The sequence below is a fragment of the Bacillus sp. LJBS06 genome, assembly GCF_016924995.1.
GTDB classification, from domain to species: Bacteria; Bacillota; Bacilli; order Bacillales; family Bacillaceae; genus Bacillus; species Bacillus stercoris.
The window spans coordinates 3,547,480-3,605,150 of record NZ_CP070483.1 but is presented as its reverse complement, the minus strand read 5'-3'; the positions used below and the strand labels follow the sequence as shown (position 1 = coordinate 3,605,150).

Annotated in this window: 54 protein-coding genes (2 of these 54 only partly in view); 44 read left to right on the top strand and 10 right to left on the bottom strand. The window is 39.6% G+C overall.

The window, feature by feature from the left end; genetic code table 11:
- The 6 genes from JQX68_RS18300 to JQX68_RS18275 all read right to left on the bottom strand — a co-directional run.
- Positions 1–969, bottom strand: partial view of a CDP-glycerol glycerophosphotransferase family protein gene (locus JQX68_RS18300; protein ID WP_205440650.1) — the 5' portion only. 891 nt of this gene lie to the left of the window's left edge; 969 of the gene's 1,860 nt are visible here — the first part of the coding sequence; its start codon is at positions 967–969; its stop codon lies beyond the left edge, outside the window.
- An 18-nt stretch (positions 970–987) separates the two neighbouring features.
- The gene (locus JQX68_RS18295) at positions 988–2,157 is read right to left on the bottom strand and encodes a CDP-glycerol glycerophosphotransferase family protein (RefSeq protein ID WP_014665595.1); all 1,170 of its coding nucleotides are present in this window, start codon (positions 2,155–2,157) and stop codon (positions 988–990) included.
- A gap of 3 nt (positions 2,158–2,160) precedes the next feature.
- Positions 2,161–3,186 carry a ribitol-5-phosphate dehydrogenase gene (locus JQX68_RS18290; protein ID WP_003235523.1) on the bottom strand — a complete coding sequence of 342 codons (1,026 nt, stop codon included), beginning with the start codon at positions 3,184–3,186 and terminating at the stop codon, positions 2,161–2,163.
- The gene (locus JQX68_RS18285) at positions 3,183–3,896 is read right to left on the bottom strand and encodes an IspD/TarI family cytidylyltransferase (protein WP_071577583.1); all 714 of its coding nucleotides are present in this window, start codon (positions 3,894–3,896) and stop codon (positions 3,183–3,185) included. The genes JQX68_RS18290 and JQX68_RS18285 overlap by 4 nt, the downstream gene beginning before the upstream one ends.
- Before the next feature lie 88 nt (positions 3,897–3,984).
- The gene (locus tag JQX68_RS18280) at positions 3,985–5,136 is read right to left on the bottom strand and encodes a CDP-glycerol glycerophosphotransferase family protein (RefSeq protein ID WP_147772604.1); all 1,152 of its coding nucleotides are present in this window, start codon (positions 5,134–5,136) and stop codon (positions 3,985–3,987) included.
- 95 nt (positions 5,137–5,231) lie between these two features.
- Complete coding sequence (locus JQX68_RS18275) at positions 5,232–6,005, bottom strand: WecB/TagA/CpsF family glycosyltransferase (protein WP_134975039.1); 774 nt, start codon at positions 6,003–6,005, stop codon at positions 5,232–5,234.
- Between the two features lie 507 nt (positions 6,006–6,512).
- On the opposite strand from JQX68_RS18275, the gene tagD reads away from it, so the two are divergent.
- The 6 genes from tagD to tagH all read left to right on the top strand — a co-directional run bounded on the left by tagD (position 6,513) and on the right by tagH (position 15,323).
- Entirely contained in the window at positions 6,513–6,902 is a 390-nt protein-coding gene (gene tagD / locus JQX68_RS18270; RefSeq protein ID WP_014665589.1) for a glycerol-3-phosphate cytidylyltransferase, read from the top strand.
- Between the two features lie 93 nt (positions 6,903–6,995).
- Positions 6,996–8,186, top strand: coding sequence for a CDP-glycerol glycerophosphotransferase family protein (locus JQX68_RS18265; protein WP_134975040.1), 1,191 nt, complete (start codon positions 6,996–6,998; stop codon positions 8,184–8,186).
- 42 nt (positions 8,187–8,228) lie between these two features.
- Positions 8,229–11,450, top strand: a complete 3,222-nt coding sequence (locus JQX68_RS18260) for a CDP-glycerol glycerophosphotransferase family protein (protein ID WP_147772603.1) — start codon at positions 8,229–8,231, stop codon at positions 11,448–11,450.
- Positions 11,451–11,466: 16 nt separating this feature from the next.
- A complete protein-coding gene (locus JQX68_RS18255) occupies positions 11,467–12,681 on the top strand; it encodes a glycosyltransferase family 4 protein (RefSeq protein WP_014665586.1) in 1,215 nt (404 codons plus the stop codon).
- 211 nt (positions 12,682–12,892) lie between these two features.
- Positions 12,893–13,720, top strand: a complete 828-nt coding sequence (tagG, locus tag JQX68_RS18250) for a teichoic acids export ABC transporter permease subunit TagG (RefSeq protein ID WP_014665585.1) — start codon at positions 12,893–12,895, stop codon at positions 13,718–13,720.
- A 19-nt stretch (positions 13,721–13,739) separates the two neighbouring features.
- A complete protein-coding gene (gene tagH / locus JQX68_RS18245; protein ID WP_103031107.1) occupies positions 13,740–15,323 on the top strand; it encodes a teichoic acids export ABC transporter ATP-binding subunit TagH in 1,584 nt (527 codons plus the stop codon).
- 38 nt (positions 15,324–15,361) lie between these two features.
- Here tagH and galU read toward each other — a convergent pair whose 3' ends face one another.
- Positions 15,362–16,240, bottom strand: coding sequence for a UTP--glucose-1-phosphate uridylyltransferase GalU (gene galU / locus JQX68_RS18240; protein WP_040081646.1), 879 nt, complete (start codon positions 16,238–16,240; stop codon positions 15,362–15,364).
- Positions 16,241–16,579: 339 nt separating this feature from the next.
- On the opposite strand from galU, the gene JQX68_RS18235 reads away from it, so the two are divergent.
- The 4 genes from JQX68_RS18235 to wecB all read left to right on the top strand — a co-directional run bounded on the left by JQX68_RS18235 (position 16,580) and on the right by wecB (position 22,652).
- Positions 16,580–17,947 carry an alpha-glucosyltransferase N-terminal domain-containing protein gene (locus JQX68_RS18235; RefSeq protein ID WP_147772602.1) on the top strand — a complete coding sequence of 456 codons (1,368 nt, stop codon included), beginning with the start codon at positions 16,580–16,582 and terminating at the stop codon, positions 17,945–17,947.
- Positions 17,948–17,981: 34 nt separating this feature from the next.
- On the top strand, positions 17,982–19,502 hold the full coding sequence (locus tag JQX68_RS18230) for a glycosyltransferase (RefSeq protein ID WP_147772601.1): 1,521 nt from the start codon (positions 17,982–17,984) through the stop codon (positions 19,500–19,502).
- 75 nt (positions 19,503–19,577) lie between these two features.
- A complete protein-coding gene (locus JQX68_RS18225) occupies positions 19,578–21,488 on the top strand; it encodes a glycosyltransferase (RefSeq protein WP_147772600.1) in 1,911 nt (636 codons plus the stop codon).
- Positions 21,489–21,509: 21 nt separating this feature from the next.
- Positions 21,510–22,652: a non-hydrolyzing UDP-N-acetylglucosamine 2-epimerase gene (wecB, locus tag JQX68_RS18220; protein WP_040081647.1), complete on the top strand. Its 1,143-nt coding sequence runs from the start codon at positions 21,510–21,512 to the stop codon at positions 22,650–22,652.
- Positions 22,653–22,693: 41 nt separating this feature from the next.
- On the opposite strand, the gene tagU is transcribed toward wecB, so the two are convergent.
- Entirely contained in the window at positions 22,694–23,614 is a 921-nt protein-coding gene (gene tagU / locus JQX68_RS18215) for a polyisoprenyl-teichoic acid--peptidoglycan teichoic acid transferase TagU (RefSeq protein WP_103031102.1), read from the bottom strand.
- A 212-nt stretch (positions 23,615–23,826) separates the two neighbouring features.
- Here tagU and JQX68_RS18210 point away from each other — a divergent pair, with 212 nt between their 5' ends.
- The 13 genes from JQX68_RS18210 to JQX68_RS18150 all read left to right on the top strand — a co-directional run bounded on the left by JQX68_RS18210 (position 23,827) and on the right by JQX68_RS18150 (position 40,518).
- Positions 23,827–24,150, top strand: a complete 324-nt coding sequence (locus JQX68_RS18210; RefSeq protein WP_014665577.1) for a hypothetical protein — start codon at positions 23,827–23,829, stop codon at positions 24,148–24,150.
- A gap of 27 nt (positions 24,151–24,177) precedes the next feature.
- Positions 24,178–26,331, top strand: coding sequence for a SpoIID/LytB domain-containing protein (locus JQX68_RS18205; RefSeq protein WP_147772599.1), 2,154 nt, complete (start codon positions 24,178–24,180; stop codon positions 26,329–26,331).
- Positions 26,332–26,419: 88 nt separating this feature from the next.
- Complete coding sequence (locus tag JQX68_RS18200) at positions 26,420–27,907, top strand: N-acetylmuramoyl-L-alanine amidase (protein ID WP_205440371.1); 1,488 nt, start codon at positions 26,420–26,422, stop codon at positions 27,905–27,907.
- A 205-nt stretch (positions 27,908–28,112) separates the two neighbouring features.
- Positions 28,113–30,017, top strand: a complete 1,905-nt coding sequence (gene tarQ, locus JQX68_RS18195) for a (poly)ribitol-phosphate teichoic acid beta-D-glucosyltransferase TarQ (protein ID WP_147772597.1) — start codon at positions 28,113–28,115, stop codon at positions 30,015–30,017.
- A 236-nt stretch (positions 30,018–30,253) separates the two neighbouring features.
- The gene (locus JQX68_RS18190) at positions 30,254–30,913 is read left to right on the top strand and encodes a sugar transferase (protein WP_003242561.1); all 660 of its coding nucleotides are present in this window, start codon (positions 30,254–30,256) and stop codon (positions 30,911–30,913) included.
- A gap of 55 nt (positions 30,914–30,968) precedes the next feature.
- A complete protein-coding gene (tuaB, locus tag JQX68_RS18185; protein ID WP_147772805.1) occupies positions 30,969–32,420 on the top strand; it encodes a teichuronic acid biosynthesis protein TuaB in 1,452 nt (483 codons plus the stop codon).
- Positions 32,417–33,586, top strand: coding sequence for a teichuronic acid biosynthesis protein TuaC (gene tuaC, locus JQX68_RS18180; protein ID WP_040081654.1), 1,170 nt, complete (start codon positions 32,417–32,419; stop codon positions 33,584–33,586). The genes tuaB and tuaC overlap by 4 nt, the downstream gene beginning before the upstream one ends.
- A 61-nt stretch (positions 33,587–33,647) precedes the next feature.
- Positions 33,648–35,033, top strand: coding sequence for a UDP-glucose 6-dehydrogenase TuaD (tuaD, locus tag JQX68_RS18175; protein ID WP_082032967.1), 1,386 nt, complete (start codon positions 33,648–33,650; stop codon positions 35,031–35,033).
- 84 nt (positions 35,034–35,117) lie between these two features.
- On the top strand, positions 35,118–36,584 hold the full coding sequence (gene tuaE, locus JQX68_RS18170; protein WP_069838601.1) for a teichuronic acid biosynthesis protein TuaE: 1,467 nt from the start codon (positions 35,118–35,120) through the stop codon (positions 36,582–36,584).
- Positions 36,585–36,612: 28 nt separating this feature from the next.
- Positions 36,613–37,293, top strand: a complete 681-nt coding sequence (gene tuaF / locus JQX68_RS18165) for a teichuronic acid biosynthesis protein TuaF (RefSeq protein ID WP_147772596.1) — start codon at positions 36,613–36,615, stop codon at positions 37,291–37,293.
- Between the two features lie 23 nt (positions 37,294–37,316).
- On the top strand, positions 37,317–38,075 hold the full coding sequence (gene tuaG, locus JQX68_RS18160; protein ID WP_147772595.1) for a teichuronic acid biosynthesis protein TuaG: 759 nt from the start codon (positions 37,317–37,319) through the stop codon (positions 38,073–38,075).
- Between the two features lie 28 nt (positions 38,076–38,103).
- A complete protein-coding gene (gene tuaH, locus JQX68_RS18155) occupies positions 38,104–39,297 on the top strand; it encodes a teichuronic acid biosynthesis protein TuaH (RefSeq protein ID WP_147772804.1) in 1,194 nt (397 codons plus the stop codon).
- A gap of 144 nt (positions 39,298–39,441) precedes the next feature.
- Positions 39,442–40,518: an MraY family glycosyltransferase gene (locus JQX68_RS18150; protein WP_014665566.1), complete on the top strand. Its 1,077-nt coding sequence runs from the start codon at positions 39,442–39,444 to the stop codon at positions 40,516–40,518.
- Positions 40,519–40,589: 71 nt separating this feature from the next.
- Here the strand turns inward: JQX68_RS18150 and tagV are convergent, their stop codons facing one another.
- Both tagV and JQX68_RS18140 read right to left on the bottom strand, forming a co-directional pair.
- On the bottom strand, positions 40,590–41,765 hold the full coding sequence (gene tagV, locus JQX68_RS18145; RefSeq protein ID WP_040081662.1) for a polyisoprenyl-teichoic acid--peptidoglycan teichoic acid transferase TagV: 1,176 nt from the start codon (positions 41,763–41,765) through the stop codon (positions 40,590–40,592).
- Entirely contained in the window at positions 41,765–42,418 is a 654-nt protein-coding gene (locus JQX68_RS18140) for a YigZ family protein (protein WP_014665564.1), read from the bottom strand. Before JQX68_RS18140 ends, tagV begins: the two co-directional genes overlap by 1 nt.
- A gap of 216 nt (positions 42,419–42,634) precedes the next feature.
- On the opposite strand from JQX68_RS18140, the gene degS reads away from it, so the two are divergent.
- The 21 genes from degS to hpf all read left to right on the top strand — a co-directional run.
- Positions 42,635–43,792 (top strand): two-component sensor histidine kinase DegS, encoded by a 1,158-nt coding sequence (gene degS, locus JQX68_RS18135; protein WP_003227983.1) that lies wholly within the window; start codon positions 42,635–42,637, stop codon positions 43,790–43,792.
- A gap of 82 nt (positions 43,793–43,874) precedes the next feature.
- Positions 43,875–44,564, top strand: coding sequence for a two-component system response regulator DegU (gene degU / locus JQX68_RS18130; RefSeq protein WP_003219701.1), 690 nt, complete (start codon positions 43,875–43,877; stop codon positions 44,562–44,564).
- A 97-nt stretch (positions 44,565–44,661) separates the two neighbouring features.
- Positions 44,662–45,507, top strand: a complete 846-nt coding sequence (locus JQX68_RS18125) for a DegV family protein (RefSeq protein ID WP_014665562.1) — start codon at positions 44,662–44,664, stop codon at positions 45,505–45,507.
- Between the two features lie 106 nt (positions 45,508–45,613).
- Positions 45,614–46,996 carry an ATP-dependent helicase ComFA gene (gene comFA, locus JQX68_RS18120; RefSeq protein ID WP_147772594.1) on the top strand — a complete coding sequence of 461 codons (1,383 nt, stop codon included), beginning with the start codon at positions 45,614–45,616 and terminating at the stop codon, positions 46,994–46,996.
- A 68-nt stretch (positions 46,997–47,064) separates the two neighbouring features.
- Positions 47,065–47,361, top strand: a complete 297-nt coding sequence (gene comFB / locus JQX68_RS18115; protein WP_014665560.1) for a late competence protein ComFB — start codon at positions 47,065–47,067, stop codon at positions 47,359–47,361.
- Positions 47,325–48,047 (top strand): ComF family protein, encoded by a 723-nt coding sequence (locus JQX68_RS18110; RefSeq protein WP_147772593.1) that lies wholly within the window; start codon positions 47,325–47,327, stop codon positions 48,045–48,047. Before comFB ends, JQX68_RS18110 begins: the two co-directional genes overlap by 37 nt.
- 73 nt (positions 48,048–48,120) lie before the next feature.
- Positions 48,121–48,540, top strand: coding sequence for a TIGR03826 family flagellar region protein (locus JQX68_RS18105; RefSeq protein WP_014665558.1), 420 nt, complete (start codon positions 48,121–48,123; stop codon positions 48,538–48,540).
- An 80-nt stretch (positions 48,541–48,620) separates the two neighbouring features.
- Positions 48,621–48,887, top strand: coding sequence for a flagellar biosynthesis anti-sigma factor FlgM (gene flgM / locus JQX68_RS18100; protein ID WP_014665557.1), 267 nt, complete (start codon positions 48,621–48,623; stop codon positions 48,885–48,887).
- A gap of 14 nt (positions 48,888–48,901) precedes the next feature.
- Positions 48,902–49,384, top strand: a complete 483-nt coding sequence (gene flgN, locus JQX68_RS18095) for a flagellar protein FlgN (protein ID WP_147772592.1) — start codon at positions 48,902–48,904, stop codon at positions 49,382–49,384.
- Between the two features lie 18 nt (positions 49,385–49,402).
- Positions 49,403–50,926: a flagellar hook-associated protein FlgK gene (gene flgK / locus JQX68_RS18090; protein ID WP_069838610.1), complete on the top strand. Its 1,524-nt coding sequence runs from the start codon at positions 49,403–49,405 to the stop codon at positions 50,924–50,926.
- 10 nt (positions 50,927–50,936) lie between these two features.
- Positions 50,937–51,833 carry a flagellar hook-associated protein FlgL gene (gene flgL / locus JQX68_RS18085; RefSeq protein WP_040081667.1) on the top strand — a complete coding sequence of 299 codons (897 nt, stop codon included), beginning with the start codon at positions 50,937–50,939 and terminating at the stop codon, positions 51,831–51,833.
- A 46-nt stretch (positions 51,834–51,879) separates the two neighbouring features.
- Positions 51,880–52,455 (top strand): DUF6470 family protein, encoded by a 576-nt coding sequence (locus JQX68_RS18080; protein ID WP_124059230.1) that lies wholly within the window; start codon positions 51,880–51,882, stop codon positions 52,453–52,455.
- 20 nt (positions 52,456–52,475) lie between these two features.
- Positions 52,476–52,907, top strand: coding sequence for a flagellar assembly protein FliW (gene fliW, locus JQX68_RS18075; RefSeq protein ID WP_040081668.1), 432 nt, complete (start codon positions 52,476–52,478; stop codon positions 52,905–52,907).
- On the top strand, positions 52,901–53,125 hold the full coding sequence (csrA, locus tag JQX68_RS18070; protein WP_014665551.1) for a carbon storage regulator CsrA: 225 nt from the start codon (positions 52,901–52,903) through the stop codon (positions 53,123–53,125). The genes fliW and csrA overlap by 7 nt, the downstream gene beginning before the upstream one ends.
- Before the next feature lie 143 nt (positions 53,126–53,268).
- Complete coding sequence (hag, locus tag JQX68_RS18065; protein WP_029725988.1) at positions 53,269–54,090, top strand: flagellin Hag; 822 nt, start codon at positions 53,269–53,271, stop codon at positions 54,088–54,090.
- A gap of 233 nt (positions 54,091–54,323) precedes the next feature.
- On the top strand, positions 54,324–54,653 hold the full coding sequence (gene flaG / locus JQX68_RS18060) for a flagellar protein FlaG (protein ID WP_147772591.1): 330 nt from the start codon (positions 54,324–54,326) through the stop codon (positions 54,651–54,653).
- A gap of 17 nt (positions 54,654–54,670) precedes the next feature.
- On the top strand, positions 54,671–56,167 hold the full coding sequence (locus JQX68_RS18055) for a flagellar hook-associated protein 2 (protein ID WP_147772590.1): 1,497 nt from the start codon (positions 54,671–54,673) through the stop codon (positions 56,165–56,167).
- A gap of 21 nt (positions 56,168–56,188) precedes the next feature.
- Positions 56,189–56,590 carry a flagellar export chaperone FliS gene (fliS, locus tag JQX68_RS18050; protein WP_003243747.1) on the top strand — a complete coding sequence of 134 codons (402 nt, stop codon included), beginning with the start codon at positions 56,189–56,191 and terminating at the stop codon, positions 56,588–56,590.
- Positions 56,587–56,928 (top strand): flagella biosynthesis regulatory protein FliT, encoded by a 342-nt coding sequence (gene fliT, locus JQX68_RS18045; protein WP_003242603.1) that lies wholly within the window; start codon positions 56,587–56,589, stop codon positions 56,926–56,928. Before fliS ends, fliT begins: the two co-directional genes overlap by 4 nt.
- A gap of 9 nt (positions 56,929–56,937) precedes the next feature.
- Positions 56,938–57,315 (top strand): DUF8042 domain-containing protein, encoded by a 378-nt coding sequence (locus tag JQX68_RS18040; RefSeq protein WP_014665547.1) that lies wholly within the window; start codon positions 56,938–56,940, stop codon positions 57,313–57,315.
- Positions 57,316–57,503: 188 nt separating this feature from the next.
- A protein-coding gene (gene hpf, locus JQX68_RS18035; RefSeq protein WP_069150409.1) for a ribosome hibernation promotion factor crosses the window boundary here: on the top strand, positions 57,504–57,671 show its beginning. The gene runs 402 nt beyond the window's last position; only the first 168 of its 570 coding nucleotides appear in the window; it begins with the start codon at positions 57,504–57,506; its stop codon lies off the right edge, out of view.

Genomic DNA, 57,671 nt, shown 5'->3' with positions numbered 1-57,671 from the left:
GTCTATAAAAATGATTTTGCTTGTCGCAAAATGATAAGCCATAGACATCAGTTCAGACAGGCTTTTTCTATCTCGGATGCTGCTCTTTAAGAAAAATTTGAAATCAAAGTTTTCTTCACGTTTCAGCAGTTCTTCATAAACAAATTCGAAGTTTCCTGTCATATCAAGCCGGCTGTCAGAAGCAAAGACAATTTTATTAGACTTAATTGGGAGCAGCCGGAACACATCGTATGCAAAATGGAACAAGCTTGTATTCAGCTTGCGCAAAAAGCGGTTTGCCTCTTTTCCAGTATCCAGCTCCAAAAGGCTCGGATCAATTTCCTGCAGTTTGTTGCAAGACAGATTAATCGTCTTTTCGCCCTCATCATAATTAACGATCAAATTGAACTTCATCAGCTTTTTAGCAGAATGAAATTCCATTTTGGTGGCATACACATCATTAGAGAGGAAATTGCTGACGTTTCCAACTGTATGCACTTCCTGATGTTTTATATTTTGGTCATCTACAGCTTCAATTTCGAGAAACAGCTTATACTCGCCCTGCGGAAGAGGCTTGTCATTCATCAGCTTAGAAAAGTTAATCTGCTGTGAAAATCCTGCCCACTTATAGGCTCCAGGCACATTTGAAGTATCAATTGACAGCTTATCTACCGGAACATCCCGCAGTGAAATAGCTGTAAATAAAACACCGTTATTCACCAATAATAAACGTTTTCGAACCTGATCCTCTTTTTGAAGCGGCAGGCCCTTGATATACATATAACCCGCAATTTTTAGAATTGACCCATTCCAAGAAAACTCAGAAATCTTCCGGACAGGGACTTGCTGGTTTTCTTCAATTCGCTTCGTTTTATCAAAAAGAGAAAAAACCCTATTATCAGCTGGATGGACAATGACAGCTGCATTTTCTTTTTGCGTTTTCCTTTTTGATCTGAAAAGTCTGTTCTTAATCTTTCTTGCCAGCTTCACTTTGTACCTCACTTTCTCCTAATCGGCACCAGATGTTAAAAATGATGAAATAAAATCGGCCACCCGCTCTGAAGATTTGCCGTCCTGATGGGTGATAAATGTCTGTGAAAAATCTTCAATCCGTTTTGTATCAGCCTCATGATCACTCTCGATATCATGTACAAGCGATGGAACATCTTTCGAGATCGGCCCGGGTACAAACGATTCAAAGGGATAGTAGAAATCACGTTCTTCCAAGTAGTCTTCTAAATCCGGGCAGTAAAAATACATCGGACGTTTCAGCAGGCTATATTCGAAAATAACTGAAGAATAATCCGTTATCAGCCCATCAGAGATTGCCATTAAATCGTACAAAGAGTACGAATCAGTTAAATCCAGCACAAAATCATCCTCTTCCGTGTGCGCATGCTTGCGCATATACGGATGAAGATGGAGGATCACGACATAATCTTTATGGTTTAGCGCCGATTTTAATTGTATCAGATCAAGCGGTATAGCGTCACCCTCTTGATGATGTCCGCTGCCTCGAAAAGTAGGAGCATACAAAAGCTTTTTTTTATGCTTAAGTTCCGGATAAGCCCGATGAAACTCATCCAGTACAGTGCGCATATGTTCCTTATGATAAAAATAATCCGTCCTTGGAATGCCGAGCGGCAAAATCTGCTTTTGCTCCATTTGAAAGGCTTCGGCAAAATGCGGCACGGCAGCGGGTGCACTGACTATGGCATAATCATAGTTAGAATGCACAGGAACAATCTTCAAATAATCAGAAGAAGGGCCGAACGGCTTGTTCACAATACTGTAGCCGAATTTTTTAAACGCGCCGCAAGCATGCCAAAGCTGGATGGAAACCGTTTCCTTTCGTTTTGGCACAACATACAAAGGAAAATAATAATCATCCAACAATAGCACGCGGCATGTTGCAAGGTGATATAACGAGCTGAAAAGATGAAGCAAATATGCAGCTCGTCCGATCAGTCCCTTATCCATCTTCCGGAACAGCAGGGTGATGCGAAGAGACGGATCTTGCTTCAGCTTTTCATAAACACCTTTAAAATTATCACTTAAATGATCCTCACGATAGGAAGCTATGACAATTTTGTTGTGCTGTACTGGTAATAAAGCGCTCAATAGTTTATAAGCAGTGCCGAATACTCCTTTTACAATTCGCGTAAGGAATGTTTTCACTGTTTAAATTTCCCATTCGATAACAGTTTTTCCCCAAGATGAAGTCAAATCTGCTTCAAACGCGTTTGTAATTTCCTCAATACTGCGTACCGGGAAGCGTCCGCCAACTAATGTTTCTAAATAATCAACGACTTCAGGGTATTGAGCTAAAAAGTCTACAGTACGGGCAAAATCCTCGCGTCCGCTGCGGCTGCTGCCGATCAGCGTAATTCCTTTTTCAAGCACCATTCTTGTTTCAATTTCAACAGGGTATTCAGACACGCCCAGGAGCGCTACACACGCTTCAGGATGAACATGGGCAATGATCTGTTCAATGGCGCTTTCGCTGCCGCGACCGCCCACGCATTCAAAGGCATGATCGATTCTGACATCTTCAGGAATGTCGTTAATTTGATAAGCCGCATCAACAAAAGAAAAATGATCAAGCTTGTAAGGTGTTTTTCCGAAAATAAACACCTTGCTGTCCGGATATTTCTTCTTCAGGAGAAGGGTCATGATAAATCCGAGGTTTCCGTCTCCCCAGACACCGAATGTGTCACGTTTCTTATGCGCCATGCGTTCAAAGCGTGAAAGCGCGTGAACTGCAATTGTAATAAGCTCAGTAAAGGCTGCGACATGCGGATTAATGCTGTCTGGAAGTTCAACGAGCCGATCAGGCGCCATAAACATGTAATCCTGCATAAATCCATCATAACCGCTTGAACGGAATCTGCTGGAACGCAGGTAATTCTCTGCGATCACTTCATGCTCTTCAACCGGTGTATTTGGCACCATAACAACCCGGGTTCCGACTTTAAATGTGCCTGTCGGATCAAACATGACTTTTCCGATGCCTTCATGGATCAGAGCCATCGGCAGTTTTTTGTCCATCGCTTCTTTGCCGCGTGAGCCAGTATAATAACGCTGGTCTGCAGCGCAGATGGATAAATGGGTAGGACGGACGACGACTTTATCTGAATGGACAACTTTATCTTTATATGTCACTTCAAATTGTCGGGCAGAAACTAAACGATATGTTTGATTAATCATTGTGAAATTCGCTCCTGTAAAATGGCATTAGCCACTTTTAAGTCATATGGTGTCGTTACTTTAATATTAAAGACTTCACCGCGGACAAGCTTCACTTTTTCACCTGCTAACGAGCAGATCTTGCAAGCGTCAGTCAGGACAGCTTTTTGCTCATCGGACAGTTTATTATAAAGCTCGACCAATTTGCTGATCCGGAAGCTTTGCGGTGTTTGCCCCTGATACATGTTATCGCGAACAGGAATATCAGAAATGAATTCCTGGTCTTCTGAGGCGATAATTGTATCGATGGCTGAGATTACAGTATCAACAGCGCCGTATTGAAGAACAGCATCAATGTTTTCGTCAATAATGCGATGAGTCAGAAACGGACGCACAGAGTCGTGAGTGATGATCACGTCATCTTCTTGTATGCCGAATTCTTTTTCAATATAGCGGATACCGCTCATAATGGATTCATTACGGTCGCTGCCGCCTTCAACGACAATCAGGCGATCATCCTGCCCGATAAATTTCTTTAAAATATCTTTTGTATGGTTAATCCACTCTTTAGGGGAAACGATTAAAATCTTATCGAAACGGTCATTTAATAAAAACTTTTCAACCGTATGAATGATAATTGGGCGTTTATTTAAAGGCAAAAACTGTTTTGGCATATTGACGTTCCCCATGCGGGAACCTTTTCCACCGGCTAGAATTTCAGCATAAATCATAAAATGACTCCTTCCTTACTACAACTCATAATGTTTTATAAAAGGTTTTCATATTATTTGCAATACCGATCTCTATTATATATAAAGATCAGCATGATTTCTCATTTACATAGCTTAAAAGCTGCTTACTGGCATTCCCTCTCGAGTACAGGTTCCATTCACGTGAAAAGCGCTCCACTTCAGATTGAAGCTTGTCCATATCTTTCAGCTGGTCCAAGAGCATGCCTGAATCACGGCAAGGAACCCCGGGTATTATCTCTGTATAATGGTGAATTAAACCACGAGTTCTGTTGTAAGCCTCCATATCATACGTATAAAATAAAATGGGTTTGTCCAGCAGAGCAAATTCAAAAGGGACAGAAGAATAATCTGATATTAACAGATCACTCATTTTTAAAAGGTCTGCAAGCGGGAGGTCTGAAACGTCTTTTATCCACGCACTATCCCCAGGCAATTCAGCAGATTGCTTCATAACAGGATGCAGTTTTACTGCAAGTAAATATTGTCCATTTAAATCATGCCGCAGCTGTTTTTCTGAAAACGGCAGCGAAAAGCTTTCAAACTGATGATCCCTAAAGGTTGGCGCATACAGGATGATTTTTTTCTCTGCCGGCAGATGATATTTGTTTTTAAGGTCATGGCTGTTTTCCTTCACCTCATAGTAAGCATCGGTTAAAGGCACGCCAAACCGAAGAAATTTATCATCTTTTATATCGAAAAATTCCTTGAAAATGTCTGCCATATGTTCAGAACCGACGACAATCCGGTCAAATGAAGCATATACTTTGCGAAACCGTCTTACGTCAGCACGCGAACGATTCTGAGTGTTGATATCCTTTAACCCAAAACGCTTAAACGCTCCGTTTGCATGCCAAACTTGGATACACTCGATATCAGATCTGCAGGTCAAAACGGTTGTCAAAACAAAATAGTTATCAACAATTACAGCTTTACTGCTCAGCATAGAAAAGACCGCTTTACATATATGAAGCGGGTGTTTTTCGTTAATAACGGAAACAGTAAGCTCAGGAAATTCTGTTTCCAGCGATTTGGCATGCTGGGTCAGAAGGACATGAATGGGAAATGAATAGTGTCCCATCTGATATTCCTTTAATATTGCCCGGGCATTATCAGGAAAGGATACAAGAAGGGTCACTTGCCTTCCTGCTTTAACCCAAAACAGCAATGCGCCGATGATTTTGATGAACAAATAATAAAAAAAAGCAAACCAGGATTTCAATCTGTCATCAGCTCAAAGCGGCTGCCACGGATTGTCTGCAGGCACAGCGAAAGGTTCATGCATTTCATTACATATCATAGCTCCTTTAGGCCCCATTACAAATGGCGTGATTGATCTTTGACCTGTCCCGTATATTGCGGCTTTGCTGAAGCCCGTTCATGTTTCAGCACGGCTGTAACATACTTAGGAATGCTAAGCATTCTTCTCCAGCGCGCAGGGTTAGTGATCAGCCTGTACATCCATTCAAGGTGAAAACGGATAAAAAATGAGGGCGCTCTTTTGACATTGCCGCTGAACACATCAAAGCTTCCGCCCAGCCCTACAGAAACAGCCTGAGGGAATAGATGTCGGTATTTATGGATAAAGAACTCCTGATTAGGATATCCTAAAGCGACAAATACCATGTCAGGATTTGAGGCTGCAATTTTGTCTGCCACCTCACGTTGATTCTTCACATAGCCATCAAAGTATCCGGCAATTTCAATCCCAGGATAATCACGTTCGACTCGCTGGATTGTTTGAGCAATCACATGCTTGGCTGCACCGTAAAAGAAAACCCGTTTTTTCTTTTGATCAGCCTTCTCAAGCAAAGACGTAAACAAATCGTATCCGGCAATTCTGGATTGAAGCGGCTTACCAATCAGCTTGGAAACCATCACCACACCAATGCCATCCGGCAAAATAAAATCAGCAGATGAAAGAACCGCTTCATAACGCGGATTTTGCATCGCTTCAAATCCGATTTCAGGATTCGCTGTTACGATGAACGCACCTTTATTCTGATCCAAATACGACGTTTCTAAATGTGATACAAATGAAGTCAGTTCACCGTCTACAAAATCTAATTGATTTATGGGTTTCGTTTGCATCGTATCAACCCTCCTTTTCATCTATATGTCTATAAAAAACACGTGTCATTCGTATAATTTGATTAAAGACTCTTTGTCTGAAAACATTTTACTCTATCTTACCACAAAAATCTTTAGGAACTTTTAACATTCACATTACAATTCCTTCACGTTTTGACGATGAATTAATATGAGGAGGGCGTACAAAATAAATGACGCAGCAGAAAGAAAATCGTTTCACTTAAAAACGCGACAAAAGATTCGATTTTTTCGAAAAAGAAAACTTGTTATAATGGGTAAGAATGAGGTATTAGACCTGTAAAAAATACACATCAATGCAACGATGATACCAAAAAATGCTGGTGATTGACATTTTTAAAGAGCCTTAACTTTTATAGGAACTTATGCTATTATTGTTCAATATTAATGGTACGTAAAAAATGTGTCGAAATTATAAACAATCTGTTAAGGGTTTTGGTTTTTTTCTGGTACTCTCAGTTGAAAACAGTTGGAAGGTGATGTTATCTGATGAAGAAAGTGATAACGTACGGAACATTTGATTTATTTCATTATGGACACATGAAGCTGCTGGAAAGAGCGAAGAATCTGGGTGATTACTTAATCGTAGGATTATCAACAGATGAATTTAATCTTCAAAAACAAAAAAAATCGCATCATTCCTATGAACATCGAAAATTCATTCTAGAAACAATTGATTTTGTGAATGAAGTGATTCCTGAAAAAAACTGGGAACAAAAAATCTCAGATATTCAAAAGTACGATATAGATACATTTGTCATCGGCGATGATTGGAAAGGAGAATTTGACTTCTTAAAGGAATATTGTGAGGTCATTTACCTTCCAAGAACAGAAGGCATTTCAACTACCCAAATCAAAAAAGACATGGCTAGTTTATAGAAGCACCAACTTAAAGAGGCTTGAAGTAATTCAGTTGCTTCTTTTTTTCTTGTTTGCGCAAATATAAATTTTTTACTCTTTAAGGAGTTCATGATGAAATCTTTTATTTTACAAAAATGCAGAAGTTTATTAGTTAGGTCCTATTCACTTCTTTTTAAGATTTTTGCTCTTCTGCCAAGAAACAATAAATTAATTTTATTTGAAAGCTACTCAGGAAAACAGTTTAGCTGCAATCCACGAGCAATCTATGAATATTTACAGGAAAATAAAGATCAATATGATTATAAGATGATATGGAGCATTGATAAACGATATTTGTCGGCATTAGACGGTGTTGATGCTGCATATATAAAAAGATTTTCTCTTAAGTGGATTTGGTACATGGCTACAGCGAAATATTGGATTACAAACAGCCGGCTGCCTTTATGGATTCCAAAACCTAAAAACACATTGTATGTCCAGACGTGGCACGGCACGCCATTAAAAAAGCTTGCCAATGACATGGATGAAGTGCACATGCCAGGAACCACAACTGAAAAGTATAAACAGAATTTTCTGCAGGAAGCTAGCAAATGGGATTATTTGATTTCTCCTAATGCTTATTCAACTGAAATCTTTAAACGGGCGTTTCAATTTAAAAAGGATTTAATAGAATCAGGTTATCCAAGAAATGATTATTTATTTTCACCAAAAACAAATAATGAGAAAAATAGTATAAAACAGAAACTTGGTATAGATATAAATAAAAAAGTTATTTTATATGCGCCTACATGGCGGGATAATTCCTATCATAAAAAAGGCGCTTATAAATTCGACATACATTTGAATTTGAAAAAACTAAAAGAACATCTAAGCAAAGAATATGTTGTTATACTTCGAATGCATTATTTAGTTGCTGATGTTATTGATCTAGAGGGATTAGAAGAATTTGCGTATGACATGTCAATGTATAAAGATATCCGTGAACTATATTTTGTTTCAGATATCTTAATAACTGATTACTCTTCAGTATTTTTTGATTTTGGATCACTTAAGAAACCTATTATCTTTTTTGTTCCCGATATTGATATATACAGAGATAAATTAAGAGGTTTTTATTATGATTTTGAAAGTGAAGCTCCTGGGCCACTCTTGATGACCACAGAAGAAGTTATTGAATCTATTTATGAAGTCGAAAGTTTTGATTACAGTACTAATTATAATTATCAGAAATTTCATAGCAAGTTTTGCTACTTAGAGTCAGGTGAGTCAACAAAAAGAGTTGTAAAAAGGCTTTTTGGATAAAAATTAATTTATTTAAAAGGAAGTAGAGAAAGGCGAGACTTAATGGACTACGGCATATATTTAATAAACATGAGAGTTGAAAACGAAAATATCATATTTGATTTGATGTGTGAAGAAAAGGATTTTTATGATCACTTTTTTAGTAAGTTAGAGAATGTTGTTCTTGCAACTTTTAATAGACATATAGATATCTTATCGAATATCTCTTTACTTAGAAATGAAGGCATCATGAAAGTTGCTATTCCAATAAATGAGCTTAAGCCTTGTTCAGATCAAACAGTTTTTAAATTGAAGCTTATGTTAGATAGTGATGAAGTATTTATTGATATCCTAAACCATTTAAATGATACATTTAAACTTGTTATTGACGGATCTGTGCTAGAGTTTGCTCCTCAAGAAAATGATAATTTAATCATAAATAAAACAAACCTTTCCGAATTGGCTTTTATAGTTAAAAATGTCCAAACGTCAACAAATCGTACGACTTTTTTTGGGTCGCATCCATTTTTCTTTTTAAATAATTCAGTCCAATTCATCAACTGTTACTTAGAAAACGAAGTAACAAAGGAGCAATTAATAATAACGACTAAATCTTTTATACTTACAGAAGACTCTACTTTTGAAATATCCTTAACAATGAAGGATTATCCTATATATGAAGGTAATTGGTATTTTTATACCCAAGTTAAGGTAGGTAAAGAGCAGTGTACAATTAGAATGAAAAATGATATTAATACTGCTTTACAAACAAAAGAGATTTTTACTGAAAATGGCGAACTCTTTGTTCATAATGTTTCCCAAAATCAAAATAAAGAATTGCTAATTAACATTTCTAAATTTAATGAACAGTTAATTCAAACTAAAATTCATCATTTAAGCATTGATAATAACGATCTTAATTTAAAATGCGAGGTCATTCCAAAAGAGGAAGAACAGATTCTTATTAAAAACCTAGTTTTTATCAATAGAAAAACTGAGGATAAGCACATTGTTCGCTTGCAGGAAAATGATCATGATAAAGGGCTTTTACAGATAAGTATGCCCTTTTTAATGCATAGCTTTTTTGAAACTGATGGAATATGGGATGTTTACCTAGAGTTTGATTCAAATGGATTAATAGTTAGTCAAAGATTATCATTTGATTCAGTAAATGATAAAGCTGATGGTAAATTTATTAGTCTGCCTAAAACCATTTATAATTCTAATGGAGTCATAAAAAGAGCACGTATGTATGCTACTCTAGATAATAATTTAGCAGTTTTAATAAAAGATTCAGCAATATTAGGAGATATATCTTATATACATCATGATGGTGATGATTTAATAATTAAAGGTTCTATAGAGATTTTAGATAAGGAATTTAAAATTAAAAACATTTTTTTAGCTAATGATAATGAACAGAAAATTTATTTTAATAGTAATCTTCAAAAGAATCTTTCTTTTTGGCAATTTGAGAGCAGACTTAAAGTGAAAAAAACTGATATAGATATTATGAATCATTTCACATTTGATTTTTACATTTCAATTCTTATAAAGGATCAAGAATATGTTGTAAAACTGAAATCAAACTTAGACGATATTTTAGATAAGTCACAATCTCATGTTTATCCGGAGTTTGTAATAAAAGATGTTAAACCGTTCTCAATCCAGCCTAAGTTTAATAATTTAAATGAACTATCTTTTGTTTTTTCTTCTTACATTAACGCTGAATGTACAGATATAATTAGTAAAAATAAAGAAATAGAAATTCGTATTGTCATTGAAAAAAATAATTTAATATACGATAAAATTTATTTGAAGTTACGAGACAAGAATAGTAGCTCAATTCTGTTAAAACCTGCACTAGAACAGGAGCAGAAAGAATATAAAGAGTTTGTGTTTTTATTAAAGGCTAACGAAACTGAAAATTATGGCTTGGAAAAACAAATGCAATACGAAGTTGGTCTATGTTTATCAATTAATAATAAGCATGTGGAGTCTTCTATAAAAATAAAAGATTTGAAACTAATAAATAGTAAGTCAACATTTAAATCTGGTGCAATTAAAATTAATAAGGCTCTCTTTTTGTCTGCTTTTATTGATAAAAGAAATTCTCTTTTAAAGATAGAAATGAGAGACATAAAGGCTACTGAAAAGAAATCAGAAAAAATAAAGTTTATATTTGCAGGACTTGTTGCAAAAGTTTTAAAACCTTTTGTTAATAAACCAGTATGGTTTGTTGGGGAAAATTTAGGGGAAGTAGCACAGGATAATGGGTTTGCCTTTTTTGAATACTGTGTTCGAAATAAAACTCAAGAAAAATACTACTATATAAGTAAGGAAGATAACAAAAATCTTGATAACCTTTTAAAATATCCGAAAAACATTATAACTTATGACAGTTTTAAACATCTTGTATTTTATCATTTAAGTAAATACCTAATAGTAAGTCATGGTATTAGAGATGTTATTCCTAGTGTCATCCATAATAAAATGAGTGAAAACCCAAAAGAAATAATCTATTTGCAGCATGGTATAATTGCAATGAAAAAATTGAGCTTTAATAGAAAATCTTATAACAGTAAAATTATAAAATTTGTTGTTTCATCTGATCATGAAAAGCGTATTTTAATAAATGAAATGAATTTTAAAAAGGATCAAGTGATGGTTACAGGGTTATCGAGGTTTGATACATTGATTGACAAAAGTAAAAAGGTGAATCCTAAACAAATACTCCTGATTCCCACTTGGAGAGAGTGGATTGATGACTTTGTAAGTTCGAAATTCTATCTCAACTACAGTTTATTTTTAAACAATAAGAAACTGCATAAACTTTTAGAAGACAATAATATTGTTTTGAAGTTTTTCATGCATATAGAACTTCAAAAAAAATATAGTAACTATTTTAAAGATCTGCATAAAAACATAAAACTAGTAAAAGTCGGAGAAGAGAGTGTTAAAAGTCTCGTCAGTGAAAGTTCTTTAATGATAACAGATTACTCAAGTGTAGCATTCGATTTCAATTATCTAGAAAAACCTGTTGTCTTTTATCAATTTGATTTATCTGACTATTTACATTACAGAGGGTCTTATGTCAATTTGAAAACAGATTTATTTGGTCAAACAGCTTACACAAATGAAAGTTTATTGGAAATCGTTCAAAAGCAAATTGAAAATGAATTTAAATATGAGAAAAAGTATAAAGTAAAATCAAAGAAATTTTATAAGTATCAAGATAAACAAAATTCTGATCGTATATATAATCAAATAAAAATGCTTAAATAGGAAGGGGGATAATTAAGTGAAAATTACTTTTTTGGTTTACAATATCTATGGTATGGGCGGAACAGTGAGAACTGTTGCAAATACAGCTAATTATTTAGCTGCACAAAACTATGATGTTGAAATTATAAGTGTCAGAAGAACAAGGGGTAAACCCATGTTTGATATAGATAAGAGGGTTAAATTGAAACCAATATTTGATGCAAGAAGAGGAAAGCTCTTTGGTAAAAACACACCCTTATATAAGAAAATAATTAAAAGAATTTTAATGAAGATACCAAGTGTGTTTATAGATAAAAATGAGGATTTATATCATATGTTTAATTTATTTGTAGACCTTAAAATTCTAAAAAAACTATCTGAAGTTAATGAGGGTGTACTTATAACTACCATACCATCTTTTAATTTCTTATCTGCTAAATTTGTTAATCGTAATGTCATTAAAATTGGCCAAGAGCATAAGTATTTTGGCGGGTATGAAAAGTCAATTCAAACGAAAATCAGAAAGTATTATAAAAAGCTGGATGCTCTTACATGTTTAACCGATGCAGAAATAAATGATTATCATCATCTTCTAAATAATCATTCCACGGATTTATATAAAATAGAGAATGCAACACACATGCCAAAGGAGAGCTCAAACCTAGAAGAAAAAACAGTAATTGCTGCTGGAAGATTTGTTCATGAAAAAGGGTTTGACCTTTTGATTCAAGCATTCGAAAAGGTGGTTCAGCAATATCCAGAATGGAAATTGAAGATTTTTGGTGATGGTGTAGAGAAAGATTCATTGCGTCAAATGATATTCGATAAGAATTTGTATAATAATGTTTTTTTAATGCCAAAAACGGATAACATTATCAAGGAGATGACCAATTCCTCAATATATGCATTGAGTTCAAGAAATGAATCATTTGGGATGGTTATCATTGAAGCTATGTCTGTAGGGGTTCCCTGCGTTAGTTATTCTTGTATAGGTCCTGCTGAAATTATCAATGATGGTGAAGATGGAATATTAGTTGAAAGAAACAATGTAGATAAGCTCGCAGAATCTTTAACCAATATAATAAAAGAAGATAGTTTGAGGAAAACAATGGGCAGGAATGCGAAGGAAAATGTAAAAAGATACTCATTTGAAGTTGTGGGAACGAAGTGGGAAAAACTTTTGAATGAGCAAGGTTTCAAAAAAAACAAAACTCTCTTAAAAAAGGTTTATTCTGAAATTGAGGTCCAATAATCTGTAATTAGTATTTCGAGACAAATATCTCGAAATACTTTTTTGTTTACTATAGCTATAATTAGAAAATGAAATGTAAGTTTTTTTCACGGACCTTAAACCTGTTATGATGTGAAAAAAATCTCTACATCTGTTACAATATTCACCGGTGCTTTCAAATTTCTTTAACCGAAAGATCCAAAAAATCATTTAAGTCTAAGGAAGATAAACAATGAATGCATTAGTAAGAATCGTAAAAGAGCAAGTGACATCGTTTCCTCTAATTTTGCGCTTGGCTTCGTATGAGACAAAGTCTCAGTATCAGATGAATTATCTTGGTGTATTATGGCAGTTTCTAAATCCTCTCATTCAAATGCTGGCGTATTGGTTTGTATTTGGTATGGGGATTCGTAACAGTAAGCCAGTCATAACAGGTATTGGAGAAGTGCCTTTTATTGTTTGGATGCTGGCTGGTTTGATCCCGTGGTTTTTTATTAGCCCGACGATTCTCGATGGATCAAACAGTGTATTTAAACGGATCAATATGGTTGCGAAAATGAATTTTCCGATCAGTTCACTGCCTTCTGTCGTGATTGCTTCAAATTTATTTAGTTATTTTGTAATGATGGGTGTTTATGTCATTGTCCTTTTAGCAAGCGGTGTTTACCCTAGCTTGCATTGGATACAATATATTTACTATTTAATCTGCATGATTGTGTTTATGTTTTCATTTAGTTTGTTTAACTCAACAATCAGTGTGCTTGTCAGAGATTATCAATTTCTGCTGCAGGCCGTAACGAGATTATTGTTCTTTTTACTTCCGATTTTTTGGAACATCTCAGAGCAGCTCGGGAAAAACCACCCGAATCTTCTGCCTGTGCTTAAGCTGAATCCGATTTTTTATCTGATAGAAGGATTTAGGAACAGCTTCTTAGACGGAAAATGGTTTTTCCAAGACATGAAGTACACGCTGTACTTCTGGCTGTTCACCTTCCTTCTATTGTTGGTAGGTTCTATCCTGCATATGAAATTCAGAGACAAGTTTGTTGACTTTCTTTAATACGTAAGGAGATTGTACGATGAAACTAAAAGTTTCGTTTCGAAATGTTTCAAAGCAATATCATTTGTATAAAAAACAATCGGACAAGATTAAAGGATTGTTTTTTCCGGCTAAGGATAATGGTTTTTTTGCTGTGCGGAATGTCTCCTTTGACGTGTATGAGGGAGAGACAATCGGTTTTGTAGGGATAAATGGATCAGGGAAATCGACCATGTCTAACCTGCTGGCTAAAATTATTCCGCCGACCAGCGGTGAAATTGAAATGAACGGCCAGCCGTCGCTGATTGCGATTGCTGCCGGTTTAAATAACCAATTAACAGGCCGGGACAATGTCCGGCTCAAGTGTTTGATGATGGGGTTAACCAATAAAGAAATTGATGATATGTATGACAGCATCGTTGAATTTGCTGAGATTGGCGATTTTATTAATCAGCCGGTTAAAAACTATTCGAGCGGGATGAAGTCGCGTCTCGGTTTCGCAATTTCTGTGCATATTGACCCTGACATCTTAATTATTGACGAAGCTCTTTCTGTAGGGGACCAAACGTTTTATCAGAAGTGTGTAGACAGAATAAATGAGTTTAAAAAGCAAGGAAAAACCATTTTCTTTGTCAGCCACTCGATCGGCCAGATTGAAAAGATGTGTGACCGCGTCGCTTGGATGCACTACGGCGAGCTTCGTATGTTTGATGAAACAAAAACGGTTGTGAAAGAGTATAAAGCGTTTATTGACTGGTTTAATAAGCTCTCTAAAAAAGAAAAAGAGACATATAAAAAAGAGCAGACGGAAGAGAGGAAGAAAGAAGATCCTGAAGCGTTTGCCCGTTTCCGCCAAAAAAAGAAAAAGCCGAAATCATTGGCTAATGCGGTTCAAATTGCTATTTTGTCTATCCTGACTGTATTCATGGCAGGAACGATGTTTTTTAATGCCCCGCTTCGTACAATTGCTTCGTTTGGCGCTATCCCGCAAAATGAAGTGAAGAATCATCATGGCAATGCAAAGGGCAAGTCAGAGGAACGCTTAACCGCAGTTAATAAGCAAGGGTTTATATCAAATGAAAAAGCCCCTGCTTATAAGGATCAAGGTTTCAAACAGAAGGCTGACGTTACACTGCCATTCGGTACAGAGGTGACGGTAGCTGCAAAAGGTAAACAAGCAGCGAAAATAAAGTTTAACGGACAGTCTTATTTTGTGAAAAAGAGCGCTGTTGCAACTAATATGAAACATGCTAAATTGCATGCCGCTGCCTTTACGCCGTATGTCTCGCAAAACGCTGCTTCTTCCTATGAATACTTTCTGAAATTCCTGGGAGACAGCAGAATCAGCATTCAATCGAAATTGAATGGATATACTGAAGGAGATACAACTGACGGCAGAAAAACGTTAGATTTTGATTATGAAAAAATCAGCTATGTGCTGGAGAATGATAAAGCATCAGAACTGATTTTTCATAATATTTCTCCTATCAACCCGTCGTCACTATCCTTAAGTGATAGCGATGTATTGTATGACAGCAGCAAGAATCGTTTTCTTGTGAACACAGCTGATCAGGTTTTTGCAGTTGATAATGAAGAGCATACACTGACACTGATGCCGAAATAAAAAAAGGCTATTGGATGAATGTCCAATAGCCTTTTTGTTTAGATTTCTTCTTTGTTTAGTAAACCTTCCATAAATGGAACGAGCTGCTCACGAAGCTCTTTATCCTGCATCGCAAATTCTAGAGTTGTTGTGATAAAGCCGAGCTTTTCACCAACATCATAACGCTTGCCTTCAAAATCGTACGCAAATACTCTTTGAATTTCATTCAGTTTTTGAATGGCGTCTGTGAGCTGAATTTCTCCGCCGGCGCCAACCTGCTGCTCCTCTAAGTACATGAAAATCTCAGGCGTGAATACGTAGCGGCCTAAGATGGCAAGATTAGAGGGTGCTGTGCCTTTAGGCGGCTTCTCAACGAAGTTTTTCACCTGATAACGGCGGCCTTCACTTGTCAGCGGGTCGATAATGCCGTAGCGGTGTGTTTCTTCTTCAGGCACCTGCTGAACACCGATAATAGAAGAAAGTGTTTTTTCATATTCATCCATTAATTGGCGCAACCCTGGTGTTTCTGCTTGAACAATATCGTCTCCAAGCAGAACCGCGAACGGCTCATCGCCGATAAAGTTACGCGCGCACCAGACAGCGTGTCCGAGACCTTTAGGTTCTTTTTGGCGGATATAGTGAATGTCAGCCAGGTTAGAAGCCTTTTTCACTTTTTCGAGCAGTTCGGTTTTTCCTTTTTCTTCCAGGTTTCTTTCAAGCTCAGGGGAGTAATCAAAATGATCCTCGATTGCACGCTTGCTTTTTCCTGTTACGATAATAATATCTTCAATACCGGCTTCAACAGCTTCTTCAATTATGTATTGAATGGTAGGCTTATCAACGATAGGAAGCATTTCTTTCGGCATTGCTTTCGTAGCCGGCAAGAATCTCGTTCCGAGACCTGCAGCAGGGATTATGGCTTTACGTACTTTTTTCAATTTCAAAGCACCTTCCTTAAAAACAGATTTAGGGTTCAGCTTTTTGAATGCTGGGATTTAAAATGTTTGAGTTTCTTTACTCATCAATACCCTATTTTCATTCTGTTAAACACATCTAATCATATAAGAAAAACCAATATTAAACAAGAGTCAATTCAGTGACTTTGAGGTCAAGGAAATACAAAAAAATAACATCAATTGATAGATAAAACAGTTTACGCTGATCAGGTAATTCAAGAAATATAACAGCTTTTTCATCTCTAGAGCCTGCCCAGCAAAAATGATATAATGTAGTTCTGAAAATGTGACGTACGAATTTATTTGAAAGGTATTAAATAGATGATGACGATTAAGGTTTCTACTCCTAAATTAGCATATGTTTGTCAAGAGCTGAATGCTGCAAAAAAGTTTAGTATCAATACAATCGATTGGAATTATCCAATGGAAATTGTCACTTTACATCATGAGCCCAATGGACATTCTTCTTTTAAAGATACTGCTGTTATTAATATGTACAGCTACTTTAAAGGTTCTGAACCTGAGAAAGATAAAATCAAGCATCCGATTGAACAAGAAGGTTTAACATATATTCAAGAACCAAATAAGCCAATTTACCGCTATTACAATAATGGACGCTATATCAAATATCAAAGGTTTACAGCATCAGGAGAACTTGCTGTCATTGATTACTTTAATGAAAGCAGGCAAAGATTTAAAAGGGAAGAATATGATTCGTCTGGATATGTACACAGCTTAATGTACATGGATCTGGAGACTAACAAACCAAAGCAGCATCTTTATTTAAGGGCAGATGGCACTTGCTATATGACAAAATGGTATAAGAATGATGGAACAACTGAAAAAATTGTCATTTTCGACGAAAAAGAGAATATAGTCAGTGTATTGTATTCAGAAAATGAACTTTCCTGTTATTTTCTAAGCCGCTTAATAAAGGAAACGGATTATTTATTTTTAACTTCTGAAGTCAAGTTATATACAACACTAAAGTCTCTTTCAGTTGAATATTCTTCCATGTATTTAGGTTTTATAGAGACGAATGAGATGTTGGAAAACCCTGAAAAGGAAATAGACCACCTTGATGCTTTCGTGGTACCTTCCTTGAAACGATATCATGACATAATGAAACATACGGGGCCACGCACAAACATTTATTACGTTTCTGAAGAGCCGTTTACCCGCAAGCGTTTTGTGGACAAATTAATTGATCAGGTGCCATTTAATAATCAATTGAAAGATATGAATGTTGAGCTGTTAACGGCTGAATGGCAGTCGAAATCAAATTTATATTTGTCAGCCAAGGTTAAATTCAAAGGCGACGTTCCGCCCCATTCTGTTGGCCGTCATAAAATGTATTGGAAGTTAAAAAATAAGAAGAGCGGCACTGAAAGCACATTTAACGCAAAAGTAAACAGCGAGGAAGAACTTACTTTTACTGTAAGTGGTATACTTCGTGTTGACTCTGTATTAGATCAGTTGTCCACTATAGAATTGTATTTTTGTTCTGAGTGGGATAATAGCTTCTTTTCATCAGGTGTGCGAATAACCGATTCAAAGGAAATTCCATTATCAGAACAAAGTATTTCGGGCTGGCAAATTCATTTGGCAGAAGAAAATAATGATTTGCATGTTCAGACAGCTGAGGGATTTCGGAGAAAATTAATGAAACGGATGTTTGTAAAAAAATAGCAGACGAGGTTTTACCAGAAGAAGGAGCTTGAAGATGAGAAGGATCTTTTCACTAATATATGAAATAGACATTGAAAAAGGCGGCATTACAAGCTCTATGATGTCAAGATCTTTTACATTTGCGGAGCGCGGCCATAAAATCGATTTGGTCACACTTGATTATAAGGAGAATTATGATCAGATTGAAAAAGTGCTGAAGAGCGCTGGAAGGCTGCATGCTGATGTAAATATCCTCAATATTTATGATGATTATAAAAATCAGCATAGGCATATAAAAGTCGGGAATGCACAACAAAGTTATTTTGAGCTAAATCGTAATCGCTTTGAAGAACCATATGCCGTGTATCATAATGAGGAAAAATTAGAAACGGAATACTTCAAGAATGGTTTATATATGAAAAAGAAAAAATGGGATGAGTCGAATAACCTTTTATATGTAGATCATTTCAATGAAAATATGCAAATGACAAAGCGAGAATTCTTTCATGGCGGTTATGTAAATAAAACTGTGATTTTCGATACAAGAAGCGGAAAAATCAATCAAATTCACTACACAGCACCCGACGGTTTCTGTTATTTAACAGAATGGTACCATTTTAAAACAGGGGCCAGTCAAGGTGTTATGCAGTTTGGCCGAGATGAAAAGGAAGCTGTGTTTTTTAAAAATAAGCACCAGTTTCATACACATTGGCTTGAAACGTTATGTAAGAAAGAAAAGGACCCTATTATCATCTGTGACGGGGTCGGAAGTGCTTCAAAAGTAAATGAAATGCGTGCAGGATTGGCAAAACGATATTACTGTGTTCACTCAAATCATTTAGATTATCCTTATACGTTAGGCAGCAAAGTTCGAAATAATCATCAATATGCGATGGAGCACATTAAGGATTATGACGGGCTGATCGTATTAACGAATGAACAAAAAGAAGATATCATGAAGGATTTTGAGTCGAACAATAACATTTTTGTTATTCCTCATGCACCAAGAAGGCTGGAAAAATTACAAACGTATGAAAAAAAGAAAAACGAGTTTGTCATGGTGGCCAGATATCATGAGGAAAAAGGGATCGATAAGGTCATAAAAGCAATGGGAATCGTAAAAAAATCCCGGCCAGATATTGTCCTTAATATATATGGCAGCGGTCCCGGCCACGAGGAATACCAGCAATTGATTGAGGATCTCAAGTTAGATAATGTACATTTAAAAGGGTATGTCGCAAATCCTGCTCCATTTTATCAGCAGGCGCTTGCCACATTATTAACATCAAAATTTGAGGGGTTTAGTCTTGCCATTTGTGAATCGTTTTCGTGCGCAACCCCTGTTATCAGTTTTGATGTGAAATACAGCCCGAGAGAGCTCATAAAAGAACACGAAACGGGAATGCTTGTAGAACCTGATCATATTGAAATGCTTGCTGAAAGTATCATTTATTTGTACGACAACCCTGATAAAGCCATTCAATATGGAAAAAATGCAAAGAACTTAATGGATACTGAATATAGTGAAGCCCGATTATTTGAAAGATGGGAAGAAGTATTTGAAATGACGAAATAGTGCATTTTTATACTGTTTTTGTTCATTATATGAGTTTTTGTGAATGAAATAGAAGCGGATAAGGATAGAGGTGTCATGGTGAAAATTACTGCAGCAGTACCCACATACAACTCAGAACATTTTATCTCCCGCTGCCTGGATAGTCTGGTTCAACAAACCATGCCGAATAATGAGTACGAAATTATTTGTGTAGATGATTGTTCTCAGGATGGCACGGTTTCAATATTAAAAAAGTACAGTGAACAGTATTCTAATATAACGGTTATAGAACGAGAAAAAAACTCGGGAGGACCGGGAGAGCCGCGAAACCAAGCGATACGTGCTGCGAACGGTGAATACATTTTTTTTATTGATTCCGATGATTATGTAGGAATCGAAGCGTTTGAGAGAATGTATCAATTTGCAAAACAGCACGATTCAGATATTGTGCTTGGAAAGATGGTTGGTGTAAACGGCAGATCGGTCCCGCAAGCTATTTTTAAGGAAACAAAACCTGAAGCGGATCTTGTAAAATCTCCGCTTGTTTACTCAATCGGACCGACAAAACTTTTTAAAGTCTCACTGCTTAGAATGCATGACATATATTTCCCCTCTAATATACAGGCTACGGAGGATCAGGTATTTGTCATGCAAGCTTATTTAGAAGCGGACAAAATTTCTGTCTTGGCCGATTATGATTATTACTATGCTGTACAGCATGACGGCGAGCATATGACGTTTGCATACGTTGCGCCTCAAAGCTACTATGGCGCAATGAAGGTAATCATAGATATGATTCGTAATAGCCGTCTTTCTCATAACCGCAAAATGAAGTTTTTGGCGAAGTTTTTAAATCGTCATTTTGATTTTTCTAGAACAACGGACTTTACCGTAACAATTGAGGATGAACAAGAGCAGCAAACATGGATGACAGAGCTTCATCATTTTGTTGAACAAAATATACCACGGGAAATTGATAAACTTGTTCATTCTCATACGCGGTTAAAATTATATTTTGTGCGTGATAATGACTTAAAGGGTTTAAAGCAGTTTGAAGCTGATAAAGAAAATATGGCCCAATATACGTCAGTTAAAAATGGTCATATCATAGCAAACTATCCCAGCCTTATCTCATATCATTTGGCAGAGAATGAACGGATTGTTGATGACAGAAACAAAATCAGTCATTACGTGAGCGAATTTCAAATGAAGGACAACACTTTCACATTAAGAGGGTCGGTTACCCACACGGCTTTACAACCAGAGCATCAAGCTATGCAAACTTTATACGGCATTTGGGTGCACCGTGATAGAAAAACTGAAAAAATCATTTCTCCAGTGTATTCCAAGAACGGGGAATTTGAATTTCTCACGAAGTTTACTGATTTGGCCGTTAATGAAGAAGATATTGGAGTTTGGGACTTCTTTATTGAATCAGAGATTGACGGTTATAAAAAACGCGCCCGAATTGGCAGCAACAGAGAAAAATATCCCTATTCAAAGCATGCTAAATATATTGGGAATAACGGGGAATATGCTTTCAGCGCACGGCCGTACTTTACTAAAACCTATGATAATTTGTCGGTGGAGGTCAGAAAGCAGGAAGTTCTGAAAGTTGAATTCAGAAATAATGATTCGGACCAGCATTTAACGTTCGTCTTCCCTGGAAGCCAATTGTTTTTTCCGAAGCAATCCTTATTATTGCTTGAGTGTAATAACCAAGAGTTTTTAATACCAATAAAAAATCAAATCAGTTCAGCTGATGGGACAGTGATACAGGTTGATCGGAATCTCGTTGAGCAAAAGTTTGCCCCGGCTTATTTACAAAACACCAATATTGTTTTATCCATTAATTCATATAAAACAACATTGGTTCCGAAAAAGGATGTCAGTGTATACTTTTGCAGTAAAAATATTGAAAAAAAGCTATGGTGCTTTAAAATAAAGAAGAAAGTAGACCTATTTATACAATCAGATCAATCAAAATTCTATCTAACAGCCCGTTAAACAAAGAAACCAGGTGACAATATGAAAAAACTAAAAGTTATGACCGTTTTCGGGACCAGGCCTGAAGCGATCAAGATGGCACCTCTAGTGCTTGAATTGAAAAAATATCCTGAAATAGATTCATACGTAACGGTCACTGCACAGCACAGACAAATGCTCGATCAGGTGTTAGATGCGTTTCACATCAAGCCTGACTTCGATTTGAACATTATGAAGGAGCGGCAGACACTGGCAGAGATTACGTCTAACGCACTTGTGAAATTGGATGAGCTGTTTAAAGACATCAAACCCGATATTGTGCTTGTCCATGGTGATACGACGACGACGTTTGCCGGAAGCCTAGCCGCTTTTTATCATCAAATTGCTGTCGGCCATGTCGAGGCAGGGCTCCGTACAGGGAATAAGTATTCCCCATTTCCGGAAGAGCTCAATCGCCAGATGACAGGAGCGATTGCTGATTTGCATTTTGCCCCGACAGGCCAGGCGAAAGACAATTTATTAAAAGAAAATAAAAAAGCCGATTCTATTTTTGTAACGGGAAACACAGCGATTGACGCACTTCGCACAACGGTTAGGGACGGCTATTCACATCCTGTCCTCGATCAGGTGGGCGATGATAAGATGATTCTACTGACCGCGCACCGCCGGGAAAATTTGGGTGAGCCAATGGAAAACATGTTCAAGGCCATCCGCAGAATTGTTGAGGAGTTTAACGATGTACAGGTCGTTTACCCTGTGCACCTGAATCCTGTTGTCCGGGAAGCGGCGCAGAAGCATTTTGGCGATTCGGACAGAGTGCATCTGATTGAACCGTTAGAAGTGATTGATTTCCATAACTTTGCGGCAAAATCGCATTTTATTCTGACAGATTCGGGCGGTGTGCAGGAGGAAGCTCCATCTCTCGGAAAGCCGGTGCTTGTGCTGCGTGATACGACAGAACGGCCTGAAGGAGTGGAGGCGGGAACACTGAAACTTGCAGGGACGGATGAAGAAAACATTTATCAGCTGACAAAACAGCTGTTAACTGATCATGATGAGTACAAGAAAATGTCCCACGCTTCTAATCCGTATGGAGATGGAGAGGCTTCCCGCCGGATTGTGGAAGAATTACTGTTTCATTACGGGTATAGGAAAGAGCATCCGGATTCATTTACAGGCAAATAAAAAAAGAAGCTTTGCACATTGTGCGAAGCTTCTTTTTTGTTTTACTTTTCGAGGCTTTCCTTCAGCTCTTTTGTGATATCGGAAAGGGCGCTTTCATCAGCTTGGTAGTAGTAAATTCCATTGATTTTCGTGCCTGTGCCTTTCAGTTCGTGCTGTTTAATCTTTTTACGCGCGCCTTTGTAATCGGATTGGATATCCCACATGTCATCGAAGGTCAAGTTCGTTTTCACATTATTTTCAACGACTTTAAACATATCTCCGAATTTCGTGATGGATGAAATATTTGCGCCTTTATTAATGATTCCTTCTATGACTTGTCGCTGTCGGTCCTGGCGCCCGAAATCGCCTCTCGGATCCTCTTTTCTCATCCGGGTATAAGCGAGCGCTTCTTTTCCGTTCAGCGTGATTTCTCCTTTGCCGAACGAATAACCGTCATAGCTGAACGCGAATGTGCTGTTTACTGTGACGCCGCCAAGTGTATCAACAACGTCTCTAAAGCTTTCCATGTTCACTTTTACAAAATAATCAACTGGAACATCGAGGAAGTTCTCAACCGTGTCAACCGTCATCTGCGTGCCGCCGAAAGCATATGAATGGTTGATTTTATCCATTGTGCCTTTTCCGATAATTTTTGTATACGTGTCACGAGGAATGCTGACCATGTCGGTTGTATTCGTTTTTGGGTTAACGGTCATATAAATGAGCGTATCGGCACGGCCTTTATCGCCGTCGCGTTCATCCACACCCATGATTAAGACGGAAAAAGGATCCTTTTTATTGATACTGACCTCTTTATCCCTCTTTTTCGATTTATCAATGCTTTCATGAATACTTGCCACGGTTGATGCTGCTTTATGCCATAAGTAGTATGCATAGCCGCCAGTTCCGAGTACAAATACGGCCACAATGGCTAAAATGACAAGTAATGCCTTTCTTTTTTTCTTTCTTTTTTCAGCTCTCATTATAAAGTCCTCACTTTTTTGTAATCTAGTACGATTATAAGTTTCTTAATATTTGAAAACAACTAAAATTTGTCTGATTCTTTACAATAGACGGCTGCTTGTAACAAATGTTTCGGTATTTTAAGAAAATCCGCAAAAACTTTTCGTTGTTTTGAAAGAAATCTTAAAATAAGCTTAAAATTGTCGATAAAAAGTGGAGAGGTGATATAGGAATGAAAAAAATTGCTATTTTAATGTTCTCAATGCTGCTTCTTTTGTCTGCGTGCGGCACAGCTCAGAACTCATCAGGAGCAGAAACAAATTCAGACAGCCAGGATACGTCTGCAGAAGAGACTGTAACGAAGGAAGGCACTTTTGCCGGTTTGGCGGACAGCCATACGATTGCAGTTACTATTGATGATAAAGAGACTTCGATTCAGGTTGGTTCAGACCTTCAGGACAAAATGAACAGCATTTCGGAAGGGCAAAAAGTTGTTGTCAAATATACAAAAGATTCAAATGGCGCTTTAATGCTTAAGGATCTTGAGACAAAGTAATAAAAAACTCTTAGGGGGTTCCATGTTTTGAAAAAAATGAAGCTCTTGCTTCTATCATCAGTCACAGCGGCGGCTATAGCATGTCCGGCGTTTATGCAGTCTGCGAAAGCCGCTGATAAAACCATTTCGGTTAAGCTGAGTAATTATGTAGGCAGCAAATCAAGTTTGGATGTCGATATCACAGGCGGCTATGAAATTCCCGGCTCACGAATAGCGGATACGGAGCGATATGGAGGAGCCACCCGTTTCGATGTTGCCAATAATGTAGCTTCTGCCGGGTGGACAAACCCAACGACTGTGGTCATTGTGAATCGGGATGCTTTTGCAGATGCGCTCTCAGCAACACCGCTTGCTAAAAAGTACGATGCACCGATTTTATTAACAGACGCAGATTCGCTAACACCAAAAACAGAAAGCGAAATTGCAAAATTAAATCCTGACAATATTCTCATCATTGGCGGGACAATCAGTGTTTCTAAAAATGTAGAAAACACATTAAAAAAATATGGTTCTATCGATCGGATTGGCGGAGCCACCCGTTACGAGGTTTCTAAAAACATAGCCGATCGGATGGGGAATTACAGCCAGGCAGTAGTGGCCACAGGCATGGTTTTTACGGATGCCCTGTCCATCGCGCCATATGCTGCAATGAACGGTTATCCGATTTTACTTGCGGGAGACAATAACATCCGCAGTGATTACAAAATTCCAAGCAAGGTTACGATTGTCGGCGGTCCGTTGAGTGTCAGCACTGGCGTGGAAGCTACATTAAAAAAGCAGGCAACTGTGAAACGGATTGGCGGGGTGTCCCGATATGAGGTATCTGCCAATATCGTAAAAGAATTAAATATGAAAGCAACAAAGGTATTTATGTCAAATGGTCAAACATTTGCGGATGCATTGACGGGGTCTGTGCTTGCAGCAAAGCAGGGAAGCCCTTTACTGCTGGTTGAAGCAGGCAGTCTGCCGTCGCCAGTCGCTGATGTAGTGGCCTCAAAAGGAACTCAGTCATTTGCTCTGCTTGGAGGAAGCATCTCCATCAGTGATACGCTAAAGAACAAACTGGCAGATACTTTTGCAGGAACTGGCTATACAGTCAAGTTATCCGGAGGAAATCTGGTGCTTTATAAAAACAGCACTGCAATCAAGACGCTAGGAACTTCTTTCACAGCAAATTCTAAAAAATATACAACTACAAATTCTATCAGTCTGAATGGAACGCCATATCTCGGAAACATGAAATTCACAATAGAGTCAGGCAAATATATTCGTCCGATCAATGTGAATATCCCCTTTGAAGATTATTTAAAGGGTGTTGTTCCTCATGAAATGCCGGCTAGCTGGCAGAAAGAAGCGCTTAAAGCCCAAGCTGTCGCAGCGAGAACTTATTCCATCAATTCGGCCGGAAAAGAAGTACAAGACACCACTGCTTTTCAGGTATATGGAGGATATGACTGGAACTCGAAAACTTCAGAAGTCATTGAAGCTACAAAAGGAAAAGTTTTGAAATACAATGGGAATTTGATTTCAGCTACGTATTCCTCAAGCAATGGCGGCTTTACAGAAGCGAGCGGTGAGGTGTGGAGCAGCCAGCTTCCTTATTTAATCGCCAAAAAAGATACATACGACCCGCAAATCAGCTGGTCTCTGTCTTTAAATAAAACCCAGATTGATAAAAACACTCTGAATCTGAAAAGCCCTGGATCTTGGTGGAGCTCTAAAAATGAAACAAACTCAGCATATTTGAGCGGTTTGAAAAACTGGTTTATTAAAAATAAATACAGCAATGCCGAGTCTATCAAAATCACGAAAATATCCAGTGTGAAATTCAGCACGGAGAAAACTGCCGGTCAGCGGCCGGAAACAGCAAGCGTCACATTCTCATATTTCGTGAAAGAAAAATCAAATGGCTACATTCTCTCAAATGGAAGCCTCAGTGAAAAAACAGCAACAATTACTGTACCTGCAACAGAGCTGAGAACGATGCTTGGCGCTTCAAATATGAAGAGTACATACGCTTCTGTCTCAAGCAATACGAGCGCTTTTATTATTAGCGGTAAAGGATACGGACACGGCATAGGCATGAGTCAGTACGGAGCCAATGCCAGAGCAGCGGCCGGACAATCTTATACAGCGATTTTAAGTTTTTACTATCCGGGAACAACTCTATCAAGCTATTAAAAGATTGATAGAAGTCCAAGGAGGCGAGATGCCTCCTTCGTTCGTTATTTGATTTTTGAATCATTATCAATCTTTGGAGGGACTATCTTTGCGGATCTTTCTTAAAAGCATACCCATGCTGATACTAGGAGTCGTGTTATTTGTACCAAATGCGTTTGCGGCCAACTCTGTTACAAGGCTGGATGGAGCAAGCAGATATGAGGTTGCTGTGAATGTTTCAAAACAAGGCTGGAGCAGTGCTAGCACGGTTGTTTTGGCAAACGGAACAGCGTATGCAGATGTATTAACTGCTGCTCCTATGGCTTATAAATACAATGCCCCAATTTTATTGACGGAATCATCTAAACTGACTACACCGACTAAAGACAGAATCAGCCAGCTTAAACCGAGCAAGGTCATCGTCATTGGCGGGACAATCAGTGTTTCTGACAATGTAGTAAGTGACATTAAAAAATTGGGTGTTTCCAATGTGGAACGGATCGGCGGAAGAAGCCGCTACGAAGTTGCCCAAAATATTTCTAAAAAATTGTCTTCAAATTCAAAAGCGGTAATCGCAAATGGAACGGCATATGCTGACAGTCTGGCAATCGGTTCTTATGCTGCACGTAACGGCATTCCAATTTTACTGACTACTGCAAGCTCCATTCCTGCACCAACGAAAAGTGCGATGAACAGCAAAGGGACATCATCGACTATTGTGGTCGGAGGAGAAATCAGTGTCTCTAAAAATGTTTACAGCCAGCTTCCTTCACCAACAAGAATCGGCGGAAACAGCCGTTTTGAAGTGGCTGCAAACATAGCGAAAAAATATTATTCTTCATCTAAAGCCGCATTTGTCAGCAATGGCTATCAATATGCCGATGCATTAGCGGGTTCTGTTCTGGCGGCGAAGCAAAATCGGCCAATGCTATTTACTGACGCCGGTTCTCTGCCGACTGCGACAAGAACAGTCATCGGATCAAACAGCAAGAATACTTTCACTGTGCTTGGGGGAACCATTTCAGTTACCACAAATGTTGTGAACCAGCTGAAAAATGTGATTGTTGGCAAAAAGGTATTTGTGGATGCAGGACATGGTGGTTATGACAGCGGAGCGATCGGTAACGGATTAAAGGAGAAGGACATTAACCTTGCCGTTGCTAAGCTTGTAAACAGCAAACTTTCCAATGGCGGAGCAATTCCGATTATGGCCAGATCTACAGATGTTTTCTTAGAGCTTTCTGAGCGGGTTGCAAAAGCAAAAAGCAATAATGCAAATCTGTTTGTGAGCATTCACGCCAATTCAGCGAGCCCAGCAGCAACAGGTACTGAAACCTACTATTATACAAAGTATGAGTCAGAAAACAGCAAACGGCTTGCGACTGAAATTCAAAATAGGCTCTACAAGGCGCTCAATACGCAAAACCGAGGCGTGAGAATCGGGAATTTCCATGTGATCAGAGAATCAACGATGCCGAGCAGTTTAGCGGAGCTGGCATTCATATCAAATGTAAACGACGCAAGTAAGTTAAAGAGCGCTTTGTACCAAGAAAAAGCAGCTCAAGCAATATATGATGGAATTATTGGCTATTATTAATAAGGAATAAGGCGGCTTGCCGGCAGAACCTATCAGGAATTGCCGGCAAGCTTTTTTATACGATAAAATGAGAAAAATTTTAAAGCATACATGCTATGTAAAAGTTTAACAAAATTTAAGGTTCGGCCTATTCTTATTGACAGATGTTTTTGATATAATTATCTGGCAAAAATATAACCGATCCATTAGGGTAGTGAGGTAATCGATGAAAATAAGCATTGTTATCCCTGTATATAATTCAGAAGATCTTATTTCCGAATGTCTTGACAGTTTAGTTAATCAAACGATGCCAAAAGAGGATTATGAGATTATATGTGTTGATGATAAATCTACGGATTCATCTTTAGACATTTTGAATCAATATAAACAGAAATATGAAAATGTAGTTGTTATTGAAAGAACAGTAAATTCAGGCGGTCCAGGTGCCCCTCGGAATGATGCAATAAAAATTGCTAAGGGTGAATACATTCTATTTGTTGATTCCGATGACTATCTAGGCAATGAAGCATTGTTAAGATGGTACAATTTCTCAAAAGAGAATCAATCAGATATTACATTAGGAAAGTTAAAAGGGATAAACGGCCGAGGTGTTCCCAAATCAATGTTTAAGGAAACGAACCCGGATGTTGATTTGGTTGATTCCAAAATTGTTTTTACATTGGGACCTCAAAAACTGTTTAAAGCCTCACTTTTAAAAGAAAATAAAATTACCTTCCCTACTCACATAAAAGCAGCGGAAGATCAAGTCTTCACAATGAACGCTTATTTAAAAGCAAAGAAGATTTCTGTTTCAGCTGACTATGATTATTACTATCTGGTCAAAAGAGATGGTGAACATATGAGTGTTGCTTATGTTCCGCCAGAGAACTTTTATGGAGCAATGGAAGATATTGTATCTGCCATCAAGGCTAGTGATCTGGAAGAAGCAAGAAAAATTAAACTGATGGCAGTATTTTTAAACAGGCATTTCGATTTTTCACGGACAAAAAATGTCACAATAAAAATGAAGACCGATGAAGAAAGAGCTGAATGGTTTAAATATTTGTCCTCATTTATTCATGCAGTACCTGAAGAGGCTGACCAATTTGTGCTTCCGCATATCAAGTTGCGGCTGCTGTTTATTCGGAATAATGATTTGCAAGGGTTAACCCAGTATGAGCGTGAAGAACAAGACATTAAAAAGTTCTGTGTTGTAAATAACGGGGATTTAATTGCACGTTATCCGAGCTTAGAACGCTATCAAATTTCTGAAGAGTTATTAAAAGTAAATTATAAAAATAAGCTTGAACATTATCTGCAGAATATTGAATTTAGCGATCACAGCCTCAGCATTCAAGGAACCATTAAACACAAATTGTTGGATGATGAAACGAATCAAAATCAGTCTCTGACAGGAGTATTTGTTCATCGTGATACAAAGGCGGAAAAATACATTGCGCCGGCTAAGTACGAAAATTCAACATTTACATTTGAGTGCAAGTTTGATGAACTGGCATCTGCAGAAGAAGATTTAGGCGTTTGGGATTTCTTTATTGAATCGTCGATAGATGGCTACAAATTACGGGCGAGAATCGGAAACAAGCGTGCTGCGTACAAGTATTCAACAAACACGATGTATTTAGGGCATAATGCGTTGTTTGTCTTCAGTGCAAGACCATATTTCACAATGAACTACGATAATCTTTCGATTGATATAAAGAAACATGCCTATACAGAAGCGGAACTTTCATATGAAACAGAATCAAAAGACTTATCATTTATTTTTAAAGATAAGCAAATTTGTTTGCCACATCATTCAAAAATCATTGTGAATACCGGACAGTCTGAAATATCATTACCAGTAAAGCGTATTGATTTGGAGCCTCATTGCACAAAATTGACGGTAAACGTGCAGAGTTTGCTTGAACAGCTAGCTCATGTAAAGAAAGAGCGATTAATTGAATTTGCGATAAACACTTCTCAAAATAAAATCAGTGCAAAAGTGGATAACCAAGCAATTATCCTAGGCACAAAAAGTGTAGAACGAAAATCCATGTTATTCTTCAATAAAATGGTTGAAGTTCAGTACAAGCTGTTAACCTCTAAATCAAAATTTTATTTTCAATATTAAATGCTTCACAATGAAAAGAGAGACAAATCAGTAAAATGATTTGTCTCTTTTTTTATACAATATGCTTAATTTTTAAAAAAAGTGTCTAAAACAATAAAAAGTTTACGGATAAATGTCAGAAAAAATAACAAATTCACACTTCTTAACATACCATTTACATCCAATTAACATCCGTCTGCTAAACTGACTGGCATAGGTCATCATAACATCCCAAACAAATCGTGAGGTGTGTGTCAGTGAGTGCAGAGAAAAGCATGAATGTGAGTCGTGAATTCTCAGTTCAGCAAATACATTCTTTTACATTATCTGAAAAGACGGCTCGTTATTTGGCTATAAAGCGCGTAATGGATATTTGGTTTGCGCTCATTGGGTTGGCGATTGCGCTGCCAATGATTGCGGTATTTTCAATATTGATTTGTTTGGAGACGCCGGGGCCTGCCATTTATACGCAGGAACGCGTAGGGAAAGGCGGAAAACCATTTAAGCTTTATAAGCTTCGTTCCATGAAAATAGATGCCGAGAAGTCTGGTGCGGTTTGGGCGCAGAAGCAAGATCCGCGGGTGACAAGGATCGGAGCTTTTATCAGAAGAACGAGAATTGACGAGCTTCCTCAGCTGTTTAATGTGCTGAAAGGCGATATGAGTATGATTGGCCCTCGTCCGGAACGTCCCGTTTTTACGGAAAAATTCCAGAATGAGATTCCGGGCTTTACGCAGCGTCTGGCTGTTAAACCGGGATTGAGCGGCTGGGCTCAGGTGAACGGCGGTTACGATATGACGCCGAAGGAAAAGCTGATATTTGATTTATATTACATTCGCAACCTGACTTTCACTTTAGAATTAAAAATTATGTTAAAAACTTGTAAAGTAGTCTGGACAGGTGATGGTGCAAGATAAAATGGAATGCCGGTATTCACCATCAATCTGAGCTTAAAAAGAAGTAGGGAATATGATGCCAAGTATTACAAAACAAATTATGAGCGGCGCAAAGTGGACAAGTATTTCAACTATGTGTATTACAATCATACAAATTGTTCAGTTTGCCCTGCTTGGAAATATGATGACCTTAACAGAATTTGGGCTCGTCGGCATGATCACAACGGTTACAGTTTTCGCCCAGATTGTGCTTGATATGGGTTTTGGCGCAGCGTTAATTCAGAGAGACGACGCGACGGAGCGTCAGCTGTCCACATTGTATTGGCTTAACATTATGACGGGCGTTTTGCTGTTTGTTCTTTTATATGTGAGCAGTCCTGTCATTGCGGGATTTTATCAAAGAGAAGAGCTGGTGTTTCTAGTTCGGATTCTGGCGATTATGTTTTTGATCGCGCCGATTGGACAGCAGTACCAGTATATACTGCAAAAGCAGCTGCATTTTAATACGTTAAGCAAAATAGAGATTTTTTCAAATGTATTGTCATTCGGATATTTAGCGATTGCGGTTTTTATGATGGATGCGATTTTGGCGTACGTCATTTCTCAGGTCCTGCTCCAGTCCAGTAAAGGGATTTTATATTGGGCCGTATACCGGAAAAAGTGGCATCCTGCTTTTGTTTTTGATTTGAGAGGCATGAAGGAGTTCTTTTCTTTTGGAGCCTTTCAGCTTTCATCCCGTCTTGTGAACAGGCTGGGAGCTAATATCGATATGATTTTGATCGGCCGGTTTATTGGTGCTGAAGCATTGGGGATTTATAACCTCGCCTATCAGATAGTCACCATTCCGGTTTTGAAGATCAATCCGATTGTCACACGGGTGGCATTCCCTGTTTTCGCAAAAAACAAATATGAAAACAGCGTGATCAGAGAAGGCTTTCTGAATATGACAAAAATGCTGGCGCTTGTTTCGTTTCCGCTGTTAATCGGGCTCGTATCTGTGTCCGACGCTTTTATCACAGCGGTTTTCGGAGAAAAATGGCTTGCTGCTGTTCCGATCCTAAATGTTCTGGCGATTGTCGGAATACTAAGAGTGCTTATGAATCCAAATGGATCTGTGCTGCTGGCTAAAGGAAGAGCTGACTTAGCGTTTTATTGGGATTCCGGCGTGCTGCTGCTGTACGGCTTATCACTGTTTGCAGCTGTACAGACGGGAAGCCTGCTGACAGTCGCATGGGTGTATGCCATTATCAGCGTTGTTAATTTCCTGATCGGGCGCTGGCTTTTGGCATATGTCATCAAGCTTAACCTTTCAGCTTATTTCCAGTCGATTATGAAGCCGTTTCTGATTACTGCGGCGATGGGCATCATCGCGTTTGGTGTAAGCCTGAGTACGGAACACTTCAGTATGCAGGCAGAAATGCGGCTGGCCATTTCAGTTGCGGCCGGGGCGCTGTGCTATCTCTTTCTTTTGGTAAAAGCGTACCCTCAAATGAAAAGCAAACTACTAAGAAAAGGACGTTTGTCATGAAGATTTTGTGGATCACAAGCGTATATCCGAGCAGTCTGAAACCTGGTGAAGGTGTGTTCCATGAGACACAGGTGCAAGAGCTGCAGAAACTCGGGCTTGATATCACTGTGATATGCCCAAGGCCTTTTCATTCAGCACCTGTCCGTATGCTGAAAAAGACATATCGTAAAAAGGATGCCAGACCGGAGTATGAGATTAGGAAGGGGATACCGGTTTACCGGCCTTTCTACCGGGCAGTTCCCGGCCAGCTGAAGTGGGCGCAGCCTCACCGGAGAATTGCATCAGCGGTTATAAAAACCATGAAACAACGCGACCTAAATCCGGATCTGATCCATGCGCATTTTGCCATGCCATCGGGCGGGGCTGCGGCAGTCGTGTCAGAGTCAATGCGAATTCCTTATGTCCTGACCTTGCATGGCAGTGATGTGAATGTCTATCCGCATTACAGCAAAGGAGCGTTTAAAGCCTTCAAGCGTGCCGTAGGTTCAGCGTCAGCCGTTTTAGCAGTCAGCCACAAACTTCAGGAAGAAGCCAAAAAGCTTTCGGGCTTTGACAGCTCGGTTTTGCCGATCGGCATACAGCTCAGCCGCTTTCAGGAAAATGAGCAGACGAAAGAAGAACTCAGAAAAAAACTCGGGCTGCCACTCGATCAGCGTCTGGCTGTCTATGTCGGCCGGCTGGTCAGGGAGAAAGGCATTTTTGAACTGTCCGAAGCCATCGAATCCCTGCAGGACCCTCCTCAGGCAGTCTTTGTTGGGGATGGTCCCGCAAAATTGATGCTGACGCAGAAGGGGCATATCGTCACAGGCCAAGTCCCAAATCATCAGGTAAGAGACTATTTGCTTGCGGCAGACCTATTCGTGCTTCCTTCTTACAGTGAGGGAATGCCGACTGTTGTAATTGAGGCGCTGGCGTTAAGGATTCCTGTCATCTGTACAGATGTTGGCGGAGTGGCATCTTTATTCGGAAAGCACCAGCATCTGCTGATTAAGCCAAAATCCGCTCAAGCCTTGGCGGAAGCGATCACTCGGTACGAACATGAGCAAGTATGGAAGCCGGAAGTGGCAGATGATTTGTATGAAACTGTGCAGGCTCAATTTGACGCAGGAAAAAATGCCAAGGCCTTGCATCATCAGTATCAGACGGTCATGAAAACGTCCGTTTAATCGTCAGAAACTGCGACCAATATAAATAGGAAGATCATTTTACAGGAGAGGGATGAGCGCTGTGAAAAAAATAGCTGTGATTGGAACAGGTTATGTGGGACTCGTGTCAGGCACTTGCTTTGCGGAAATCGGCAATAAAGTTGTTTGCTGTGATATCGACGAATCAAAAATCAGAAGTCTGAAAAATGGAGTAATCCCAATCTATGAACCAGGGCTTGCAGACTTAGTTGAAAAAAATGTGCTGGGTCAGCGCCTGACCTTTACGAACGATATCCCGTCCGCCATTCGAGCCTCAGATATTATATATATTGCAGTCGGAACGCCTATGTCAAAAACAGGTGAAGCTGATTTAACGTACGTAAAAGCGGCGGCGAAAACAATCGGTGAGCATCTTAACGGCTACAAAGTGATCGTAAATAAAAGCACAGTCCCGGTCGGAACAGGGAAACTGGTGCAATCTATCGTTCAAAAAGCCTCAAGGGGAAGATACTCTTTTGATGTTGTATCTAACCCTGAATTTCTTCGGGAGGGATCAGCAATTCATGACACGATGAATATGGAGCGTGCCGTGATTGGTTCAACAAGTCATAAAGCCGCTGCCATCATTGAGGATCTGCATCAGCCATTCCATGCTCCTGTCATTAAAACAAATCTAGAAAGTGCAGAAATGATTAAATACGCTGCGAACGCATTTCTGGCAACAAAGATTTCCTTTATCAACGATATTGCAAACATCTGTGAGCGAGTCGGCGCAGACGTTTCAAAGGTTGCTGATGGCGTTGGGCTTGACAGCCGGATCGGCAGAAAGTTCCTTAAAGCTGGTATTGGGTTTGGCGGTTCATGCTTCCCTAAGGATACAACTGCGCTGCTGCAAATCGCAAAATCGGCCGGCTATCCATTCAAGCTCATTGAAGCTGTCATTGAAACGAACGAAAAGCAGCGTGTTCATATTGTAGATAAACTTTTGACTGTTATGGGAAGCATCAAGGGAAGAACCATTTCAGTCCTTGGATTGGCCTTCAAACCGAATACGAACGATGTGAGATCTGCTCCAGCGCTTGATATTATCCCGATGCTGCAGCAGCTGGGCGCCCATGTAAAAGCATACGATCCGATTGCCATTCCTGAAGCTTCAGCAATCCTTGGCGAACAGGTCGAGTATTACACAGATGTGTATGCTGCGATTGAGCAGACAGATGCATGTCTCATCTTAACAGACTGGCCGGAAGTAAAAGAAATGGAGCTTGTGAAAGTGAAAACCCTCTTAAAACAGCCCATCATCATCGACGGCAGAAATTTATTTTCACTTGAAGAGATGCAGGCAGCCGGATACATTTACCACTCTATCGGCCGTCCCGCTGTTCGAGGAACGGAACCCTCTGACAAGTATTTTCCGGGTTTGCCGCTTGAGGAATTGGCTAAAGACTTTGGGAGCGTCAATTTATAAAAAGAAAAAGTATTACTTGGCTGAAGCTGCCGGCTGCTAGGCTCGGCCGCCGGCTCCTGAAACATCAGGAAAGGGGTTAAACATGTGAGTATCAAACGATCAGCGGTCCATACGCTAGCGTTACTGGCCGCTGCTATATTAGGAGTCGTTCTATTAGTGGGAGCTATCCATAAAGATATAGGTTTCGTGCAGATGGCCGCTGTGCTTGCGGTGTTGGCAATTGGTCTGTTCGCGCTGGCGCTTGCAACCGCATTTACAACAAAAGAACGGCTCTTTATGGCTGTAATCTATATTTTGATCGCCTGCACTTTTTTAAATAATGCATTTTTCGCCATTCATCTTGGATTTTTCAGTTTGTTCCTTTACAGGCTTCTACTCATTGCCGCCGGGTGCCTTCACATTATTGGCATGGTTCGGAATCGTACCCATATCGAAAGATGGAATGGGCTGCAAGTGAAAGGGATATTGCTCTTTTTCGCCTTTTGGTTTATATACGGCCTTGTTTCTCTGCTGTGGGCCAAATCGGTAACAGCCGGACTCAAATATTTGGCCTTATTGGCAATGGGCATTTTCTTCATTTATCTCATTGTCATGTACGTGCAAAAAATCGAGCGGCTGATGATTGTTTATGCCATTTGGCTGGTGATGACAGTATTTCTGATGATCATTGGTTTTTACAATCATATCACCCACCATCATCTTGCGAGTTCCACATTATACAGCGGACCGGAGTATAAGCAGCATTATCCGACATCAGTCTTTTTTAATCAAAATGACTTTGCGACCTTTTTATCGATCAGCTTCTTTTTTTACATCACGATGATGAAAAACAGTAAGAATGGATACATCAAGGCGATTGGCCTTGTGCTCTCGCTCTGTGCGTTGTATTTAATTTTTGCTACTGGTTCAAGAGCCAGTCTTCTGGGGATTTTTGCAGGTGTTGCAGTTTACATTTTCATTGTTTTGCCGCCTATTTTAAAGAAAATGGCCATCTGGCTGTCGGTGGCGGGAATTGCTCTTTTCGCAGTTCTTTTCGCCAGCAAAATGTATTCGAAGTTTTGGGAGCTGTTTCTGGCCCCGCAGACGCTGCATTCATTTCATGACAGGCTTCCATCAAATGTGGCCCGGGCCAATCTGCTGAAAAACGCTTGGCATTTCTTCCTGGATTCATACGGATTCGGAGTCGGGGCAGGAAATGTATCCTATTATCTTGAGCATTATGCTTTATATGATACGGACAATGTGGCAGAGGTGCATAACTGGCTCGTTGAAATCCTTGCTAATTTTGGCTTGTTCATCATGCTGGGATATCTGTCCATTTATGCCTACCTTATATGGGTGCTTTACAAGTTTTATGAAAGAAAATTAGAAAATCAGTCAAAACTGATCACAGAAGGGCTTATTACCGCTATGGTCAGTTTCCTGGTATCAAGTATCAGCCCAAGCTCTGTTTCAAATTTATTTTTCCATTGGGTGTTTATGGCGCTCGTCATCGCCGCCGTGAATGTGTTAAGGCGGTCCAGACAAATGCCTGAGCCGATGTACAGATAAACAGACTACAAAAAGCAGGGAGACTTATATGAACGATATATTGATAAGAATAGCCCGTCGCATAAAAAAAAATATCATTTGGATCATAGCGGTGCCAATTATATTAGGTGCGGCGGGGTATATCCTGCCGTCACAAATCGCTGGTCAAAAGAGCTATACAGCTGAAGATACTTTGGCTGTGGGGAGCTATGATCATCCGGTTTATAACAGCACAGAAGAGATTCCGCTTTTGTTAAAGAGCGATTCTTTTTTGAAGGAGGCGCTTCCTGTTGAAAAGGATGAAGATATAGCAGAAATCAAAGAGAAGCTTACAATCAAAACAGAATCTAAATCGTTACTGACTTTAAGCTATAGCGACGAGGATAAGGATCGAACGGAATCTGTCCTAAACGCCATTTCCTCCACCTTTCTCAAAAACGATCAAAAGCTGTATGCAGAAAGAGAAGCCGTCGTCCGCAGCAGCATCGATGCGCTTGAAGGCGAGAAGGTGAGCGAGGATTCCAAAGTGGATAAAGAGAGATTTTTGTATGAACTTAAAAATACTCAGCTTAATCTGAAAGCGGCCAGTGTTACAGATTCTGAAACCGTGAGTGAGACAGCAGGCGGCGGAATGTCTCCGAAAAAGAAAGCAGTTCTCGGCGTTATGATTGGCCTTACGATTGCCTTTATGTTCGTTGTCATTCCTGAATTTTTCAGAGAATCCTTTTAAAATCATACGATGGAGATGTGATCATGACCAATTGGAAACCTCTCGTATCTGTCATTACACCTTCCTATAATGCGCGTGACTATATTGAAGACACGGTTCATTCGGTTTTAGATCAGAGCCATCCTCATTGGGAAATGATTATCGTGGATGATTGCTCAACGGATGGGACCCGCGACATTTTACAGCAGTATGAAAAAATAGACGAAAGAATTCACGTGGTGTATCTGGAGGAGAACTGCGGAGCTGCGGTTGCTCGCAACAAAGCGTTGGAACGCGCTCAAGGGCGCTATGTAGCATTTTTGGACAGTGATGACAAATGGAAAAAAGACAAACTGGAAAAGCAGCTTGCGTTTATGATGGAGCGCTCCTGTGCGTTTTCTTTCACAGGCTACAGGTTAATGGAGCAGGACGGAACCCCGCTCGATAAATTCATTCATGCGCCGGAGAGCCTGACGTACGATGACGCTCTGAAAAATACAATTATCGGCTGCTTGACGGTGATGATTGACAGAGAGCAAACGGGACAGATCCAAATGCCGAATATCAGAACGAGACAGGACTTAGCCACATGGCTGTCTCTTTTAAAAAAAGGATTTACTGCCTATGGAATGAATGAATGCCTTGCAGAATATCGGCTTGTCGACAACTCAATATCCAGCAACAAATGGAAGGCTGCGAAAAAAACGTGGTTTGTCTACAGGGAAATCGAACGGCTTCACTTCATGAAAGCGACATGGTGTTTTGTTCAATATGCGAAAAACGCGGTGAAAAAAAGATTATAGCCGCAAACAGAGAGAAAAGGTGATGAAGGTGGAAACAAAAGAAGCAATCATTCATGTCATCGTTGCCACTGCTGAATGGGGAAAAGACCAATTGAGATACAGAAGGCACCGGCTGGCAGAATTTTTAGCTGCTCAAGAGGAAACGAAAGAAGTCATTTGGGTATGTCCGGCTCCGCGTGCCCAGGGGAAAGAATTTCAAGAAGTCCATTCTGGCATCAGGCAATTCGCTGTCAAAGACCTACTGCAGAAAAAAATGTTTCGTTTTGGACGATATACAGATGTTTTTTATAGGCATAAGCTCTCGCCTTTACTCGATGAGCTTGCAGCTGCTTCTTCAAACGGTGAACGCTGCTGTTTATGGTACACGTTTCCGGGATTCCCGCTGCTGTCTTCGCTGTTTTCTTGGGATCAGGTCATTTATGATTGCAGTGACCTATGGGCTGCGCCGATCAGCGGGCGTTCAAATCTGCTGTCTGAATTTCGGCGAAAAGTCATAAAATCGGCAGAGCTGAGAATTATACAACGAGCAGATTCAATTACCTGTTCATCGGATTATCTTCATAAGGAAGTAGGCAAAAAACTGACTGCGGGACGAGAAAAGGTTCATACTGTGGAAAACGGTGTGGAGTTTGAGCTGTTTTCTGCACATAAACAAGCTCCCGATCGCAGTATACTGCAGGGGAGAGAAGGAACGGTGTTAGGTTTTATTGGCGGGATTAAACCGAAGCTCGATTTTAAAATGATTGAAGCCGCCGCCCTGCAAAAGCCTGATTGGACATTTTTATGGGTTGGCCCGGATGCCACCAATGGTGACGTTTCGTTTCAAGAGCTGCTGAGACTTCCCAATGTTATATGGACCGGTCCGGCAGATCCAAAAGAAGTGCCTCATTTTATGGAGCTTATCGACATTGGCATCATGCCATATAAACAATCACCGTATAACCAAGCTGTGTTTCCGCTGAAACTATTTGAATTTTTAGCGGCAGGAAAACCTGTTGTAGGCACTAATCTTCCGTCAACCTCAAAAATGCAAAAGCCTTATGTATACGAATATGTAGAGGGCGATCATCCGATTGATTTTATAGCCGCTTGTGAAAAAGTTCTCGGACAAAACGGAGACGAGACCTATAAAGAAATGCGCCGAAACATCGCCCGCACCCAAGATTGGGATTGCTTATTTAGACAAATTATGAAATATACAGGGATTCAAAAACATGCGTAGTCCTATAAATTGGGATGCGCGTTTTTTGATTATACGTGTTTCTTTTTGATGAAGCTTGTTATAATAACTAAGGAGAAGGTATAATGGAAGGAACGGTTCTCTATATAAATAAAGACTTTATTTAATTCCAAAGGAGACTTCTTTATGCTTGACGAACGCATGATTCGCATTGTTGTTGCGTTTATTGTCTCGCTGCTGACAGTTTTAATCATAACCCCAATCGTAAAAAGGATTGCGATTAAAATAGGTGCAGTTGACCAGCCCAGCAATCGAAAAGTACATGACAAAATCATGCCCCGGATGGGCGGGCTGGCCATATTTATCGGGGTGGTTGCAGGTGTGCTTGCATCCGGTATATACACTGAAACAAGGATGACGGCTATTACAGTCGGAGCATTCATCATAATTGTGTTAGGTATTCTTGATGATAAATATCAATTAAGTGCAAAAGTTAAGTTTTTGATTCAATTAGGTGTAGCCATTATGATTGTAAGCACTGGCTTAAAAATGGACTTTTTCTCAGTACCTTTTTTAACAGAACGATTTGAATTAGGATGGATGGCTTATCCGCTGACCGTATTATGGATTGTCGGCATCACGAACGCAATTAACCTGATTGACGGATTGGATGGCCTTGCTGCCGGTCTTTCTGTTATTGGCCTGTCAACGATCGCTGTCATGGCGCTATCCGGCGGAAAAGTGCTCATTCTGTCACTCTCATTAGTTGTTATTGCCAGCACGCTTGGATTTTTGTTTTACAACTTTCATCCGGCAAAAATCTTTATGGGAGATACGGGCTCACTTTTTTTAGGGTATAGTATTTCGATTCTTTCATTATTAGGCTTGTATAAAAGTGTCACATTGTTCAGTATCGTTATCCCGATTATTATATTAGGCGTACCGATTTTTGATACAACATTTGCTATTATCAGGAGAATCTTAAACAAACAGCCGATTTCAGCGCCTGATAAGTCACATATCCATCATAGACTGATGGCCTTTGGCCTTTCACATCGGATGTCGGTCTTAGTTATTTATATGATTGGATTTATTTTCAGTATCAGTGCGATTGTGCTTAAAACTGCCACAATTTGGCTCTCTTTGTTTATTATCTTCATTTTAATCATTTTTATGCAAATCATAGCAGAAGTGACAGGACTCGTGAATGAAAAATTTAAACCGTTTACGAAATTTTATAAACGGCTGGTGAAAAGGAATTAAAAACTCCGGCTTATGTGCCGGAGTTTTTTTCTGCGCAAAAATGCCCGATCCTCTAAAGGACCGGGCATTTTTTAATAGGATGAACCAGTTGTTGAATTCGTTGTACCGTTTGAGCTTGTGCTGCTGTCATTCGAATAGCTGCTTCCGCTCGTCGTGCCGTCAGTTGTTGTGCCATTGCTGTCAGAACCGCTTGAACTGTCAGTCCCATCTGTTGAACTTCCGGTACCGGAAGTGCCAGTGCTGCTTGTATCTGGAGTATAATCTAAATGCTCTTGAAGCGTTTTTCTGACTTTCTCGAGATTTGTAGCATCAGGTTCAAAGTAATACGTGTTGTTAGGACCTAAATACAAATCAGACCCTGTAATGCTCAACGTGTCGATTTTTTTGCTGGTAAAGCCGCTGTAAATCTGCTGAAGCGCTAAACCTTCAGTAATACGAATATTGGTTTCAACGTTTTCGCTGGCTTTCTCTGCGATTTTATCTATTTTAGCAATGTTGCTTGCACTTGACATTTGGTCAATCAGCGCGTTTAAGATTTGTTTCTGTCTGTCATTACGGCCGAAGTCTCCGCGTTTATCCTGTTTTCTCATTCGGGCATACGCCAAGGCTTGTTCGCCGTTTAAATGCATCTCGCCTTTTTTGAAGTAAATCCGTTTGCTTTCGTTTACGTCACTTTTTTCATCGAAATCGAAAGGCACGTCTACATCAATACCGCCGACTTCATTTATCACATCTTTAAATCCGTCAAAATCAACTGTGACATATTTATCGATCGGGATTTGCAAGAAGTTTTCAACAGTTTCAACTGTCTCATCTTTACCGCCTTTGCTGTAAGCGGCATTGATCTTTGTTTTGCTTCCGGTTGTGTCACCGGCTAATTGCACACGTGTATCACGCGGAATACTCAGCATTTTCATGGTTTTATTTTTAGGATCCAGGGTAACTACAATAAGAGAGTCTGATCTCCCTTTTTGTCCTTTAGTCGCGTAATCCTCTATTCCCATAAATAAAATAGAAAACGGTTTTTTCTTCATGTCTACAACTTCGCTGCGAAGATTTGATTTATTCCCGCGAGATAGGGCATCGTACGAATCATCGGCAGCGTTAATGGTTTTATAAAGTTTATATCCGCCAAGCCCTACAACTACTAATAATGCGAGGACGAACAATAACATTATTCTTTTTATAATTTTCCTGCGTTTGCTCTTTTTCTTTTTTCGCACCCGCACTCTAACGCGTTCAGCCATTATTCAGTCTCCTTTATGTGATTGACGGCTTTTTCAAGATACGTCAACTCTCCCTCTTTAATATCACTCTTTCCATTTGTCAGTTCTGTCATCCATTCAGAAAAAGCATTTGTTTCCTTTTCTTCCACGTATGTTTCGAATTCAACATTTTCTGAATAATGGATTTCCTTTAACAGAAATTGTGACTCCCTTAATTCATTTTCAATCTTGCCAAGCCATGTGTAATCTGCGGAAGTATGCATGATTCGCATAAGCTTCCGTTCTACCACACCTATATGATTTAATCCTTCAGACACTGATTTCCCATAAGCGCGAATTAATCCGCCAGCCCCAAGCTTAATACCTCCGAAGTATCGTGTAACGACGGCGCAAGTATCCTTAAGTCCGCGTTTTTTTAATACCTCAAGCATCGGCACTCCCGCTGTACCGCTTGGTTCTCCGTCATCATTGGCTTTTTGGATATGATCATTCTCGCCGATAACGTAAGCTGAGCAATTATGAGTCGCATTCCAGTGCTGTTTTTTTATTTTCTGTATAAATTCCTGTGCCTCTTGTTCGGTAGAAACACGGCTTAAATGACAGATAAAACGCGATTTTTCTATAACAATCTCGTGTTCTCCTGCTTCTTTCACAGTAAAATAGCTGTGCAGCATGCTAGCTGACCCTCCTGCTAAGCATAAAAGACTGCCTATACAAATTCGTACAGTCTTTAGAATTTTTGTGCGTATTTTGGTATCATAAAGAGTAGATAGTATATAAAAATGTTTTTTTCTAGAATATACGCATTCTTTCATTATAATTCGACATAATTTGCAGATCAATTACATTTATAATAAAAATATATGACAACGCCGTGACGGAGGGAAATTATGAATAAAACAAAGATGGATTCCAAAGTGTTGGATTCTATTTTGATGAAGATGCTGAAAACCGTTGACGGGAGCAAGGACGAGGTTTTTCAAATCGGGGAGCAGTCACGCCAGCAGTATGAACAGCTGGTTGAAGAACTGAAACAAATTAAGCAGCAGGTGTATGAAGTGATTGAGCTTGGCGATAAACTTGAAGTGCAAACCCGCCATGCGAGAAACCGTTTATCCGAGGTCAGCCGTAATTTTCATAGATTCAGTGAAGAGGAAATCCGCAATGCTTATGAAAAAGCCCATAAGCTGCAGGTAGAATTGACGATGATCCAGCAGCGTGAGAAGCAATTGCGCGAACGGCGGGATGATTTGGAGCGCAGATTGCTAGGGCTTCAGGAAATCATTGAGCGGTCAGAATCATTAGTAAGCCAAATTACAGTTGTGCTTAATTACTTGAACCAGGATCTGCGCGAAGTCGGACTGCTTCTTGCAGATGCTCAGGCAAAACAGGATTTCGGCTTAAGAATTATTGAGGCGCAGGAAGAAGAGCGAAAAAGAGTTTCAAGAGAAATCCATGACGGACCCGCTCAAATGCTGGCGAATGTTATGATGAGATCGGAATTAATCGAGCGGATTTTCCGTGACCGGGGTGCAGAGGACGGATTCCAAGAAATTAAAAATCTCCGTCAAAATGTTCGGAATGCCCTTTACGAAGTGAGAAGGATTATATATGATTTAAGACCGATGGCCCTTGATGACCTAGGCCTGATTCCAACTTTAAGAAAATATCTATATACAACCGAAGAATATAACGGGAAGGTCAAAATACATTTTCAGTGTATTGGAGAAACAGAGGATCAGCGGCTTGCGCCTCAGTTTGAAGTTGCGCTCTTCAGGCTCGCACAGGAAGCTGTGTCTAATGCGCTAAAGCATTCTGAATCTGAAGAAATTACAGTCAAAGTTGAAATCACAAAGGATTTTGTGATTTTAATGATAAAAGATAACGGTAAAGGGTTCGACCTGAAGGAAGCGAAAGAGAAGAAAAACAAATCATTCGGCTTGCTGGGCATGAAAGAAAGAGTAGATTTATTGGAAGGAACGATGACAATAGATTCGAAAATAGGTCTTGGGACATTTATTATGATTAAGGTTCCGTTATCTCTTTGACTATGATTTGTAAAATAGAGCCAAAAGGCATATTGACCGAATGCTAGAGTATATAGAACAATAATACAAGGAGGCGTGGCTTGTGACTAAAGTAAACATTGTTATTATCGACGACCATCAGTTATTTCGTGAAGGTGTTAAACGGATATTGGATTTTGAACCTACCTTTGAAGTGGTAGCCGAAGGTGATGACGGAGACGAAGCGGCTCGTATTGTTGAGCACTATCATCCTGATGTTGTGATCATGGATATCAATATGCCAAACGTAAATGGTGTGGAAGCTACAAAACAGCTTGTTGAGCTGTATCCTGAATCTAAAGTAATTATTCTATCAATTCACGATGACGAAAATTATGTAACACATGCCCTGAAAACAGGTGCTAGAGGTTATCTGCTGAAAGAGATGGATGCTGATACATTAATTGAAGCGGTTAAAGTAGTTGCCGAGGGCGGCTCTTACCTTCATCCGAAGGTTACGCATAACCTCGTTAACGAATTCCGCCGTCTTGCAACAAGCGGAGTTTCTGCACATCCTCAACACGAGGTTTACCCTGAAATCCGCAGACCATTACATATTCTAACTAGGCGGGAATGTGAAGTGCTGCAGATGCTTGCAGACGGAAAAAGCAACCGCGGAATTGGTGAATCATTGTTTATCAGTGAGAAAACCGTTAAAAACCATGTGAGCAATATTTTACAAAAAATGAATGTGAACGACCGGACGCAAGCCGTTGTGGTCGCCATTAAAAATGGCTGGGTAGAAATGAGATAGTATATTAGGAGACTTGCCTTTTTCTAGGCAGGTCTTTTTTTAGGCTGCCGTTTCCCTTACAATAGAGTTATAAAGCAATAAGGCAGGTATCGAAGCTATGAATATTGCAGTCGTAACAGACAGCACGGCATATATTCCGAAAGAAATGCGTGAACAACATCAGATACATATGATCCCTCTCCAGGTTGTTTTTGGGGAGGAGACTTACCGTGAAGAAATTGAGTTGGACTGGAAAAGCTTTTACGAAGAAGTAAAAAAACATAATGAGCTCCCGACGACTTCTCAGCCGCCAATCGGCGAGCTGATTGCGTTGTATGAAGAGCTTGGCAAATCTTATGATGCGGTCATCAGTATCCATCTTTCCAGCGGGATCAGCGGAACATTCAGCAGTGCGGCAACGGCTGATTCAATGGTCGACAATATTGATGTGTATCCATTTGATTCAGAGATAAGCTGTTTAGCCCAAGGCTTTTATGCTCTTAAAGCCGCTGAATTAATTAAAAACGGAGCATCATCGCCGGAAGATATTATAAAAGAACTGGAAGAAATGAAAAAAACAGTTCGAGCATATTTTATGGTAGACGACTTAGCTCATCTTCAGCGCGGCGGGCGATTAAGCAGCGCCCAAGCCTTCATTGGTAGTCTTCTAAAGGTAAAGCCTATCCTTCATTTTGACAATAAGGTAATTGTGCCTTTTGAGAAGATTCGCACACGTAAAAAAGCAATTTCGCGAATTTATGAGCTTTTAGACGAAGATGCGAGCAAAGGGTTGCCTATGCGCGCTGCTGTTATCCATGCTAATCGCGAGGAAGAAGCAGCGAAAATCATTGAAGAGCTTTCTGTAAAATATCCTCATGTTGAATTTTATAACAGCTATTTTGGCGCGGTAATCGGCACTCATTTGGGTGAAGGTGCGCTAGGAATTTGCTGGTGTTTTAAATAAGGCCAAATCTCCGTTTTAGCAACGGAGATTTTTTTATATTTCTATTTTGATTGTTCGACAGAAACTATTCATTCAGGCATACTGTCTCGAAAGGAGGCGGTGCTATGTGAAGGTGCCAACTGAAAAGAACATTTCCTTTTCTAGAGAATTGCAGCAGACGCTTCAAAGCCGTCATTTGCTCAGGACTGAACTCCCATTTTCCGATGAAATGATTGAATGGCATATCAAGAATGGCTATATCACCGCTGAAAATTCTATATCAATAAATAAACGGGGCTATAGATGTAATAGGTGCGGCCAAACTGATAAGCGGTATTTTTCTTTTTATCACCCATTTGGAAAAGATCAGCTGTATTGCCGTTCCTGTATCATGATGGGCAGAGTGAGTGAGGAGGTTCCTTTATATTCATGGAAAGAGGGAGATGAACAAAACTGGAAGTCTGTTAAGCTGACATGGGGCGGCAAGCTTTCAAGCGGACAGCAAAAAGCCGCCAATATTTTAATTGAAGCAATATCAAAAAGAGAAGAGCTCCTCATCTGGGCGGTTTGCGGCGCTGGCAAAACAGAAATGCTGTTTCCTGGTATAGAATCAGCGTTAAATCAAGGACTGCGTGTATGTATTGCAACTCCTCGCACAGATGTTGTATTAGAGCTTGCCCCAAGACTCAAGGCTGCCTTTCAGGGTGCTGACATTTCAGCGCTTTACGGAGTAAGCGATGACAAAGGGCGGCTATCTCCGCTCATGATTTCCACCACGCATCAGCTTTTGCGATATAAAGATGCATTCGATGTTATGATCGTTGATGAGGTTGACGCTTTTCCGTATTCTGCTGATCAAACCCTTCAATTCGCTGTTCAAAAAGCAAGAAAGAAAAACAGCACCCTCGTTTATTTAAGTGCAACACCTCCTAAAGAATTAAAAAGAAAAGCGCAGAACGGACAGTTACATTCAGTTCGCATCCCCGCAAGACACCACCGGAAACCTTTACCCGAACCGCGCTTTGTATGGTGTGGAAACTGGAAGAAGAAATTAAACCGAAATAAAATTCCGCCAGCGGTGAAAAGATGGATAGAGTTTCATGTGAAAGAAGGGAGGCCTGTTTTTTTATTCGTTCCCTCCGTTTCTATTCTAGAAAAGGCTGCTGCGAGCTTTAAAGATGTTAATTGCCGAACCGCGACTGTGCATGCGGAAGACAAGCATAGAAAGGAGAAAGTGCAGCGATTCAGAGATGGTCAGCTCGATCTATTAATCACAACAACAATACTGGAAAGAGGCGTTACGGTTCCCAAGGTGCAAACAGGTGTACTAGGAGCGGAATCTCCTATCTTTACGGAAAGCGCACTTATTCAAATCGCAGGAAGAACTGGCCGGCATAAAGAATATGCGGACGGCGATGTCATTTTCTTTCACTTTGGCAAAACAAAGAGTATGCTCGATGCAAAAAAGCATATAAAAGAAATGAACGGCTTGGCAGCAAAAAATGAATGAACAGACTAGCCATTATTTGAAAACGTGGTACAGTATACTCATATAACCGATGATGAGGAGCTGTAAAAATGCTTGTCAATTCAAAAGAAATCGTAATGAAAGAACTGCTCGACCGTTATATGGACCAGCTTCACATGGCCTGCACGTGCCAAGTATGCCAAAACGATGTACTGGCACTTTCTTTAAACAAAGTGAGACCATCCTACGTTACTGATCTTAAAAAGATCGCATATACGAAAGCAGAGATGGTAGATAAACAAAAAAATACGGCTATGCTTGTCATTTTGGCTGAATCTGCAGCTGTGGTATCAGAGAGTCCAAGCGATTTATGCCAAACAAAGCAGGAGGAGGCATTCATAAACTGATCTGTCTGCTATGCGATTCGCAATTTTCTCAAGCTGTTACATGGAGAGCTCTTTTTTTATTAAAGCCTGACGAAAAGGTCTGTCATTCCTGCAGAAGTAAATTGAAAAAAATTACAGGTCCTATCTGCACCATATGCGGCAGACCTCAATCCGTTTATGCGGTATGCAGGGATTGTGAGGCGTGGAAATTAAGGATTAGTCACAGCTTGCTGCTCCGCCAAAATCGTTCAGTTTACACATATAATGATATGATGAAAGAAACGCTCTCCCGTTTTAAATTTAGAGGAGATGCAGAAATCATAAATGCTTTTAAAAGCGATTTTTCTTCAACCTTTTCAAAGGTTTACCCCGATAAGCATTTTGTTCTTGTTCCTATTCCGCTAAGCAAGGAACGGGAAGAGGAGCGCGGATTTAATCAGGCGCAGCTCCTGGCAGAATGTTTAGGCAGGCCCATCCACCATCCCCTCATCCGCCTGAATAATGAGAAACAGTCTAAGAAAAAGAAAACAGAACGCCTGCTTTCCGCGTGTATTTTTGATACGAAAAACAATTCAGCAGAAGGTATGAATATCATTTTAATAGACGATCTTTATACAACTGGCGCCACTTTGCATTTTGCAGCGCACTGCTTATTAGAAAAAGGAAAAGCCGCTTCAGTGACATCTTTTACCTTAATCAGAAGCTAAATGATTCTGTTTTTATGTCGATATAATCACTAGAAATTGACACAGACATATTATCGAATAAGGAGAAAAAAAGATGGGAGAACTGGCGAATTGTCCGAAATGTAATACTTTATTTTTAAAGACAAAGCTGCAAACCGTATGTCAGGCGTGTATTAAGGAAGAAGAAAAATCATTTGAGACTGTTTATAAGTTTTTAAGAAAGCAGGAAAATCGGCAATCAACTTTGAACCGGATAACTGAGGAAACAGGTGTGGAAGAAGAGCTGATATTGAAATTCATCAGGCAGAAGCGAATTCAGATCACTCATCTTCCTAATTTGGCATACCCTTGTGAAAGGTGCGGAACATCGATTCGAGAAGGCAAGTTCTGCAAGGCTTGCCAGTCCGATATCAAGGCTCAAATGGATCATTTGAACCACGAGGACGCTCTGAAAATCGAGAAAGAAAATAGTAAAAAAGACACTTACTATGCCTATAATACCAAAAACAGCTGATTCCCTAAACTAACTGAAAACGCAGTCGATAAAAGGGTTAAGATTGTTTAAAGACTGCAACGGAAAGCGAGAGGAATCCTATGAAAATCAATCAATTTGGAACACAATCCGTTAATCCATATCAAAAAAATTATGAAAAGCAAGCGGTGCAAAAAACTGCTGCACAGCCTCAAGATAAAATTGAAATTTCGTCACAGGCTAAAGAAATGCAAAATGCATCCGACGCAGTCGCTGGTTCACGACAGGAAAAAATTGCGCAGCTTAAAGCGCAAATCGAAAACGGGTCATACAAAGTAGACGCAAATCACATAGCGAAAAATATGATTAATTTTTATAAAAAGCAATAAAAAGGAGAAAGCCCATGTCAGCAAAGGCCATTATTGAACAATTAAAGCGACTTTGCGTTCTGCATGAGCACCTGCTCACGCTGTCTGAAGAAAAGACGGAAGCACTCAAAGCCGGTAAAACAAAGGAGCTTTCAAACCTTTTGACAAAAGAGCAAAAATATATTCAAGCGATCACGCAGACAGAAGATGACCGGATCAAAGCAACCTCCGCCTTTCTCGGATACAGCGAAAATAACACCATTACCGCATGTATCGCCAAAACCTCAGGCAGCGAAAGGGAAGAGCTGGAACAACTATACGAATCTCTTTCTGCAGTTCTCGGACGTCTGAAAAAAGTAAATGAGATGAATAGGCAGCTGACGAGAGACGCGCTGCAATTCATCTCTATTTCGTACGATATGCTGGTTCCTAAGGAAAATAACTTCAATTACAGCAAATCAATTAAAGCTGAGCTGCCGAAGAGCAGCCGAATGAAACTTTTTGATTCAAAAGCTTAGCAGAAAGGAATTCAGAAAATGACATCTACCTTTATGGGGCTTGAAACTGCAAGGCGGGCGTTAAGCGCTCAGCAGGCAGCGTTAAGCACGACTGCAAATAACGTGGCAAATGCCAATACTGATGGTTATACAAGACAGCGGGTCTCATTGGAGGCAACTGACTATTTCCCTGCGGTATCCAAAAATGCAGAAAAAACAGCTGGACAAATGGGTACAGGTGTTCAAGGAAAGTCAGTTGAGAGAATAAGAGATATCTTTCTTGATTATCAATACCGTCTTCAAAACAACAGTGCCGGATACTATGACACGAAAGCTAAAGCGCTGTCGCAAATGGAAGGCGTTTTAAATGAGACGGATGACAGCGGCTTGAACAGTGTGCTGAATTCGTTTTGGAATTCCCTGCAGGAATTATCGAATAATACAAATGAAGAAAGTGCACGTTCTGTTGTTGCTCGAAAAGGACAAGCTGTAGCTGAAACGTTTAATTATATTTCTGAATCACTTACAAATGTTCAATCGAATTTAAAAGCGGAGTTAAATACAACTGTGTTGGATGTCAATTCTCTGCTTTCTCAATTAAACAGTTTAAATAAGCAAATTGCACAAGTAGAACCGGTCGGGCTTCTTCCGAATGGTTTATATGATCAGCGAGATTTGCTGATCGATAAATTATCCTCAATGGTTGATATCAAAGTCAGCTATAACAAATCAGGTGGGAATGCACTTTCGTCTGCTGAGGGAACTGTATCAATTGAAATTCTTGATAAAAATAAACAGTCGCTTGGAACTGTTTTGGACGGTAAAAATTACGAGGTTTCAGAACTTACAGCCAACTATGATAATGAAACTGGTTTAGTATCAAGTATTTCAATCGGAGATAAAGCTGTGCAGGCGGAGTCCTTCAGCAGCAAGGGATCTCTTTTAGGATTTATAGAGTCTTACGGGTATATAACAGCAGATGGTCAAGAAAAGGGCGTATATCCGGAAATGCTTTCTGATCTTGACAATATGGCGCTTGAATTTGCCAAAGCTTTCAATGAAGTGCACAGAAATGGTTTGACCAAGAGCGGTGAACAAGGCGGAGACTTTTTTGATTTTACCGGCGGTGAAACTGAACCTGCAAAGGGAGCGGCGGGCAAGATTAAAGTGTCTGACAGTATAATAGATTCAAAAGGCGCAAACATTGCTTTCTCACTGACTGGTTCAGCAAACGATAACGCCAATGCTACAAAATTAGCAAATGTTTTAACCGGTAAAATAACCATTAACGGCAAAGAAACTAGTGTGTTAGATTATTATGCGGGTCTGATTGGCGAGCTAGGGATCGAAGCTCAAGAGGCTAATCGGCTGGCGTCTAATACAGAAACACAGCTGAATGATGCAGACATAAACCGTCAGCAAATGAGCGCAGTTTCTTTAGACGAAGAAATGACCAATATGATTCAATTCCAACACGCATACAATGCAGCTGCAAGAATGGTGACTTTACAAGACGAATTGCTTGATAAAGTGATCAACGGCATGGGTGTTGGAGGAAGGTAGGTAAAGTCATATGAGAGTAACACAAGGCATGATACAGCAAAACTCACTGAGATATATCGGTTCGAGCTACTCGAAGCTGGATAAACTCCAGTCGCAGATTTCTTCAGGGAAAAAAATCTCAAAGGCTTCCGACGATCCTGTAGTAGCAATGAAAAGCTTAAAGTATAATACGCAACTGTCTCAAGTGCAGCAGTACAAAAGCAATGCTTCTCAAGCCTTTACCTGGCTCGAAAACACTGAAACAAACATTACAGAAGGAATTGACATCCTATCGAAGGTCAGAGAATTAGCGGTTGAAGCTCAAAATGATACAAACGGCGAGGCGGAGCGGCAAGCGATTGGCGTAGAAGTGAAGCAGCTAAAGGAACAGCTTTTAAATATTGCGAATACACAAGTGAACGGCAGATATATCTTTAACGGGACAAATTCAGATAAGCCTCCGGTTACAGATAACGGAGACGGAACTTATACAATTTCTGATACAGCTGATGTCGTAGTCAATATATCAAATAATATGTCATTGAAAGTGAACTCAGATCCAAAGTCAGCTTTTGGAGGCACTTCTGAAAGCGGACAGAATGTATTTGAAATGCTTGATTCTTTTGAGAAAGCACTAAGTTCTGGCTCGCTAGATGGCATGGACAGTGTTTTAGATGATATTGATCATTTTTCTGACGGCATGAGCGCTGAACGTTCTGATCTTGGAGCGAGATATAATCGTCTTGAACTGGTTAATACAAGACTTTCAGCTCAAGAAGAAACAGCTACCAAAGTGTTGTCAGACAATGAAGATGTAGAACTGGAAGAAGTAATAACTGAATTTATTGCGCAGCAAAGTGTGCACAGGGCAACTCTGGCTGTTAATGCGCAAATTGTTCAGCCTACATTGATTGACTTTTTAAAGTAAGCGGCTCTTAGGAGTTCGCTTTTTTTATAGTTCAGGAGGTAGAGTGATGCAGATTCCCAGATTGATTATGCATAGTGTTCAAGGGAAAATAGGTTTAACAACGACGCCCGCCAGCTTAAAAATGGAGCAGCCGCAAGCCGATCTTGAGATCCAACAGCCGAGTGCGGAAATGGAAATATCGGTGACACCTGGAAAACTCACGATTGACCAGACACAAGCATGGGAAGAATTAGACAGAAAGCATGTTTTCAAGAGAATTGAAGAAGCCGCCCAACAAGGACATGAGGATGTAATGGAGGGGATAGCCCGTACTGCCGAAGAGGGAGACGAGCTTATGAGAATTGAAAATAAGGGGAACCCAATCGCTTCACAAGCAAGGAGGAACTCTGAGATACACCAAATTCAATTAGGCGAACATTATGCTCCTTCTCTTTCGAGAGTGAAAATACAATATACTCCGTCACAGCTCGATGTTCAGATTACGCCGCGAAAGCCTGTTATTCAGGCCGAGCCGCATAAGCCTATTGTTGAATATACGCCAGGAAATGTTAAGGTTGACATGCTCCAATACCCTGATTTAAATATAGATGTAGAATACCCGAAAGAATCACCCGAAAAGTAAAAAGAAAAGGATCGTGAACAATGATCATTCATACGAAGTACCATGGCCAAATGAACGTAAAAGAAGAACAAATCATTCTTTTTGAAAACGGAATTCCAGGTTTTTTAGAAGAAAAACAGTTCGTCATTCTTCCGCTTTCAGAAGACTCTCCATTCGTGGCACTGCAGTCCGTCACTTCAGAAAATCTTGCGTTCATCGTTGTAAGTCCGTTTATCTTCTTTAAGAATTATGAATTTGACCTTGATGAATCAACTGCTGAACTTTTGGAGATCGATAATATTCAAGACGTAGAAGTCATGACAATACTGACTATGGCAGAGCCATTCGAAAAGTCTACTGCGAATTTATTGGCTCCCATTATTGTGAATCGCAAGAACATGATGGCTAAGCAAGTCGTTTTACACGACTCCTCATATACGACAAAGCATCTGATTGGAGGAGAATCATGCTAGTTTTATCGCGGAAAATAAACGAAGCGATTCAAATAGGCACTGATATTGAAGTGAAAGTGATTGCGGTTGAGGGGGATCAAGTGAAGCTTGGAATTGAAGCCCCAAAGCATATTGATATTCATCGGAAAGAGATTTATTTAACCATTCAGGAAGAAAATAACCGTGCGGCGTCGTTATCCAGCGATATGATCTCCGCATTATCCTCACAAAAAAAGTGAGGATTTTTTTATTTTTGTATTAACAAAATCAGAGACAATCCGATATTAATGATGTAGCCGGGAGAGGGTACAAATGGCTCCGCCGATTACAAAATTGAGGCACAAGGACGTGCCTAAACAACATATTCAGGGAGGAAATAAAAATGAGAATTAACCACAATATCGCAGCACTTAACACATTGAACCGTTTGTCTTCAAACAACGGTGCAGCACAAAAGAACATGGAGAAACTTTCTTCAGGTCTTCGTATCAACCGTGCGGGAGATGACGCAGCTGGTCTTGCGATCTCTGAAAAAATGAGAGGACAAATCAGAGGTCTTGATATGGCTTCTAAAAACTCTCAAGACGGAATCTCTCTTATCCAAACAGCTGAGGGTGCATTGACTGAAACTCATGCCATCCTTCAACGTATGCGTGAACTTACTGTTCAAGCTGGTAACACAGGTACACAGCAACCTGAAGATTTAACTGCAATTAAAGATGAAATGGATGCTTTAACTGAAGAGATCGATGGTATCTCTCAACGTACTGAATTTAACGGAAAAAAACTTTTAGACGGTAGTGTAACAGCAGGATTTACATTCCAAATTGGTGCAAATGCTACCCAAAATATTAATGTTACAATTGGCAACATGGATGCAACAACTTTAGGAGTAAAAGGGATCGATGTTTCATCAGCTACTTTTAGTTTTGACACTGAGATCGCGAAAATCGATACTGCGATTACTAGCGTTTCAAGCCAACGTTCAAAACTTGGTGCGGTACAAAACCGCTTAGAGCACACAATTAACAACCTTAGTGCTTCTTCTGAAAATTTAACAGCTGCTGAGTCTCGTATCCGTGACGTTGACATGGCGAAAGAAATGAGCGAGTTCACAAAGAACAACATTCTTTCTCAAGCTTCTCAAGCAATGCTTGCTCAAGCGAACCAACAGCCGCAAAACGTACTTCAATTGTTACGTTAATTTTAGAGAGGACCTTGGCGTTGCCAAGGTCTTTTATTTATATTTCTAACTCCGAATCATTCCACTTGCCGTTATTAAATCATGATATAATAACCGGATTCTCCACTTACTTTTTATAAACGTATTTCCAAACTAAGAAATCTAAAACGGATGAGATTTTTTCCAAAAATATGTGTAATCTTATCTCGATTTAGTCGATATAAACGATAGATTGGGGCATAGGGGATGATCAATTGAACATTGAAAGGCTCACTACGTTACAACCTGTTTGGGATCGTTATGATACTCAAATACATAATCAGAAAGATCATGAGAGTGAGGTTCCTGTTCATCAAGTTTCATATACCGACCTTGCTGAAATGGTAGAGGGAATGAACAAGTTTTTGGAACCTTCGCAAGTTCATCTGAAGTTTGAGCTCCATGAGAAGTTAAATGAATACTATGTAAAAGTAATAGAGGACTCTACAAATGAAGTGCTCCGTGAAATTCCGCCAAGGCGGTGGCTAGATTTTTATGCAGCTATGACTGAATTTCTTGGGTTATTTGTAGATGAAAAAAAGTAGATTAGGAGTGGTTTGAAATGGTCACGAGAATAACAGGTCTGGCGTCAGGAATGGATATAGATGATATTGTATCAAAGCTGATGCAGACAGAAAGAGCACCGCTTAATAAGCTAACACAAAAAAAGCAGACTCTTGAATGGCAGCGTGATAGCTATCGTGAAGTAAACTCGAAAATAAAAGAATTCCAAGATTATATGTCTAATAATAAGCTGACATATCCGAGTACGTTTCAGAGTAAAACCGTAACAAGCTCAAACGAATCTGTGTTAACTGCTACAGGAACTGCAAGTGCAGCAAACTCTTCATCTACTATTGAAGTAGCAAGTTTGGCAACTGCTGCGACATATAAGGCAAACAATTATACAGGATACACACAAGGCGATTATAATTTGGCATTTAACGTTGTGGCGCCTGGCGAGACAACGGCCAAAACAGTGAATATCAGTGTGACGAGCGCTGATACGATTGATAATGTGATTTCTAAACTTAACAGCTCAGATCTAGGCGTATCAGCATTTAAAGATAAAATTTGGAATGGGACAGAGTATGTGGAAACGATTGCATTTTCTTCTAAAGCAACAGGCGCAGGAGGCAGCATACAAGCAGCAGACTCTTCTACAGCAGATTTTATGTCTGGTCAGCTAGGTTTTTCTTTGGACACTGATAATAAGATTACTGCTTACAAAGAAGGAACGAATGCAAAAGTCACCATCAACGGCTTTGAAATGGAGAAGCTGTCAAATAATTTCACAGTTAATGGCGTTACGTATTCGATCAAAAATACAACTGCAGCCACAGGCCCTGTTACCACATCTGTTTCAACTGATGTTGACGGGATTTACAATCAAATTAAAGAGTTTGTGGATAAATACAATGAATTGGTTGACAGCCTGAACGAAAAGCTGCAAGAAGAAAAATACAGAGACTATACGCCGCTGACGAGTGAACAAAAAGAAGCTATGTCCGATAAAGAGGTAGAACTCTGGGAAGAGAAGGCAAAAAGCGGTTTGCTGAGAAATGATAGCAGCATCAGCACAGGTACGAACCAAATGCGGACGGATTTTTATTCTAAAGTGAACGCGGATGGAAAATCCTATCAATTAACTGAATTTGGTATCACAACCTCAGGTGCTTACCAAATGCGGGGCCATTTAGAGATTAATGAAGATAAACTGAAAGCTAAAATACAAGAAGATCCGCAAAGTGTTGCCGCCTTATTTACAAGCGGAACAAACAGCAGTGCCTATAGTGATAAAGGGATTATGAAACGTATTGGTGACACACTGAAAAGTACGGTGAAAAGCATTGAAGCAAAAGCCGGTAACTCGACAATGGGAACCAATGACTATTCAATCGGTAAAAATTTAAACACGATCAGCACTGATATCACCAAAATGCAGGACCGGTTGACCACGATAGAAAACCGCTATTATACAAAATTCAGTGCGATGGATTCTGCGATTCAAAAAATGAACGAACAATCGTCCTATTTATCACAGCTTCTTGCACAATAAATGTAATTTGGAGGATGACACATGGCGATCCAAAATCCTTATACAGCCTATCAGCAAAATTCAGTGAATACGGCTACACCCGGTGAGCTGACGCTTATGCTGTATAATGGCTGTTTGAAATTTATAAGACTTGCCGCTCAGGCCATTGAGAATGATGATATGGAACGTAAAAATGAAAATCTGATTAAAGCGCAAAATATTATTCAGGAATTAAATTTTACACTTAACCGTAATATAGAGCTTTCCGCTTCTATGGGTGCGATGTACGATTATATGTATCGCAGATTGGTACAGGCAAATATCAAAAATGATACGGGCATGCTGGCTGAGGTTGAAGGTTATGTAACAGATTTTCGCGATGCTTGGAAACAAGCCATTCAAAGTGAACGGAAGGACCGGCACGGATCAGGCGGGATCGCATGAATAATATAGATCAACTATACACTGAGACGAAGAGTATGCTGTCACACATACAAAATACGCCGGAAAGCGATGAACTTTTAAAGCAAATTGAAGACTTTGTGGCTACACGGTCTGAACTGATTCAGGAGATATCTCTGCCGCTTTCAGAAGAAGAGCGAAAGCAGATGAAACTTATCTTGACATGGGATCAGCTGATTGTGAAGGAAATGGAAAGACTGAAGCAGTCAATCGCAACAGAACTTCAGCAGATGAAAAGAAAACGTGTGATGCATACGACGTATTTAAATCCATATAACAACATTACGATTGACGGCACATATTATGACAAGCGTAAATAGGTGAGTGCCTTGAAGAGCATAGAAGATTATACGCTTTTATCAGCTTATTATCATCTTCTTTTTACCATTGAAGAAGGGTTATGTTATTTGATAGAGGCTGAAGAGAATTTATCAAAAACAGAAGGGGATCGGATCTATCAAGATCTGATCCAAGCCTTTTTTTATTTGGATTCAACACATTCAACACTTCTCTTCATTATGGATACGCGATGTGCTGAAATTTGTGTGAAAGCATTTGACCAAATTTTTGCGGAGTTTGATCAATTGGTCTCTTTCTCTTTTCCCTCTCATGAGTTCTGCGAGTATTTAAAAGAACATTTTCTGATTCACTATAGAAAATGGATGCTGTCTATTCATCAATGTATGGAACCCTTTTTAATCAATTAGGCGTGTGTGAGGTATTTGTTTTGTTCAATCAGCATATACATATACCTCCGAACCGCCATTAGCAGCAAATACAAACAATATTCGACAAAGTTCACTGAATTTTCACAAAAGATTTATGTTTCAGCAGGAATTGTAAAGGGTAAAAGAGAAATAGATACATATCCTTAATAAAAGGGAGGCGTTCTTTGATGAACTATCACATCAGAGGAGAAAATATTGAAGTGACACCTGCGTTAAAGGATCATGTCGAAAAGAAAATCGGCAAGCTGGAGCGTTATTTTGACCATAGCGTGAATGCCGATGTGAACGTCAACTTGAAGTTTTACAATGACAAGGAGTCTAAGGTTGAGGTTACG

Excerpts from the sequence above, each read along its gene's own strand:
- tagG (WP_014665585.1), top strand. The coding sequence starts at position 12,893 with ATGAATGCATTAGTAAGAATCGTAAAAGAGCAAGTGACATCGTTTCCT.
- tagD (WP_014665589.1), top strand. The coding sequence starts at position 6,513 with ATGAAGAAAGTGATAACGTACGGAACATTTGATTTATTTCATTATGGA.
- flgK (WP_069838610.1), top strand. The coding sequence starts at position 49,403 with ATGACATCTACCTTTATGGGGCTTGAAACTGCAAGGCGGGCGTTAAGC.
- fliT (WP_003242603.1), top strand. The coding sequence starts at position 56,587 with ATGAATAATATAGATCAACTATACACTGAGACGAAGAGTATGCTGTCA.
- tuaC (WP_040081654.1), top strand. The coding sequence starts at position 32,417 with ATGAAGATTTTGTGGATCACAAGCGTATATCCGAGCAGTCTGAAACCT.
- JQX68_RS18150 (WP_014665566.1), top strand. The coding sequence starts at position 39,442 with ATGCTTGACGAACGCATGATTCGCATTGTTGTTGCGTTTATTGTCTCG.
- JQX68_RS18275 (WP_134975039.1), bottom strand. The coding sequence starts at position 6,005 with ATGCAAACGAAACCCATAAATCAATTAGATTTTGTAGACGGTGAACTG.
- JQX68_RS18285 (WP_071577583.1), bottom strand. The coding sequence starts at position 3,896 with ATGATTTATGCTGAAATTCTAGCCGGTGGAAAAGGTTCCCGCATGGGG.
- JQX68_RS18105 (WP_014665558.1), top strand. The coding sequence starts at position 48,121 with ATGGGAGAACTGGCGAATTGTCCGAAATGTAATACTTTATTTTTAAAG.
- flgL (WP_040081667.1), top strand. The coding sequence starts at position 50,937 with ATGAGAGTAACACAAGGCATGATACAGCAAAACTCACTGAGATATATC.
- flgM (WP_014665557.1), top strand. The coding sequence starts at position 48,621 with ATGAAAATCAATCAATTTGGAACACAATCCGTTAATCCATATCAAAAA.
- JQX68_RS18265 (WP_134975040.1), top strand. The coding sequence starts at position 6,996 with ATGAAATCTTTTATTTTACAAAAATGCAGAAGTTTATTAGTTAGGTCC.
- tarQ (WP_147772597.1), top strand. The coding sequence starts at position 28,113 with ATGAAAATAAGCATTGTTATCCCTGTATATAATTCAGAAGATCTTATT.
- degS (WP_003227983.1), top strand. The coding sequence starts at position 42,635 with ATGAATAAAACAAAGATGGATTCCAAAGTGTTGGATTCTATTTTGATG.
- tuaF (WP_147772596.1), top strand. The coding sequence starts at position 36,613 with ATGAACGATATATTGATAAGAATAGCCCGTCGCATAAAAAAAAATATC.
- fliS (WP_003243747.1), top strand. The coding sequence starts at position 56,189 with ATGGCGATCCAAAATCCTTATACAGCCTATCAGCAAAATTCAGTGAAT.
- JQX68_RS18110 (WP_147772593.1), top strand. The coding sequence starts at position 47,325 with ATGCCAAACAAAGCAGGAGGAGGCATTCATAAACTGATCTGTCTGCTA.
- JQX68_RS18225 (WP_147772600.1), top strand. The coding sequence starts at position 19,578 with ATGGTGAAAATTACTGCAGCAGTACCCACATACAACTCAGAACATTTT.
- tuaG (WP_147772595.1), top strand. The coding sequence starts at position 37,317 with ATGACCAATTGGAAACCTCTCGTATCTGTCATTACACCTTCCTATAAT.
- JQX68_RS18140 (WP_014665564.1), bottom strand. The coding sequence starts at position 42,418 with ATGCTGCACAGCTATTTTACTGTGAAAGAAGCAGGAGAACACGAGATT.
- tagV (WP_040081662.1), bottom strand. The coding sequence starts at position 41,765 with ATGGCTGAACGCGTTAGAGTGCGGGTGCGAAAAAAGAAAAAGAGCAAA.
- JQX68_RS18260 (WP_147772603.1), top strand. The coding sequence starts at position 8,229 with ATGGACTACGGCATATATTTAATAAACATGAGAGTTGAAAACGAAAAT.
- tuaB (WP_147772805.1), top strand. The coding sequence starts at position 30,969 with ATGCCAAGTATTACAAAACAAATTATGAGCGGCGCAAAGTGGACAAGT.
- tagH (WP_103031107.1), top strand. The coding sequence starts at position 13,740 with ATGAAACTAAAAGTTTCGTTTCGAAATGTTTCAAAGCAATATCATTTG.
- tagU (WP_103031102.1), bottom strand. The coding sequence starts at position 23,614 with ATGAGAGCTGAAAAAAGAAAGAAAAAAAGAAAGGCATTACTTGTCATT.
- JQX68_RS18235 (WP_147772602.1), top strand. The coding sequence starts at position 16,580 with ATGATGACGATTAAGGTTTCTACTCCTAAATTAGCATATGTTTGTCAA.
- JQX68_RS18290 (WP_003235523.1), bottom strand. The coding sequence starts at position 3,186 with ATGATTAATCAAACATATCGTTTAGTTTCTGCCCGACAATTTGAAGTG.
- csrA (WP_014665551.1), top strand. The coding sequence starts at position 52,901 with ATGCTAGTTTTATCGCGGAAAATAAACGAAGCGATTCAAATAGGCACT.
- fliW (WP_040081668.1), top strand. The coding sequence starts at position 52,476 with ATGATCATTCATACGAAGTACCATGGCCAAATGAACGTAAAAGAAGAA.
- flgN (WP_147772592.1), top strand. The coding sequence starts at position 48,902 with ATGTCAGCAAAGGCCATTATTGAACAATTAAAGCGACTTTGCGTTCTG.
- comFB (WP_014665560.1), top strand. The coding sequence starts at position 47,065 with ATGCTTGTCAATTCAAAAGAAATCGTAATGAAAGAACTGCTCGACCGT.
- JQX68_RS18125 (WP_014665562.1), top strand. The coding sequence starts at position 44,662 with ATGAATATTGCAGTCGTAACAGACAGCACGGCATATATTCCGAAAGAA.
- JQX68_RS18230 (WP_147772601.1), top strand. The coding sequence starts at position 17,982 with ATGAGAAGGATCTTTTCACTAATATATGAAATAGACATTGAAAAAGGC.
- hag (WP_029725988.1), top strand. The coding sequence starts at position 53,269 with ATGAGAATTAACCACAATATCGCAGCACTTAACACATTGAACCGTTTG.
- JQX68_RS18055 (WP_147772590.1), top strand. The coding sequence starts at position 54,671 with ATGGTCACGAGAATAACAGGTCTGGCGTCAGGAATGGATATAGATGAT.
- JQX68_RS18210 (WP_014665577.1), top strand. The coding sequence starts at position 23,827 with ATGAAAAAAATTGCTATTTTAATGTTCTCAATGCTGCTTCTTTTGTCT.
- wecB (WP_040081647.1), top strand. The coding sequence starts at position 21,510 with ATGAAAAAACTAAAAGTTATGACCGTTTTCGGGACCAGGCCTGAAGCG.
- JQX68_RS18080 (WP_124059230.1), top strand. The coding sequence starts at position 51,880 with ATGCAGATTCCCAGATTGATTATGCATAGTGTTCAAGGGAAAATAGGT.